The sequence below is a fragment of the Flavobacterium granuli genome, from assembly GCF_031456055.1.
In the GTDB taxonomy this organism is placed as follows: Bacteria; Bacteroidota; Bacteroidia; order Flavobacteriales; family Flavobacteriaceae; genus Flavobacterium; species Flavobacterium granuli_A.
Genome location: NZ_JAVDTX010000006.1, coordinates 57672 through 115342 on the forward strand (window position 1 = coordinate 57672; position 57671 = coordinate 115342).

A 57671-nucleotide genomic window follows, 5' to 3' on the forward strand; every position below is an offset into this window, starting at 1 on the left:
ATGTCCCTCACTTTTATGGCGATCAAGCTCTAAAAGGATGGCAAAAAGTCATCAATGAAGTTCACGCTGCCGGTGGTCAAATGGGACCGCAAATCTGGCATATGGGAATTATGGACAATCATCATTCGGGCTGGGTTCCGCCAGTTCCTTTTGAAGGTCCATCGGGATTAAACCGCCCTGATTTCAATAACGGAAATACGATGTCTGAAAAAGACATTGAAGACACGATTATTGCTTTTGGAAAAGCTGCTGACGATGCTAAAAGACTAGGGTTTGACACTATCGAAATTCACGGTGCACACGGTTATTTAATTGACCAGTTCTTTAGAGCTGAAACCAATTTACGCACTGATATTTACGGCGGAAAAACATTGAAGGAACGCAGTCGGTTTGCAATTGAAGTAGTGAAAGAAATCAGAAGACAAGTAGGAAATGATTTTGCTGTGATTATGCGTTTCTCTCAATTCAAGCCTTCGGATTACAATTATAAACTAGCGGAAACACCTCAGCAGTTGGACGCTTGGCTTACGCCTCTTGTGGATGCGGGAGTTGATATTCTGCATTGTTCACAACGTCGTTTCTGGGAACCTGAATTTGAAAAATCGGATCTGAATTTTGCGGGATGGGCGAAAAAAGTAACTGGAGCTCCGACCATTACCGTTGGTTCTGTTGGACTTTCTGGTGATTTCTTTGGTGCTTTTGCAGGCGAAAGTTCAGAGCCTACTTCATTAGAGGAATTAAACAGACGTTTCGATAGAGGCGATTTTGATTTGGTTGCCGTTGGAAGACCTTTACTATCTGACCCAAACTGGACTGCAAAAATAAAATCTGGAAAAACCGGTGAGCTTGTTGGATTCAGTAAAGAAGCTTTAGCCGAATTGATATTGGAATAAATTTACAGATAAGTAAGCTGTGTCAGCAACTGAACAGCCGAGATAATACCCTTTTTTTATTATTTAATTTGATGAACGCTGTAAGACTTCGGTTTGACAGCGTTTTTTCATTTAATAAGGTTTCCAATTAGTAACAATAGTATAGAGCACAATTGATTAGGAATTGAATTATGCAACATTTAAAAATAATTATGTAAAGAGTTTCAGTAAAATGTGAAATACATTTGAGGTTAACTTTAAAACTTCAATGTTATGCCATTAATTACTGTATTGCTCGTATTAATTGTTGTAGGTGTCCTTCTTTGGCTCGTTAACACTTACATCCCGATGGATTCTAAAATCAAAAATATCTTTAACATCGTCGTTGTAATCTTTGTTATTATTTGGCTGCTTAAAGTATTTGGGATTTTTGATAATCTAATGAGTGTACATGTTTAAAGTATATCTCTGAGCATAATATAAAAAATCAGTAACATGAAAAAACAATCCTTTAAAAATCACATTCGATATTATACGCCGCATCATTTTATTTATTATCCGGTTATAATGACGTTGTTGGTTTTTAGTGTGTATTTCATTTTCACTTCAGAAGATCAATTGATTTGGACTTTTATCAGTGCTATTTTTATTATGCTGTTTTTTCTAGCTTTTATGATCCGACAACATTATGCTCTTACTTTACAAAATAGAATTATACGCTTGGAACTCCGATACCGCTATTTTTCGCTTACTGGAAAAAGAATGGAGAATTTCGAGCAACGATTAAACGATAATCAGTTGTTTGCTTTACGGTTTGCTCAGGATGATGAATTTGTAAAACTCGTTGAAAAAACGCTTTATGAAAATCTTTCAGGAACTGAAATTAAAAAAGCAATTAAAAACTGGAAAGGGGATTACAACAGAGTTTAAATACTGAAATTGCAGACATAAAAATTTCAGCGCTTTTAGAATCTAAATAATATGAAATTTACTCCCTTATAATTTAGGGAGTTTATTTAATTCAAAAACTTGCATAATCTGGGGATCAAACTTCGCCAAACCTTCTCCATCTTCTTGGCTTACATTCTGAAAATCATACACAGGCCGTTGGAAAATCTTTACTATCTGACACAAACTGGACAGCTACACTGAATATCTCTACGAAAATGGATTATCTGCTCCTGAAAAATCACGAAAACATCTTTGTTAATTCGCACAATATGAAATAATTAACTAAAAACTAAGTATCTTTATGTGCCTTAAAATAACACATTTAAAATCAAAATTTAATAGTTAAAAATATGGAAACCACAAATGTAAAAGCTTACGGTACTGTAGCTGCTGATGCCCCCCTAAAACAAATGGATATCCAACGCAGAAACGCCACTGCAAAAGATATTGAAATCGATATTTTGTATTGTGGCGTTTGTCACTCCGATTTGCATACCGCCAGAAATGACTGGGGATTTACGACCTATCCAACAGTTGTTGGCCACGAAATTGTTGGAAAAGTAACCAAAGTAGGAAGTGAAGTTACTAAACTAAAAGTGGGTGATTTTGCCGCTGTAGGCTGTTTGGTTGGTTCTTGTCACACCTGTGATAACTGCAAACACGATCTGGAACAATATTGCACGAACGGATGGATTGGCACTTACAATAGTCCAGACAAATACTTGGGAGGAATGACTTATGGAGGCTATTCGGAAAAAATTGTGGTTGAAGAACACTTCGTTCTAAAAGTGCCTGCGAATCTTGATCTTGCCGCTACTGCGCCTTTGTTGTGCGCCGGCATTACGACTTGGTCACCGCTTCGTCATTGGAAAGTTGGAAAAGGAAGTAAAATTGCCGTTGTGGGATTGGGCGGATTGGGACATATGGCCATCAAACTAGCCAAAGGTTTGGGTGCAGAAGTTACCCTATTCTCAAGAACTCCCGGTAAAGAAAAAGATGCTTTGGATTTGGGTGCCGACTCCGTTATTATTTCAACTGAAGATGCTCAAATGAGTGCTGTAGGCGGAAAATTCGATTTAATCATTGACACTGTTCCTTATGTTCACGACGTAAATCCTTATGTGGGGACTTTGAATACCAGTGGAACATTGGTTATTGTGGGATACTTAGGCGGTTTGGAACCTTTCTTGAACACTGTTCCTATGATAATGGGACGAAAATCGGTAGCAGGTTCTTTAATTGGCGGAATTGCCGAAACTCAGGAAATGCTTGATTTTTGTGGAAAACACAACATTGTATCCGAAATTGAATTAATCAAAATGCAAGATATCAACGAAGCTTACGAAAGAATGATAAAAAGTGATGTACGCTATCGCTTTGTGATTGATATGGCTTCGCTTAAGGGATGATTTAAGACACCAAGTTACTAAGATTCTATTAACTATTTTTTCTAATATATCAGTCAAAACTGAATATTTCATCAAGCTCAATAATAGTGCTGCCTTTTGGCAATATTTTAGGTGCTATTGCCAATTTCTCTGCTAAAACAGAAGTTGGCAGTGGCTTAAACTTTTTCATCAAACCTATTGAATTGAATAACTGTAATATATGTCCCATAATCTTTTCACCAAAACGATCAGTACCTGCTCTTAAAAGTAATCCGGGTTTGAAAATAATATATTGATCGAAGTTAAATTCTGCAATTTTCTCTTCCAGTTCTCCTTTTATTTGCGAATAGAAAACTTTGCTTTTCGCGGAAGCTCCGTAAGCAGACAACAAGACAAAAGATGAAACTCCATTTTCTTTTCCTAATCTGGCAAATGCTACTGGAATATCAAAGTCAATTTTCTTTTGATTTTCCTTTGAACCAGCAGTTTTTAATGTCGTTCCCAAACAAGAAAAAATAACATCGCCAACAATAAGATTTTTGTAGTTCTCAATATTTGAAAAATCTATAATTTGCTCTATAAGTTTAGGGTGTTTTTTACCAGTCGCCCTTCTCACAAAAATGGTGACAGTTGAATAATCTGAGTTTTTCAAAAGTTCGTCAACCAGAAATTGTCCTGTTGAACCTGTTGCGCCAATAACTAGTGCTTTCATACTATATTTTTATAAATAATGTTATTATTGAGAATCTCAAAAATTAAGCTATACTTTTTGTAGAATGGTATTTTTGGCAATTCCATAGCAACATGAACTTTAGTTACCGATAAGCAACCTAATCAAATGTAATACAGAATATTAACTATAAAAAATTATTCATTAATTATATATAACTTAAAAATTTATTATTCTACTTTGAAGATTTTGATAGTGGAGAAAATCATTATCTCCACTATCAATTCTTCTTTTAATTATTTTTTAACCAACCAGTTTTCAACAGCTCTTGAAAAATCAGCTACATCGATTGGATGTCTGCTGGTTACGATGTTTCCATCAGTCACGACAGATTGCTCTAATACAGTTGCACCCGCGTTTTTCAAATCAGACTGAATGTTCCAGTATCCTGTTAATTTTCTACCTTTCAAAATATCTGCAGATGCCAATACAACCGGAGCATGACAGATAGCCGCTATCAATTTTCCTGATTTATTGAAATCCTGAATGAATTTGATCACGTCTTTATCATAGCGAAGGTTATCAGGATTCCACGCACCACCAGGGATAAACACGGCATCATAATCACTTACTTTAATCTGATCGGCAGTACGGTCAAATTTGATCCAACCCACTGGCTGTAAGTATTGAATAGCCATTACATGTGTTTTTGACATTTCAGGAAATGCAAGTCCGTATCTCTCCGGAGCCGGATTGTATTTTGGAGCAACTATTTCTACTTCTGCACCCAATTCTTTAAAATACCATACTGGTCCAGTCAATTCGATTTCTTCAAAACCGTCTGCTACAATAACCGCTATTTTTTTTCCTTTAAGAATCGTTTTGTCTTTTACAGGAGTAAAGAAGAAATCTTTTAAAGCTTCATTTCCTGGTGCGTTTAACAATTTTGATACCGGCATAGTTACAACCGCTGTTTGAGTAGACAATTGATTCACAACTTCTAACTCATGAGAATAATTTGTTTTCATTTCTTTAGTTTTTACTGTTACTTGAGCTTCTACATTTACTACAGCAAGTACACTTAATATACCTGCGGCGATGATTTGATTAATTGTTTTCATTTTCTTTGGATTTAAATGTTAATAATAATTTCGCTTAAATTAGATTATTATACTATTCATGAATAAGCGGTGCAAACTCGATCAGGTTGTGGATTCCGTCCTGGAATGGCTGTTTCTTTATACTCGTGTTTAAGTAATCAATGACGGGTTGAATAGGTGGGAAATTCAAATGATACTGAAATGCATCATTACTTCGGAATTTTTCAAAAGTCACAAACTGAGTTTTGTCTTCATTTAACTGTGATAATTGATAGGTTACAACACCTGGTTCACTTCGGAACTGAGGCATGGCTGTATGATAAACGGCTTTGAAATTTTCTTCTGTACCTGGCTTCGCGTCTACAAAAAGCATGATTGTTAACTGATTATCTTCTGCTTTACTGGCTCTTCTCCATTCTTGCTTAGAAATTGGTTCTAAATCTTTTACATAGATTACTTTTTCAGGCTTAATTAAGGCCGATTTTTCTAAGGCAATTACAGTTTTGGATTTTGAACTGCTTTTGAATTTGTTCAATTCTTTTTGATTGGTCCAACGTTCAAACAACCAAATTACAGTCTGATTATCTTGCTCGAAATAAGCCTCTGACATAATATTACTATCATTTTGCAGCGATTCCGAAACATAATCACTTACGGCTTTTTGAAATTTCTCCTGAAATTCCTTTTTCACACCATAACGGGTGATTTTAGCTATCATTTCTTGATTTTTAAGTTCTTCAGATATCACTTTCCCTTTAGATAAATTTTGTGCTGTTGCAAATGTGCTGCACAATACAAATAGCGTTGTAAAAATTGCTAATGCTATTTTAGAAATTGAGAGATGTGTTTTTGCTTTCATACCTTTTAATTTTAAGGGTTATCTTTTTTTTTCGACAAACATTTTAATGCTCTTAATGTTTACCAAAATTACTACCACATGCATCCTGAAGGCAAGGAAGTAAATCACTAAAAAGGTGTGATTCAAATCACTTTCAGTAACAAATTTTATGGTTATTTTCCAATCTTAATCAACAAATCTGAAACAGTTTTTGGTTGAGATAAAAAAGGAGAATGGCTAGTATTTACCGGAAACACAGTTTTGATTTCGGCACTTGCAATCATTTGATCCTGAAGCTTAGGTGAAATCACTTTGTCCTGAAGTGTTTTGATATACACTTTGTCTACACTACCAAAATTCTGAGTCAAGATTACTTTATTAGAAAAAGGAATAGCTGGCTCAGAGCGATAGTTATCAATCACCTTTTGCTTTGCAGAAGTATCACCGTCAGGGATAAAAAGATTCGTCAAATCTTTTGCATTTACATCAAGTGTTAAATGATCTGCCGATTCGATCAACGAAGGCCCTAAAAGTGAACCAGCGTCAGTCATGGCCAATTCACCAATCGATTGCCCTGATTTTGGCAGGAAAGCGCCAATGTAAACCAGCTTGCTAATTTTTGACGGAATACTTTCGACTACAGCCGTTACAACTATTCCTCCCATACTGTGTCCTACTAAAATCACTTTACCTTGTACTTTTGAAATTGCATCGATTACTTTGTCACGATACGCATCGATTGATAAATTTTGAGGAGGAGTTTTATCAGCCCCATGCCCTGGAAGTCCTACGACAATCACCTGATTACCGCTTTTAATTAACTCTGTTTTTACTTCATTCCAAACATAAGGCGCTTGCCATGCTCCGTGTACAAGTACATATGTTTGTGGTTTTAGGCTACTATTTTCATCATTGTTTGAACAAGAAGCAAATAATGAAAATGTTGAAAATGCGAATGCTGACAACAGCATTTTAGAAACTGTTTTTTTCATTTTTATTGTATTTTATAAATTGTGCCTACTATTTTGACGGTGTTCGGCTTTTCCGTTTTCTTTTAAATTATTAATGTGATTTTTTATTCTTCTGAGGAAAAATTGTCTGGAGTAGGAATATCAAATCCGTTCAAAATCATTGCAATCAGACTATAGCCACTAACAAGAAAATATAACTCAGCAACACCATCCTGACCAATTAGATTTACTGCATGCTTATAAGTTGAATCTGGAATAATTTTACCGCTGACTAATGCACGAGCAATATCATGAGCGATAGTTTCCTTTTCATCTAATCCATTTGGATGTCCGCCTGATGCAAGCGATGCTATTATGTTCTGCGGAATTCCAAATGCTTCAGCCATAATTTCATGAGCATACAATTCGAAACGAGCACCATAAAATCCGCCAACAGTTAAAATGACAATTTCACGTAAAGCTTTTGGAAGTGTTGCTTGAGTATCCAGCGTTCTTAAAAAACTCAAAGCTGGAACTCCAAACTGAGGATATTTCAGCATCGGAATAAAAGGCCCCAGCAATGCACCGTCAGCATCGACCATATTTACCTGACTTTGGCTATTCCCAATAAGATTGGCAATCTCATCATGAACGTATCGTATTTCAGTACTCATTTTTTCTGGTTGCAAAGGATTAATTCTCATGATTTCTTTTTTTAATGGTTATAAAAATCTCCTGTAAATTGCCCATCAATAAGTATGAAAGCTATTCGGCAATTCTTACCTGATCGGTTTGACCATGCATGATTTGTACCGGTTTGAATAACTATGTCTCCTGCCTTAATTACTGTTTCGGCACGATCCAAAATCATCGTAATTTCTCCTTCGAGTACAATTCCATAATCCAATGTTTCTGTTCGATGCATTAGTGGATGCGGAGCTCCTTCATGAGCAGTAGAAGCAGTTTCCTGTCCCATAGATTTAAATTTATCTGATGCATCTGCTCCTGATAACTTTCTGATTTCTTCACTTTCAGGCGGAAAATCAATCACCCTTATGCGTGTTCCATTTTTTGGAGGAGATAACACTAAACTTTTCTCATCATTTTCATCAGGCTGTGGATGAATTAGAGCAGGTGTTTCCAATGTATGCCAAACTTCAAAAAATGTTGGCCCGCCTGGTCCGCCCACTAAATGGGATATTGTAGGTGGTGCATCTGAAACAATAATTGCTTTTCCATCTTTATCGTGACCAGTCACAATACGTCTAAATGTTTTTTGTTGTGAGTTCATGACTAATAGTTTTAAATGGTTCTTTTACTTTTGAAAACAAAAACACCCAAATAATGAAACAGTAAACCTGTTCCCCATGCAGCTGTTTGCCATAGTGGCCATAAATGAGTCCTGTCAGTAATAAACCATATCAGCCAAATGGCAGGAATAGTTAATGCAAATACTAATAAGTGAATTCTGAAACCTTTTTTGGGATTATTGTGAGCAACTGTCTGCCCGATTGTTAAATGTCTCATGATGTTAGATTTTAATAATTAATAGTTTTTATTGAAGTTGTTTTCCTAATTGTTCTACTTTCTTTAACCACTTATTTCTAAGGCTTTCGGTCGATTTTCGCATAAAACCAAAAGTGGAAAATTTGATAGGATCAAATCCTACGTAACCGAAAACAATGTCTTTGAGGATTTGGTATTGTGATGCACGATAGATCAAATAGAACCACCATTTTGGAGTATCCATCGTTACGAGAAGTCTTAGGCTTTTGCCTTTTAGAAGTTTTTCTGGGAATATTTTTCCTGAATGATGTTTGAATGCAAAATCCGGCAACAGAATTCTGTCAATAAATCCTTTGGTAATGGCAGGCATAAAACCCCACCAGTTTGGATAAGACAGGACAACATGGCCTGCCCATGAGATAAGTTCCTGAGAATGAATCAGATCCTCTTCGATCTCTAAAGCTTCTCCAGTTTTATATCCATCAGAAAGATTTACATTGAAATCTAATTTGGATATATAGATCGTTTTGCAGTTTGCTCCTGTACTTTCTACTCCTTTTCTATAAGCGTCTAATAATGCATTACAAAAAGAATTTTCAGAAGGGTGTCCAAGTATTAATAAGATATTCGTTTTCATTGCAGTTCATTTAATTTGACACTGCAAAGATTTTAAATAATGAAGGGGCATTCATGACACAAAAGTGTCAAAAACTATTTATGCGCTAATTTTTGACGAATTCTAGTAAGTGACTGTCTTTCAATTCCTAGAAAGCTACAAAGATGGGAAACGGATATTCGGTTAAACAAAGCTGAATGGTGCCTTACAAAATCCAGATAGCGTTCTTCGGCGGTTTGAAAGATGAAGCTTTCAATACGAGCTTGCTGACGATTTAAAATTTCTCCAGCAACTAATCGTCCATATCTTTCAAAACCGGGTAAATTTTCATAAATCCATTGCAGATTTTCATAAGAAAGACAGGCCATAACGGTTGGTTCGAGGCATTGAATAGAATATTTGCTTGGTTGTTGCGTTATAAAAGCTGGATAGTGTGTGGCATAATCGCCTTCATAATAAAAACCAACGGTAATTTCATTTCCGTCATTGTCTACATAAGAAGAGCGCACTAATCCGTTTACAATAAAACCTAGTGCTTTTTGTACTTTACCGGATTGAAGAAAAAAATCTTTTCTATGAAATTCTTCAAATGTAAATTTTGAAACAAAAGCCAAAAGCTCTTCATCAGTCAGAGTAGGACAAATTTTCCTAACCGATTCTAAAAGTATGGCTGCTCCTGCTTCCATTTGCTGATTGATTTTAAATACCGTTCCTAAATAAAATTTTATTTACTAATGTTGATATAATCGACTTAACGTTTCTCGACTTACTCCAAGATATTCAGCAATTAATTTTTTGGGGACTTTTTGTAATAGACTCGGATATGATTTGGCAAACTCTTCGTAACGTTGTTGCGGGTTACTGGAAAGAAGTAATTTTATTCTTTGTTGTAAAGCAATATATCCATTTGAGAGTTTTATTCTAAAAAAATGTTCCATCTTATGAAGTTCAGCAGCTAATTTTTCTCTAGACTCTAGTGTTAAACAAATCACCTCACCTTCCTCAAGACATTCAATATACATTTCTGCCGATTGCTGTTTAAAAAAAGCATAATAATCAGACATCCACCAATTTTCCTGAGCAAACTGAACAATATATTCTTTTCCCTGACTATCTAAATAAAAGACTTTAAATATACCTGATTTGACTAAAAATTCATATTTCACTTCATCTCCCTGATGAATTAGATATTGATGTTTACGTACTTTTTTAACAGCAAAAAATGATTTGATATACTCAAATTCTTCATCACTAATTGATGATATTTCTTCAATGTGTTTACGTAATTGCTCCATAACTCCGAAAAATGTGATTCAACAAAATTATAGAAAATTCAATTACACTTTATAGGTTGTTTGTTAATATAAAACAAAAAAAATATTTTTAAAATACTGTAAATTAAAAGATTGACCAAAATTTAATTTAACTCAAAAAAAAGATTTTACTTTTTGGTTTCTGATTTTATACGCAACTATTTCATAATTTTACCAAATCAATTATCATAAAAATGAAAAAATTTATTATTATTCCTGTTTTACTAATAATGTTCGGTTGTGCTGAAATTAAAAATACCCCTAACGGCAATACAAGCACTAGCAAAAGTGAAATCGATAAAAAAATAAAAACTATTGAAGGTGAAGTTCTTGAAATAAATCAAGGCAAAGACGGATATACTGCAAAATTAAAAACCAATACTGAAGAAATTTATTTTGTTACCATAAGCCATTCTAATCTCAAAAATCCAACTCAATACAAGGCAACAAAAATCGGTGAAAAACTAAAAGTTTCAGGAGAATTCTGGAAAATGAATGGCGAGAATCAAATTACTGTTCGTGAAATATTATAATCTGTCCTTAGATAATTACAAAGTCTTTGGATTATTATGACCTTTCCTTAGGAGATTTAACGCGTACTGATGTCCGCAACCGTTTTGTGATTAATATAACTTCGCTTAAAGGATAATCTAAGATACTAAGTTGCTGAGATTCTAAGTTGCTGAGATTTTTTACTATTAGTAACTTAGAATCTTAGCATCTTAGAAACTATTAAAATAACAAATATGAACACAACACATAAAAACGAACAGGATCCACTTTTCCCTCAAGGCGACAAAGCAAATTCCGATTATTTTACTGGAAATGCTTGGCTTAAATTATTGGTGAATGAAAATGAATTCAACAGTGTAATTGGCAACGTCACTTTTGAAGCGGGCGCCCGAAACAATTGGCACACGCATCCCGGAGGTCAAATCCTTATTGTAACTGACGGTATTGGATATTATCAGGAAAAGGGTAAACCAATTCAATTGATTCAAAGAGGCGATGTGATAAAAATTCCAGCTGATATTAAGCATTGGCATGGTGCTTCAGTTGAGAGTGCATTAACACATATCGCGATTACTGCTGCTACTCCAAAAGGAGCTGTTGATTGGCTAGAGAGAGTAACCGATGAGGAATTCAATAGTTATAATCAGTAAAAGCGATCAATTATTTGAATATTTTATTACCCAAAAAACGTTATTACTCAAGATTTAAGTAATAACGTTTTTTTGTATTTAAAGAACTCAAAATACTTATTCAATTACTACATAAGTATTTACTGGTACTGATTTATTTTTCAGAACATATTCTCCATTTAGTTCGCACTTAAAAGACTCTTTTGCAATATGAAAAACCTCCTCTGAAATAAGAATTTGGCCTGGTTTGGCAACACTTTGCAATCTTTGTGCCGTATTTACTGCATCACCAATAACGGTATAATCAAATCGCTTTAAAGATGCCGAACCAATATTCCCAGAAACCATTTCTCCAGAGTTAATACCAATCGAAATTTCGGGTTTATATTTTTTGTCACCAACAATTATTTCTTCAATGTTTTTGATTTGATTTTTTAAAGCAAGCCCTGTATCAATAGCCCTATCCAGATGATAATTTCCCCTAAAAACAGCCATAACTGCATCACCCATAAATTTATCGACATGGCCTTCTTGAGCTATAATTTCTTTAACTATTGTATCAAATAATCCGTTAAGTAAGTTCACGATTGTATTTGGTGGAAATTGCTCCGTAATTGTAGTAAAACCGCATACGTCTATAAAAAGGACTGTTGCTTCCAACATTTCATTTTTAAGAAGACTGCTCTCAAACTCCTTATTGGTCATAAAATTTATTACGTTTTCATCAACATACATCTTGAGAATATTATTCTCTTTGATTGCTTTAATGGTTTCCTGCAATTGTTTGACATGCAATATCGTTTTTTCCATGGTTAAGTCTAAATCATCAAAATCGACTGGTTTAAGTACAAAATCAAAAGCTCCTCTATTCATGGCTGTCCGTATATTTTGCATATCACCATAAGCTGAAACCATAACTGCTTTCAACATCGGATTGGCCTCTGGCAACCTACTCAATAAAGTTAGTCCATCCATTATTGGCATATTAATATCACTTAGAATGATATCCAAGTCTGGATTCTCCAAAACTTTCTGCAAAGCCTCTTCCCCATTCTGAGCAAAAATGAATTCGTAAACATTTTCCCGAATCTTTTTTCTGAACTTTTGCTTTACCAGAATCTCTAAATCTGCTTCGTCATCAACTACAAGTATCTTAGCCATTGTTCATGATTTTTTTTAGTTTCTCTTTTAATACATTAAAATCCAGTGGTTTTGTCAAAAAATCATCTGCACCTTTTTCCATAGCTTGTTTGTAATTTTCATCGTCCCCATAAGCAGTAATCATCATCACAACTGGTGAGAAGTCTTTATAATCATGCCTGATTTTTGATAATAAATCGATACCACTCATTCCTGGCATATTAATATCAGATAAAATTAGCACCACTTCCAAACTATTGCCATTAAGATATTCTAATGCTTCTTCACCCGAAAGGGCAAAATCGAATTCGAAATCGTGATGACGTAATTCTTTACGAAAATGTTGCAAAAAAAGCGGCTGCATATCGGCTTCATCATCTACTACTAGTATCTTCATTTAAACTTATTTTAAGTTATTACTATTTAAAAAACCATTCATAATACCTAATATTCAATTACTTACATATTGCTAAATTTACGAATTTTATTATTTGAATAATATACTTTTATTCTATTGGAAGTAAAATTGTAAAAACGGTATAGTCATTTTCTCGGCTATCAATTGCAATAGTACCACCATGCGCTTTTACCACTATATCATAACTTAGAGACAATCCCAAACCTGTACCCTCACCACTTGGCTTGGTGGTAAAAAAAGGCTGCATTATTTTGTCTTTTATAGCTTCCGGAATTCCTATACCATTGTCTTTTACTGTTATCTCAATTCCTTTGTCTTTCAATGCAGTCTTTACACTCACCATTGGCTTATATACTTCCCCTGATTTTTTCTGTTTTTGATGTGTTGCGTAAAAAGCATTCGTAAATAAATTCAGCAATACACGGCCAATTTCTTGTGCCAGCACATTTATTTTAGGTAGGTTTTCATCAAAATCGGTAACTAAGTCTGCATTAAAACTTTTGTCTTTAGCCCGAAGTCCATGATAGGCAAGTCTCAGGTATTCATCACCTAATTTGTTGATGTTTGTGGGCTCTTTTATGTTATTTCCTATTCGACTGTGTTGCAGCATTCCTTTTACAATACTATCGGCTCGTTTGCCATGATAGTTTATTTTTTCCAAGTTTTTTTTGATGTCGCCTGCTATGTTTTTTACTTCTTCAAAATCCCCTTTAACTATTTCCTCATTCATTTCATCCAAAAGTTCACTACTCACTTCGCTAAAATTATTGACAAAGTTTAATGGATTCTGAATTTCATGGGCAATGCCAGCTGTGAGCTCTCCTAGCGAAGCCATTTTTTCGGATTGTATTAACTGGTTTTGCGTAGTTTTCAAATCTTCAATCGATTTGGTCAACTGATTAGTTCTGATGGTAACTTTTTCTTCCAAAATAATATTTTCCCGTTTCAGATTTCTGGCTCGGTAAGCGACATAAGAAGGTATTGAAACAATAAACACAAGAAAGTAAATTGAATAAGCCCACCATGTTTTCCACCATGGTGGTAAAATAGTAAAAGTGTAACTGGCTCCTTTTTCATTCCATACTCCATCACTATTGGCCGCCTTTACTTTAAAAGTATAATTCCCAGGGGAAAGGTTAGTATAAGTAGCAGACCGTTGTGTTCCAGCCGGTATCCAGTCTGAATCGTAACCGTCCAGTTGATATGCATATTGATTTAAAGATGAGTTTGAAAAATGTAAGGCAACATATTGAAAACTAATTTTATTTTCATTGTACTTCAATAATAATTCTTGCTTGTCATCTACAAATAAAACAGTGTCCTTTTTATTGGCTTCATTCTCTGAAAAATAGTATTTTACAGACTCTATTACTACCTCTGGAGGTAATTTATTTTCAACAATATTATCAGGATCAAAAGGGATCAACCCATTTTTAATAGCCATATAAAAAAGTCCATTAGAACCTTTATAAATTCCGAAAGTTTCTAATACGGGTAAACCATTTATTGTAGTGTAATTGGTTATTTGATTATTCTTAGGATTCAATTTAGATAATCCACGTGAAGTAACTATCCAAATATTCCCTTTTTTATCTTCAGTAATACCTCTAATGTCATTAGAAGACAAACCTTCTTTTTCTGTAAAATGTTTTAAAAAACCTGATTTTTTATTAACCAAAAACAAGCCCGAAAGATAACTGCCAGCCCACAAACGCTTTTGGCTGTCCTCGAATATCTTAGTTATACAATAAAAACCCTCTTTACTATCTAGGTATGAGGTAAATTTCCCTGTTTTTGTATCAAACTTGTTAAGAGCACCTTGATTAGTGCCAACCCAAACAATGCCATCGTTACCACATAGCAAACTAATAACCATATTATCATCCAAAACATTATTTGCCTTGGTATTACCATCATTCCTGATAAAGGGATAATGTGTAAATTTTTTAGTTTTTTTATTGAAACTACTCAACCCTTTATCGCTTGTTCCAATCCATAAATTACCGACATTATCCTCATTTATTACAATAGTGTGATTAGAAATAATACTAAAATTATCTTTTGGATCGTTCTTATATTTTTTTGTTTTTTTGGTAATTGGATTGTAACATAAAAGTCCAACTCCACGAGACACAATCCATATCAATCCTTCCTTATCAACAAAAATAGTTTCTACAGGACTTGATTGTTTATCTTCTCCCAGATTTATATTTTTGAAATCATTGGTTCTATAATTCCAAGTGAAAACATTTTTATCGGCAGCCACAAAAAAAGTACTGTCGTTATACATTCCTGTAATGAAATTACTAATTGTACTTGATTTTTTATCTTCCTTAATAACAGGGACATTGATTTTAATGGGATTAAAGAATGATCGTTTGGGATCCAACCAAGATATTCCGCTAAAAGGCATCGAAACCCATAGAACACCTGCTCTGTCAAAAAAAATCTTATTGATTCCACCATAGAAATCCGGTAAACTTCCTGCTTCATCGGTATGGGTATAGAGTGTTGCAACAGCAGTAGTTGTATTCAAGAAAAATAATCCTTTAAACCTTCCTCCAATCCATAAATTACCTTCTTTATCTGAAACAATACTAGTAATCGTAAGTGATTCTGTTGGTGGTAAACCTGGTACTCTTAAAATATAGTTGGTAAACTTGTCCTTTTTCCTATTGTACATAGAAACACCGTAGTCGTTATAAAAAAACATTCTTTTTTTGGAGTCAATATAAACATCGGTACAGGTTCCTGCTATGGAATACGGATCTGACACTATATGATCGTACGTTTTATACTCTTTTGTTTTGATATTGAATTGTATGAGCTTAACCTTATTTACCTCTTTCTTGTCATCCAACAAATAGGTAGATATCCAGAGCAGATCTTTATTAATTGGGTCTTGGGTTAAATAGTTAAACAAAGAGTTATTCATACTCGCTGGCAACTTAAAATAGGGTTTAAACGATTTGGATGTCCTATTATAGATACTAAGAATATTATCCGTAGCCAGCCAAGTATTCCCTGATGCATCGATAATTATATCTGCAACTTTTTTTCCGGAAGGTATCAAATGCCTCCCTTTACTTTTGGCGGTGTATACATCAACAGTCCCATGTAGCATATCCAATGATGTCACTGACCAAGTCATTGCTTGACGGTCGTAACTCATACTCCATCCAACATCATTTTTTTTATCATAAACATCTTTTTGTGAGTTAGTGCTATACCCAATATTTATCAGCTTATCACCATACTTAGATCTCTTAAAAAGATCTTTCTGTCTATCATATATATAAAACCCTTTATCTCTAAGACAAATCCACAATGTGCCATGCTTATCCTCAAATAGGTTATTTATGGATGGAGATATTATTGGTTGACCATCATCATCTGGTATTGGATACAGTTTAGTTGTATATCCGTCGTAACGAACCAATCCATTTTGGGTACCAAACCAGAGATACCCTAGTTTATCCTGAAATGAGGATTGTACATTTCCCTCTGGCAAACCATTTTCTATCGAAATGGTATTGAAAAAGGGGCGCAAAACCTGAGCGTTTAAGCCGGTAAAAAACAAAACAAAAACAATTAGAATATTTTTTTTCATAGCATTTTGTTTATTAAATATTTAAAGGCAGTGAAATAATAAATGTACTTCCTTCACCTTCTATAGTTTCCACTTTCAACTCTCCATCGTGTGCTTTTACAATATCATAACTCAAACTTAAACCCAAACCAGTTCCTTCACCAGTAGGTTTTGTAGTGAAAAAAGGCTGCATTATTTTGTTTTTAATAGCTTTAGGAATTCCTGAACCATTGTCTTTTACAACAATTTCAACTCTATTTTCATTGAATGAAGTGGTTACGCTCACCAACGGTTTATATTCAATACTTGATGTTTTTTGTTTTTGATGCGTTGTATAAAAAGCATTGGTAAACAGATTTAGCAAAACTCTGCCAATATCCTGGGGAATAACTTTAGCTTTTGGAAGATTTGTATCGAAATTCGTTTCCAGTTCAGTATTAAAACTTTTGTCTTTGGCGCGAAGCCCATGATATGCCAATCTTAAATATTCATCGGCAAGGGCATTAATATCAGTAGGCTCTTTTTGTCCGGAACTGGCACGAGAATGTTGCAGCATCCCCTTTACAATGCTGTCGGCACGTTTGCCATGATGGTTTATTTTTTCTAGATTTTGCTTGATATCTGCTGCTATATTTTTAACTTCTTCAAAATCTCCTTTTTCAATTTCCTCATTCATTTCTTCTAACAATTCACTACTCACTTCACTGAAATTATTGACAAAATTTAATGGATTCTGAATTTCATGGGCAATTCCAGCGGTGAGTTCACCAAGGCTAGCCATTTTTTCGGATTGTATTAATTGCGCCTGTGTTGCTTTGAGTTTATCAAGTGCTTTTTGTAGTTCTTCTTTTTGACCGAGGATTTCAGCTGTACGCTCTGCTACCTGGACTTCTAATTTTGCTTTTAAATTTTCTGACTGTTGAAACTCTTTTTCAAGCTCTATGGCTTTTAATTGTTCTCTTTCCATGTCAATCCGTTGCCTTCTATTGATGAAAAACATCGCAAAAAACCAAACGATTGAAAAAAAGATTGCAGTATCAAAATAATTGTCCCATTCTTCATGAAAAGGGGAATTGATCATCTCTATGAAATCTTCTATAAAATTTACAGCTACAAAGGGTAATATCGAATAAATAAAAGACTTAACGGATTTAAATTCCTTTTGAGTGAGGCAAAAGTAAATCAGAGTAAATAACATTGCATGCGCTATCCAAGAAGTTGTGACTCTGCTAAAATTTAAAATGATTCCAGTAATTAGAAGCACAATCGAGAACCAAAACCCTATAGCCAAATATTTATCAATTTGGGGCAATAAAATTTTGCTTTGCAATGCTCTTCGCAAATAACTAAAAACGATTATTAACAAAATATAATCAAAGTTCATATCTAATAAATTAATAGTAATAAATCATATTGGTAATGTGATAATAAAGGTGGCACCATTGCCCTCTTCCGTTTCAACATTAATAGTGCCTCCATGTCCTTTCACCACTATATCATAACTCAATGACAATCCCAAACCGGTTCCTTCTCCCGCAGGTTTTGTAGTAAAAAAAGGCTGCATTATTTTATTTTTAATTGCATTTGGAATTCCTGTTCCATTATCTTTCGCGGTAATTTCGATAAAATTCCCTTTTTGGGCTGTTGACACACATAAAACTGGTTTGTATTCTTGCGCCGCCGTTTTTTGTTTTTGGTGTGTAGAATAAAAAGCATTGGTAAATAAGTTGAGTAGAACACGGCCAATATCTTGTGGAACTACATCAATTTTTGGAAGTTTTGCATCAAAATGAGTTTCTAGTTCAGCATTGAAACTTTTGTCTTTGGCTCGCAAACCATGATAAGCCAGTCTCAAATATTCATCAGCAAGCGTATTGATATCCGTTAGTTCTTTTTGTCCAGAGCTAATACGGGAATGCTGCAACATCCCCTTTACAATCCCATCGGCGCGTTTGCCATGAAAGATTATTTTTTCTAAATTTTGTTTGATATCGATTGAAATTGCTTTGGCTTCTTTGGTATCGCCTTTCTCCATTTCATCATGCATTTCATCCATCAGTTCTAAACTAACTTCAGAAAAATTATTGACGAAGTTCAACGGATTTTGGATCTCATGAGCAATACCGGCAGTAAGCTCCCCAAGTGAAGCCATTTTTTCGGATTGAATAAGTTGAAGTTGAGTTGTTTTGAGTGTATTATAGGCTTTCTCAATTTCACGAGCATGAACTAGCTCTTTTTCTTTAGTCAAAGCATGTTCTTTTTCAAGAAGTCTTTTCCGTTGGAAGCGATCTATCAAAAATACAACCAACAGAAAGAAGACACCATATAGAGTATACGCCCACCAGGTGCGCCACCAAGGAGGAGTAATACTGAACGCAACCGAAGCTCCAATTTTATTCCAAACGCCACTACTATTGGCTGCTTTTACCCTAAAAATGTAGTTTCCAGGTGGCAAATCATAATAATACGCAGTGCGAATATTACCTACTTCACGCCAATTGTTATCATAATTTTCAAGTCTGTAGGTAAATTTATTTCTGTTGGGATTGGCATAATGTATTCCTGTATAATTGATAGAAATACTGTTTTGATTGTACTTTAGAATAAAATCTTTGGGTATTGTCTTTTTATATTTTTGAATAGAATCGGTACCAAAATATATTGAATTATCACCAATTTTAAAATCGGTAATGAATACTTTCGGAGGTGCTGAATTTTTAGAAATATTGTCAGGATTAAACAATGTAATACCATTCTTACCGCCAAAAAACATAAGCCCTTTCGATGTTTTGAGGTATACCCCATCGGCAAACAGACGCCCTTGTATGCCTTCTTCCATCGAAAAATTATTAAACCGCCCCTCTACAATACTGAATCTGCTGATTCCATCAAAAGTGCTAAGCCAAAGCGCTTTATTCTTTTCATCAGGCAAAATGCCTTGAATTCCCATAGAAGGCAAACCTTCTTTCATCGTGTAGGTAATAATTTTTCCTGTTTTGATATTGCATTTACTAAGACCACCACCCCATGTTCCAACCCAAACTACTCCTTCTTTATCTTCATAAAACGAATTGATGTCTTGCGATTTTAAAACGTCACCTTTCTTTTTATCAAATGCATATCTTATCACTTTATCAGTCCCATAATTATACAGAAACAATCCGTTATTGGTAAGCAACCATACTCCATGCTTTGGACTGTCGTAAATATTGGTTACTTCATTACTGCTTAAATTAGATCCCGAAATCTTAGTCAAATCAAAATGACGTAATGTTTCTTTATTTTTGGTTTTTAAAAAAGCGCCTTTAGCTGTACAATACCACTGGTTCCCCTTACTGTCATTAACTAAATTCTGAATAAAAGTTTTTTCCAATCTAGGATCCAAAATCACTTTTTTACAAGTCTTAGAATTTGTATTAAAAACAAAATAGCCGAGATTCGTTAGGAAAAAAATTTCTTCAGGTGAATACAAACCAATTCCATAAAAAAAAGTTAAACCAGACAATACTTTTGAAATTGGATAAGGTGTTAAAGTATTATTGACAGGATCAAAAACATTAAGCCCAGCATCTGTAGTGATCCAAATTTTACCGACACCATTTTCAAATACTTTACTTAACCAGCCTTGGGTAATGGAGTTTTTATCTTCTTTTTTATAAACATAGGATTTAAACACAACTCGATTAGTATATCTAAGTAATCCCTGAACTTCTGTTCCTATCCAAAGATTATCGAAGGAATCCAAATGAAGACAAGTAAGAGCATTCCTTGTCATTTTTTGATTTTGATCTTCATTCAGCACTTCAAATTCCTCTTTTTTCAAATCAAAATACATTAAACCATGTGTAGTCCCTAGCCAGATATTCCCTTTTGCATCAAACTCCATTTCAGTAATAAAAAACGCATTATTTTTAGTGAATGACTCTTTAAAAGGATAAGATTTCACTTTACCAGTATTGGGATTCCACACACTGAGAACTGAATGAACTTCACTACTTGAACTCATCCAGACATTGCCATTAACATCGCATTTAATTGTGGTGTGGTATTGACTACTCAGAAATTTGGCTATTGGCCATTTCATTTTCTGAGTATTTTTATTTTTATCAATCATAAAAAAACCATTAGCGGCAATTACCCAGACATTGTCCAAATGGTCAGTAGCAACACTATAAACATTTTTTATTTCTTCATTATTTGGGGAGTCAAAACGTTTGAGTGTATTACTGTTTTCATCTTTATAAAAAAGAGCATGAGAGGCTGTATAACCAATAAAAGAATCTGTTCCAAAATAAATCCTTCCTCTAGTATCCTCGTTTATAGTGGTTACTAAGGGGCGGGAACCCAAAGAAAAATCCGTTAGTTTTAAAAAATTATAGTTCTTGAATGTTCTTGTTACTGGATTATATTCACTAATTATGTCTGTGCATCCAATCCAAATATGCCCATCCTTAGCTTCAAAAAGCTTTTGGGTTAAAATACTACCCATTTTTTGAGCATCATTGGGATCTACATCAAAATGTTTGTAGTCATAACCATCATATTGCACTAGTCCATTACTTGTTGCTATCCAAACAATACCCTGTCTGTCCGTGATAATATCGGAGATCAAAGTGCCTCCTAATTCAGGATAAGCCGTAAAATTACTGGGATTAAGTTGTGCGGAAACTGAGGAATAAAACACCTGAAAACTGACTAATAAAATAACAAAAAAGCACTTTTTCATAATTCAGCTATTTTTATTAATTTGTTTGAGAACAACCTCACTTATCCATCTTCTTAGTTGTCTTATTTCGATTTTCTATGCCTTTTCTATAATGGCGTAAACCTGTGACATATAAAAGCCGTTAATTTATTGGGTAGATTGGGCAGCAAAACAACAAAAGCATAACTAAATAAATATCAGTCAATTACAATGTTAAAATTACATAAAAATTAACAAACTTATTACCCTATTTTCAATTTAAACACACATTATGCTACAAAAAGAACCTCTTTTGTCTTAAACAAAGTTCTTTTATCAAGTTTAACGTATTGAATTAAGTTTCAAAACATTAAATATTGGTCTTTCAAAGCTATTATTTTAAAAAAAGTATAGGATTTCATTTCTACATTGAGAAATACTAAGATTGTAGTCTCGATGCTTTTTAGATTTAACAGATAAATTCCAAACAACAAAAAAACCGTCACCTCTTAAAGCTTAAGTGGCGGCGGTTTTCCTTAAAAAAAAATTATTTCTTTACTAATTCAAAACTACTTTTTTTCTAATTCTCGTATATAGTTGACCAATTTCCATCTTTGGTCGTCTGTTAAAAGTTCAAAGTAAGTAGCCATTGGAGCTTTCCCATTGGTTATCTTCCAAAAAATAGCCCCATCGGTTTGACTTTTTACATTCAGAGCCAGAAAATTAGCAGGGTGTGGTTCCAAGGTAAGACCTGCTTCTCCATTTCCATGACCTTTCACACCGTGACACAACACACACATCTGATCGAATATTATCTTCCCATCATCACTCGCCTTTTGATTTCCAACAAAAGGGTTTTTCAATGAATTAGAATATTCTGGTGCAACCCAACTTAATTCTTGCGCTATACTTTTTGTTCCTGTCACAATTAGTAAAGCTAGTACTACGAAAATTTTGAATGCTACTTTCATGGTCTGATGCTTTTAAATTATACATCAAAATTATGAAAACGTTGTAGCACGAAAGCTGATATTTGTCATATTTTTAATAAAATATCGAAAAAACCACAAAAAATCAACAAATATCAATTTAATTTAAATTTTACTGATTATTCAATATATTATTTAACGGAGTAGCATCCATAAATATACCATTATCAAGAGAAATCGATTTTATTGATTTATTTGATTTTAAAGAAATTACTGTATTTTTCTGATTGGCTTGCCAAATGGCTGGATTTTGATGTAAAATCTCTTTCGTATCATCTTTATATACAATAACAACATCAAAAGGAATAGCAAAGCCACCTACGTTTTTAATCCAAATTGTACTTTTCGAATTAACATCTTCTACTTTTTCAATCATTAAATCAATGTAGTTATTGGTGAAAAACCAATTATTGAAAAACCAATTTAAATTTTTACCAGAACTGGTATTCATACAATTGAAAAAGTCCCAAGGAATTGGATGTTTACCATTCCATGTGTCCATATAAAAATGCAGTGATTTTTTGAATTGCTCGTCACCAAGCATGTCCTTCAAGGCAAGATAAGAAAGTGAAGCTTTACCATAAGAGTTATTACCGTAACCCGCATCCGAAACTTGTGTTGACATCGAAATTATAGGTTGATCTTCCTCTGTCGACTTGTCATTAATATAATAATTGACTCTAAACTCCTTGTAAAATTTATCGGCTGCCTCTTTCCCATGTTCTGCAATACCAATCAAATATTCAAAGGTAGTCGCCCAACCTTCATCCATAAAAGCATATCGGGTTTCATTTATTCCCATATAAAAAGGGAAATAAGTATGTGCAATTTCATGATCCTGTACCAATTGTGCAAAAACCGCATCACCCATTTGAGAATCATTAACCATCATAGGGTACTCCATATCGGCAAATCCTTGAAAAGCGGTCATCTTGGAGTACGGATAAGGCACACCTGGCCAATTATTGGAAAACCAAGACAATGCATAATTATTGTTTTTTACAGAGTTTATAAAATCGGTTCCTTTTACCAAATCATAAGCGGCTTGAGTACTGGCTCTGCGACCGGTTTTAGTATCTACAATAACACTACCAGCATCCCATACATAATGATTGCTTAAAGCAAAACAAACATCAGTAATGTTATTAGCCTGAAATTTCCAGCTATTCCAATCCTTCTGTTGGGTTACCCGTCCTTCGCTCATTTCTTTGTCATTGGCTATATGCATTACCTCATCTGTTGTATATGATTTTTTTAAACGGGCAGCAAACTCAGGTTGCAAAACTTCGTCTGGATTCAATAAATCACCTGTTCCATACACTACATAATTTTTGGGAGCTTTTACCGTATAGGTATAGTCATTAAAGTCATTATAAAACTCTTGACGATCAGTATGAGGCAGTCTGTCCCATTTGTTATAATCGTCAAAAACTGAAACTCTAGGATAACTATAGGCAACATAAAAAGTAGTTTCGTCTATTTGTCCTTCTCTTCCGCTTTCTTTAGACAAAGGATAATTCCATTCAATTTCAATGGTTGCTTTGGATTTTGGAAGTATTGGCTTTTTCATTTTTACATTACCAACTGTCCCCCATTTTCTAGCATCTTCCTTATAAACTTCTCCATTTATTTTTAAAAAAGTAATAGTAAGCCCATTTGATAAAAAATCATCACTTACATTACCACTTCGGGGAGAAGAAGCTTTATGCAGATTATTTACAAAACGTATTGGCAAATTATTCAAAGTGTCGCTACTGTTATTTTCATAGACAATAGTTTCGATTCCGCTTACTATTTTTGTGGTGGCATTTACAGTAATATCCATAGTGTACTTACCATGATTCTGCCAATACTTTTTACCTGGCAAACCATCCATTGAACGGGTTCCTTTTACATATGCTTCTTTAATGTTTCTAGGCATATAGAGGTCTTGGGCAAAACTACTTTGCGCAAGAAACAGAAGTACTACTAATAATTTTAATAAGATTGGTTTTCTCATTTTTAGGTTTTTAGTTATGATAATTATTACAAATAATAATCAGTAAGTCTAAAAATAAAGATTTTTGTAACAAAATTTTAAAGTTTTTTTTATCTAATTTGCCATTACAAATGATAAAACGCTTTAATTAGAAAGTTTATCAGTAAATACAGGATAGCACCTATTAAGGCTAATGCAATAATAAAAGTAATAATGTTTAATACGATATTAGGAATAAAACTCAGTCTGGGATGCGCATAATAAGGCTCACGATGTAAACGTTCGCGAACATTCTTGGCAACTTTTTTTATTTTCTTTTTAATGGTAATTGTTTTAAGAAATTTATAAAATCTATAAGTAAGAGTTGAGCTATATTTATCCAATATCCACATTAAAAAATATCATGCGTCTATTTATACAAATATAAACAATTTACGCCAAAACCACATATACCACTAATAAACAAACAATTACACACAAGTGAAACTTTTTACACTAAAACAAAAACCGCCTTATTCCCAAGAACAAGACGGCTTCTAAAAAAGTATAAAGAACGATTACAAAATATAATCGGTATTAATGAAATTAGATTCTTTGCTATTCAACAATTCCTGCAAAATTTCATTGTTATAAGCATTGTCTTTTGAAGCCACGAAAGTTCTAATTGAAAATGAACGTAAAGCATCATGAATACTCAGTGTCCCGAAAGCGGAATCTTTTCTTCCTGTAAATGGAAAAACATCCGGACCACGCTGACAAGAACTGTTCAAGTTAACTCTACAAACCAAGTTAACCAAAGTATCGATTAGTGGTGCAATAGTTTTAATATCTTTTCCGAACAAACTTACTTGTTGACCGTAGTTTGATTCAGCCATATCATTCAAAGGCTCTTGAATATCTTTGAAAGTCAAAACTGGTACTACTGGTCCAAATTGCTCTTCTTGATAGACACGCATATCTTTATTTACTGGAAACAAAACCGCTGGAAATATAAAATTATCCGAGCGCTCTCCTCCTTTTGCATTGATTACTTTTGCTCCTTTACTTGTTGCATCATCAATCAATTCTTGGATATAAGCTGGTTTTTCGGTTTCTGGAAGTGGTGTTAACGACACTCCTTTTTCCCAAGGGTTTCCAAATTGCAATGAATCAACTTTGGCTGCAAAACGTTTATTAAATTCGTCTGCAATCGATTCATGAACGTATAAAAGTTTCAATGCCGTACAACGTTGTCCATTAAAAGACAAAGTTCCTGTAATACACTCTTGAATAGCCAAATCTAAATCAGCATCCGGTAAAATTATCGCAGGATTCTTAGCTTCTAATCCTAATACCAAACGCAATCTGTTTTTGTTTGGATGCTGGTCCTGTAAAGCTATAGCCGACTTACTGTTTCCTATCAAAGCCAAAATATCAACTTTTCCAGAACGCATTATTGGCGAAGCAATTTCGCGTCCTCTACCATAAACAATACTTATTACTCCTTTTGGAAAACTGCTTCTGAAAGCTTCCAATAATGGAGAAATCAATAGAACTCCGTGTTTTGCTGGTTTGAAAATTACAGGATTTCCCATAATCAAAGCAGGAATAAGCAATGTAAAGGTTTCATTCAATGGGTAGTTATATGGTCCAAGACACAATACCACGCCAATAGGCCCTCTACGCACCATTGCATTGATGCCTTGCACTTTAGCAAAATGTGCCGACTGGCTGTTCAATTCTTTATAACTTTGAATTGTATCATTAATATACTCAACAGTTCTGTCAAATTCTTTCTCAGAATCACCAAGCGATTTTCCAATTTCCCACATCAAAAGCTTAACCACTTCCGTACGGGTTTCTTTCATTTTGACTACAAAGTTTTCCATACATTTGATACGGTCAACAACTTTCATCGTTGGCCATAAACCTTGTCCATTATTGAAAGCCGCTCTTGCAGACTCAGCCACTTCAAGCGCTTCTGCTTCTCCCATAACAGGCGTAGAACCCAATAATGTTGGCTCATACTTTTCGGTTGAAGAAATTGTGGAATATACTTGCGTTGTCTTTCCAGTCCATTTTTTTAATTCGCCATTTACCAAATAAGTATCTTGAATAAGCGGAGCTGTAATTTGAAATTCTTGAGGTATTGTATTCATTCTGTGGTTATTTTGGTTGTTTCTTAATAGATTTAAAAAAGAGGCTTTTGCCTCTTTTTAGTTTTTAGGATATTAAACTATATCACCATTCCATTCTATAATCCCGCCTAGCAAATTATAAGCATTTGCTATTCCTAACTCGTTCATCATTTCACATGCTTTTGCGCTTCTCATTCCTGAACGGCAGTACACATAATAATTTTTATTTTTATCTAATGCTGCGATAGCATCTATAAATTCCTGTCCCTTATGAATGTCAATATTAATAGATCCTTCAATTATACCTTGATCGCATTCATCTTCAGTTCTTACATCTAGTATTACTGCATTTTCATCGGCTTCAAATTGTGAAACCCATTCCTGTTGTGTCAAATTCATAATATTTATTTTTTTGTAAAAATACGAGGTTTTCCTCAAACAATCCACCTCTTTTTTGTGAATTAAACAGCAAAACAAAGAAAACGTTTTCGTGAAAATCAATATTCAACAAATGCAAACATCTGTTATTTATAGTTTAAAATCAGTCCTTAATTACTCAATTCTTTTCTTTATTTCATAATTTAACACCGGTACTTCACTATCCATTTATTAAAAACTTCTTCTTTTTTATTACTTTTACGCTGTTGAAATTCCAACTCATTTCAAAATAAAAATCAAATGCCAGAGCAGCTAAAAAAATTATTTCCTTCCTTTTCAAAAGAACTGATTCAAGATATAATAGCAAACCAAGTCATCAAAAACTTTAGTTCGGGCGAAATTATCATGCGCACTGGAGAATATATCAAAAATACTGTTCTAATAACCAAGGGAACAATCAAAGTATATCGTGAAGATATAGATGGTGGCGAGTTTTTTATGTACTATTTACAATCTGGACAAGCTTGTGCGTTATCCATGGTGTGCGCCATCAATAATGAGAAAAGCCAAATTATGGCAAAAGTAGATGAAGATGCAGAACTCATTATGGTTCCTCTCCCTTTGATGGATAAATGGATGATGCAGCATCGAACTTGGTATGAATTTGTGATTGGCAGTTACCGAAATCGCTTTGAAGAAGTGCTGGAAGTAATAGACAGCATTGCGTTTAGAGCAATGGATGAACGCCTTGAGTTTTATCTAAAACGTCAAGTTGAAGCCTGTGGTTGCAAAGAACTAAAACTTTCCCATCAAGAAATTGGCTCTGATTTGAATACCTCTAGAGAAGTTATTTCGAGATTACTCAAGAAAATGGAACAAAGAGGTTTAGTAAAATTGCAACGCAATCAGATTGAGATTTTGATGTAACCTTTAAATTCCAAATCATAACTCATATCTTTTTCAAAAGTGACAAAAGTTACCGAACATCTACAATAGTATTCGCATCTTTGCCCCAAACAAAACATAAAACATGGAATACTTCGGTTACCTGGCATCTGTCATAATAGGTCTCTCATTAGGATTAATAGGTGGTGGCGGTTCTATTTTGACTATTCCGATATTGGTTTATTTATTCAAAATAGACCCAAAATTGGCCACTAGTTATTCTTTATTCATCGTTGGAGTTACTGCTTTATCCGGATGTTACACTCATTACCGAATGGGAAATCTCAAAATCAAATCGGCAATGTATTTTGCTATTCCTTCGGTATTTTCAATATTGGTTATCCGAGAAGTGATTATTTTAAAGATTCCCAATGTCATTTTTACTATAAATGATTTTCAGGTTACCAAAAACTTTTTAATCATGATCATTTTTGCTGTCTTGATGATGGCAGCTTCACTCTCTATGATTAATAAAAAAGGGCCTCACATACTGTCTGCCCATACCAATTATCTGCAATTGGCGATAATCGGTTCTGTTATTGGAATTGTTACAGGATTTTTAGGAGCAGGTGGAGGATTTTTAATTATCCCAGCTCTCTTATTTTTTGCCAATTTACCCATGAAACAAGCTGTTGGGACTTCATTATTAATTATTTTTATTAATTCCTCAATTGGATTTTTAGGTGATTTATTCATAGGCACACCAATCGATTATGTTTTCTTGGCAAGTATTTCAAGTATGGCTTTTGTAGGTATGCTTATTGGCACACATTTATCTAAAAAAATGGATGGTAACAAACTCAAACCTATATTTGGTTGGTTTGTTTTGGTAATGGGAATTTATATCCTTATCAAGGAAATTTTCATGAAATAAACTTTCGTTAAAAAGTAACATTTATACCCCTTTTTTTCAAAAAACGAAACTAACTTTGTCTCATATTAAAAGTAAAAAAACACAATGCAAATAGAACAAATATATACAGGCTGTCTCGCACAAGGTGCTTATTATATCACTTCCAATGGTGAAGCAGCTATAATTGACCCGCTAAGAGAAACACAACCTTATTTGGATAGAATCGAACGTGACGGAGTCAAACTGAAGTATATTTTTGAGACTCATTTTCATGCCGATTTTGTTTCGGGACATTTAGACTTAAGCAAAGAAACGGGCGCTCCAATCGTTTATGGACCAACCGCCAAACCAGAATTTGAAGCTACCGTTGCTACAGACAATCAACTATTTGAAATAGGGAATATCAAAATAAAAGTACTGCACACTCCTGGTCATACCATGGAAAGTTCCACCTATTTACTAATCGACGAAAACGGAAAAGACCATGCTATTTTCTCTGGAGACACCTTGTTTATTGGCGATGTAGGCAGACCCGACCTTGCCCAAAAAGCAGCTTCGATGACACAGGAACAATTGGCCGGATTATTATTTCATTCGTTAAGGGACAAAATCATGACTCTGGCAGATGACGTAATAGTTTATCCTGCTCATGGCGCAGGTAGTGCGTGTGGAAAAAACATGAGTAAAGAAACCGTTTCGACCATTGGAAACCAAAAAGCAACAAATTATGCTTTGAGAGCCAATATGACCGAAGCCGAATTCATCACCGAAGTAACCGATGGATTACTACCTCCTCCAGCCTATTTTGGGATGAATGTGGCCATGAACAAAAAAGGATATGATAGTTTCAACGAGGTTATGCAACACGGAATGAACGCCCTTTCGGTGACCGAATTCAAATCTATGGTCGATAAAACCGGAGCCTTGATTTTGGACACCAGAAACAACGACGATTTTGCCAAAGGTTTCATCCCGCAATCTATAAACATTGGAATCAACGGTGATTTCGCCCCTTGGGTAGGCGCCATGATTGCCGATGTAAATCAACCCATTATCCTAATTACCGAAATTGGAAAAGAAGAAGAAACCGTGACCCGATTGAGCCGCGTGGGTTTTGACATTTTGGCGGGACATCTAAAAGGTGGTTTTGAAACTTGGAAAAAAGCGGGCAAAGAAATTGACACTGTAAACCGAATCACTGCAGACCAATTCAAAACGCAAGTAAAAATTGGCGAAAGCAAAATCATTGACATTCGTAAAGAAACCGAATACAGTGCCGAACATATCGAAGAAGCTTTCTGCAAACCATTAGCAAACATCAACGATTGGATAAAAGATATTGACCCAAAAGAGCATTTCTTTATGCATTGTGCAGGCGGATATCGCAGTATGATTGCCGCTTCGATTTTGCAAGCCCGTGGTTTTAGAAATTTTAGTGAAATCGAAGGCGGGTTCAACGCTATTTCCAAAACTGATATTCCAAGAACCGATTTTGTGTGTCAAAGCAAAGTATTGAAATAAAAAAAAATATGGCGTGACCCCGTTGAGTAAAGGGGATTACTTTTAGCACCACTTATACAGCCCCTTTCCTCAACGCTGTCGGGCTATCCGCGCTACTTCGGTAGCTTGCTTTTATCCCTCACGCAAACCATAATCAAGAAGATTTCGTATAAAATTAGAACAATAGCATTAACAAAATCTTTAATTCTATAATCATGGACGAATTACAATGTTGTGTGACATCATGTGAAAAACCTTTGGATAAGGTCTATTGGGACAACCAATATCAATCCAATACAATCGGTTGGGATTTAGGTGAAGTATCTCCTCCACTAAAAAACTATATAGACACATTAAAAGATAAAAACATTCAGTTTTTAATTCCGGGTTGCGGCAACACCTATGAAGCCAAATATCTTCTGGAACAAGGTTTTACAAACGTTACCGTAATTGATATTGCTCCAACATTAATAGAAAATCTAAAAAACAAATTCGAGAACAATAGCAATATCAACATTGTATTGGGAGACTTTTTTGAACATCAAGGTGAGTACGATATAATTCTCGAACAGACATTCTTTTGTGCTTTGCCACCAACGATGCGCCAAAAATACGTTTGGAAAATGCATCAACTTTTAGCCAACAAAGGCAAAATTGCCGGATTATTATTCAACCGAACATTTGAAAGTGGCCCTCCTTTTGGTGGAAGCCAGAATGAATATAATTTGCTTTTCCAACAGTCATTTGATTTTCTAAAAATGGAAATTTGCCAAAATTCTGTCACACCAAGAGCTGGTTCCGAATTGTTTATTGAATTTCAAAAGAACAGTGAAGTATTGGTCAATTTATACCCATTTGAAGGTATTACCTGCAATGGTTGCAAAAATACAGTGTCAGATAAATTATCAGCACTTGAAAGCGTTTTAAACGTAAACATGAGCGCCAATTTTTCTGAAGTATTGATTGTAAGCCAAAATGAAGTTGCATTAGAAACTCTGCAAAAAGAGATCGCTTACGATAGCAAATATAAAATTGGAAATAAACTATAAAATTTGCCTCGAGCTAAAGCAGCAGGCTATTCAAAATAAACTTTCTTAAACCAAAAAAAATGAAAGATTTACTTTTTACCAACTGGCATATCATGCGAATTTTTCGGTTTGCTTTTGCAGTATTTTTATTTGCACAAGCTTATTATACAAACGAATGGTTCTTCATCGCCTTTGGGTTGTTTTTCTTTATTCAAGCTATTTTCAATACTAGTTGTGGACCAAAAAGTTGCTCAATTCTCCCAAATAAATACACCAAAAAATGAGTACTTTCAACGATATCATTCAATCCGAAAAACCAATTTTGGTTGATTTTTTTGCTACTTGGTGTGGGCCTTGCCAAACATTGGCTCCTATTCTCAAACAAGTAAAAGACAATTTAGGAGACCGAGTATCCATCATCAAAATTGATGTAGATAAAAATCAGCAAATTGCTTCGCAATACCAAGTTCGCGGTGTTCCCACTATGATTCTCTTTCAAAACGGAAAGCAATTGTGGAGACAATCTGGAGTTTTAAGTACCAGTGATTTAATTAAAATAATCACCGAAAAAAGCATTACATAGCCCGAGTAAAATTACAGGCAACACAATTGAGTTATAAAAAAGTTAAATAATATCCGTGATTCCAAAAAAACAATAATTTTGGCACATCATTAAAACCAAAAAACATGAAAAACCTAATCACAGTTTTGGCAGTAGCTATCTTTTCAGCAGGTATGAATATGAGCGCTCAAGAAACTAAACCAAAAGAAACACCTAAAAAAGAATGCACTACTAAAGAAAAAAAGGCGTGCGACAAATCCAAAAAATCTTGCTGTACAGCAAAGTCTGAAAAGAAAGCGTAATGTAATTAATTTATAATAATTCAAAAAGAGTGTTTGTAACCTTCAAACACTCTTTTTTTTTTGAAAAAAACTTATTTACAGGTAATTTAAGACTAAAAATCCCTTTGCTCCTATTTTAGAATTCTATATTTTTGAGTAAACTTACTCTTAATGCTCAAAAAATCATCAATTGTTATTGTAATTCTTCTAATTCTCTTTGTAGTTTTCAGAGTTTTTATTGTTGATAGTTGCAGTTCAAAGGATGCTGAATACACTGAAGTTCTCTCTGAAAACAACGCTTACGTGGGCGATAAATCATGTGTAAAATGTCATACTTCCGAGCATCATCAATGGAAACAATCCGACCATTATATGTCGATGCTTCCTGCTAATGATTCGACTGTAAAAGGTAATTTCAACAATGTAACTTTCACTGCAGATGGTATCACCAGTAAATTCTATAAAAAAGGTTCCAAATTTTTCATCAATACTGAAGGAAGTGATGGCAAAAACCATGATTTTGAGGTAAAATATATTTTTGGATACAAACCTTTACAACAATATCTTGTTCATTTTCCAGGAGGAAGAATGCAAGTACCTCGTTTGAGTTGGGATGTCAACAAAAAAAAATGGTTTAACCAATATACTGGCCAAAAAATACCTTCACACGATTGGTTGCACTGGACAGGAAATGCCCAAAACTGGAATACGATGTGCGCTAGCTGCCATTCGACCAACTTACATAAAAATTACGACACCAAAACAGACACTTACAAAACGAGTTATAGCATCATTAATGTTAGCTGTGAAAGTTGCCATGGGGCAGGACAAAAACATTTGGAATACATAAATGGTTCTGATTACAAATCGGGAGATAAAGTAATTGGAAGTTTTATGAAATTAGGCAAAAAATCAGGGCAATTGGAACAAATTAACACTTGCGCTCCTTGTCATGCTCGAGTATCCGAAATTAGTCCAAAACACATTGACAGCAAAGAAATCATGGATAATTATATTCCGCAAATTCCAGATACGGAGTATTTCCATGCTGATGGACAAGTTGATGACGAGGATTATATTTACACTTCTTTTTTGCAAAGTAAAATGTACAGTAAAGGGGTAAAATGCAGTAATTGTCACAATCCGCACAGTACAAAATTGAAACATATCGATAATCAAACGTGTGTGCAATGCCACATTCCAAAAAAATACGACACCCCAAAACACACTTTTCATACAGCAGGTTCAAAGGGTTCACTTTGCGCAAACTGCCATATGCCTGGAAAAATATACATGGGGAATGATTTACGTCATGACCATAGTTTTAGAGTTCCCCGCCCTGACCTTTCAGTCAAATATGGCACTCCAAATGCGTGTAGCAACTGTCATAAGGACAAATCAGAAAAGTTCTTGGCCGATGCAGTAATCAAATGGTATGGTCCAAACCGTAAATATCATTTTGCTGATGATTTGATTCCTGGCAGCAAACTGGATGACAACAGCGAAGCGCATTTGATACAATTAATTAATATCCAAGCAACTCCTAATATCATTAAAGCTACAGCAGCTTTCTATTTGGGCAGTTTCAATACTCAATCGAGTTTAAATGCTCTATTTTCCTGTTTAAATCATAAAGATGCCCAAGTGCGTTATAGGGCTTTACGAAGTCTGTCAAACTTCTCTCCAAACAGTTGGATTGAAAATGTTGGGCCATTATTATCGGATGAAGTAAGAGCGGTTCGTATCGCTGCAGCTGATCTCTTTGTCAGTTTGCCAAAAGATCAAATTTCAAGTCAATATAATAATGCGTTTGAAGCTGCACATAAAGAATTAGTCAGTTACCTTCGATATCAAACCGATTTTTCGGTAGGAAATGTGATGCTCGCCGATTATTATCTAAAAATACAGGATTATGCTAATGCTGAATCTTTCTATTTGAAAGGTCTTAAAAAAGATGGCAAAATCAATTATGCCTTGCTTAATCTATCTTCTTTGTATAACGCAGTTGGAAAAAATGATGCTTCATTAAAAGTATTGCAAATGGCACTAAAAAATGACCCCAACAACGAACGCATTTATTACAATTTGGCTTTACTTTATAATGAAATGAACAATACGGTTGCTGCCGAAACCTCTTTTGCGAAAGCAATAGCCTTAAAATCACAAAATCCAAGAGTATATTATAATTATGGTTTGATGCTGAATAGCCAGAAAAAATTCAAAGAAGCCGAAGCTGTTTTACAAAAAGGAATTATCATAAACCCTGATACGCCTGATCTTTATTATGCGCTTACTTTTGTGTACATCCAAACTGGAAACCAGACAAAAGCGCAACAAACGGCTTTTCAATTAAAACAATTGGACCCAAAAAATCCAAATTATCAGGAGTTGTTTAAAAATTTAGGATTGAAATAATAGAACAGTTGTAATTTCTTTAGACAACCTACAACAATTGTTTTTGGGGCAACCATTTATGAAGTATACCATCCAAGTCGTCCTCAGTTATTGGTTTGGAAATATAATCACTCATCCCAAACTCAAGGCATTTATCTTTTTCGCCTACCATTATTCCCGCAGTTAAGGCAATAATTGGTATTTTGTCCCCATTTTTATGGCTTCGAATCTCAATAGTGGCATCATATCCATTTTTAATTGGCATTTGAATATCCATCAAAATCAAATCAGGATTATTGATTTCGAACTGCTCCACACCTTCTTGCCCATCCATGGCTTCCAAAATAATGGCATTCGGAATAATTCTTTTAACTAATGTTTTGGCCAAGAACATATTAATTTTATTGTCCTCTACAATCAAAATACGCAGTACATCTAAATTATTTGCACTTGCAATCTTTTGAATTGCCTTATGGGGTATCAACTCTACAAAAGCATCATTAAGAGGTTTCGCTTTTTTAAATTTAACAAAAAAGAAAAAATCACTACCATCCCCATATTTACTTTTCAGTTGCAAATTACTGTTCATTAATTCAAGAAGCAAATTGGAAATAGCCAATCCTAAACCAGTTCCTCCAAATTTCCTTGAAGTAGCACTGTCTTCCTGCACAAAAGAATTGAAGATTTTCTTTTGGTTGTATTGCTTAATTCCAATACCGGTATCTTTTATGGAAAATTTTATGGTCGCATTTTTCTTACCTCCTTTTACTTGATCAACATCCAAATGTATGTGCCCAAAAGACGTAAATTTTAAGGCATTGCTAATTAAATTTACTAATATTTGTTTCAACCGAATCGAATCTGCATATATGTATTGTGGCACACATTCTTCAATTCTCAGCGATAAAGCAATATTTTTCATATTGGCCTGATGTTTAAACAAATCTATAACTTGGTGCAACAGCCTAAAAAGGTCAATATCCTCAATATGCAAATCTAATTTACCAGATTCAATTTTTGAGAAATCAAGTATGTCATTAATAATTTCCATTAAGGAATTGGCGGAAACATTTACGGTTGACATATATTCCAACTGATTTTTTTCGAGATCGGTTTTCATCAACAAATCGGTAAAACCAACAATACCGTTTAATGGAGTTCGGATCTCATGACTCATATTGGACAAAAAATCGGATTTGGCTCTATTAGCTTCCTCGGCTTGGATTTTGGCTTTTTTAAGTTCTCTATTAGTTTGTTTTAATTGATCATTGATTTCTTCGAACTCAATATATTTTACATACAAGTCCTTTTCGTTTTCTTCTGCTTTTTCTTTGGCACGTATCAATTCCAATTCCAACAATTTATGATCGGTTATATCCCGAATTGTCCCAACCATAACCGAAGAATTGCCATTTTCATCCCATTTTAAAGTTCCTATTCCATGTAACCATCGTTCGGCCTTATCATTTACTCGTATGATTTTGTATTCCGTGTCAAATTGCTTTCTTTTATCTACAACTTCCTCTTGAAAATATACTTCCAAATTCTCCCTCCAAGCAGGATGCACTAAAGCTCCCCAAGATTCTTGATTCAAGTCATAATCAGCATCTATTCCTAAAATAGTATTCAGTAAATCGGTTCTCGTCCATTTTCCAGTATACATATTGACGCTATAAGTTCCCAATTGTCCTATAATTTGGGTTTCCTTCAAAAAATCTTCTTTTTCTTTTAAAGCATCTATTATTTGAATCCGCTCGGTTATGTCTTTCACAAACAATAAAACTTGCTTTTCTGATAATTTAACGGCATCAATAGACCAATATCGTGAAATTCCTTTTTTATGAATAAACTGTACTACATCATTTGAAGTTCTTTTCGCTGAAAGGGTTTCAAATATCGCATCAATTTTAGTCAAGGAATCCAGTGGAGTCAAATCCTTGAGCGTTTTATTTAACAACTTATCTTTAGAATAACCGGTAATTTTTGTTGCTGCTGGATTTACTTCCAAAAAGCATCCCTCTTTATTTACCACTATTACACCCTCGGGAGCATTTTCTACATAGTTTCTAAATTTGGCATTACTTTCACGTTCTCTTTCTTTATCCTTGATTGCTGCGACTTCTTTTTCTTTGGCAAAAATTTCACTCTCAATTCGCTTTTTTTCGGTTACATCTTGAGCAACTCCTCTCAAAATAACAATTTCACCTTTATTATTTACAATTGGAACTCCAGTGCCATAAACCCATTTGAAGCGATTATTAGAAAAGTGCAGTTTATGAGTAATCTCATAAGGCGATCTACTTTTGACGGACTCACTAATCTTATTGTTGAGAATCTCCTTATCTTCCTCTGAAAAATGATTCAGATATCGTTGATATAAGTTTTCATTAGTATCATTGGTAATCTCAAAAATACTATACAACTCTTTGGACCAAATCAATTCCTGTGTTTTCAAATTAAATTCCCAACTGCCTATTTTAGCGATTTTTTGGGCATCATTTAATAAGTTTTCACTAGCTATTAGTTGCTCTTGAATATTTCTGATTTCTGTGATGTCTCGTCCAATGGAATACACGAGATTTTTTGAAGGGTTTATAATGGATGTCCATTGTACAGATAAAATTCCTCCTTTTTTTGAAAGGATTCTATTTTCAAAAATTACTGATGACTCCCCTTTTAAGAGTTTTTGAAGTGCTTCCTTTGTTATAGCAACATCATCTGGATAGATGTATTTGATATAACTATTCAGTAGTAATTCTCTTTTTGTGTAACCTAATTTTTTTAAGAATACAAGGTTGAATTCTTTGAAGTAGCTATTTAAATCCGAAACACAAATAAAGTCTGAAGTTTCTTTGGTAAAAAATTCAAAATTAGTAATCGAATCAATTTTCTTTTGTAATAGCGAAATCTTATTCTCTTGTTTTTTTATTTTTTGCAGTAATTCTTCAATAGATGGTATAGTTTCTTTCATAATCTCAAAACAAAATTGAATTAATTAACAAAACCAAACAACAAATAACAATAAATTAAAGATATAAAATTTATATCACATAATACATTAAGAGATAAATAATTAGAATCGATATAACTGACACATTAGAACAAAAAAAATCTTCCTTTAGAATTTTATAAAGGAAGATTTTTATTACTGATAAAATATTTTAAAAGAAAAAAAATGATGAATACTTAGTCCAAATTCTTCAACCATTTTAATAATACATTTTCCAAATCGGATTGAATAATTGGCTTTGTAATGTAATCAGACATTCCGTGCGCTATACACTTTTCTTTTTCTCCATTCAAAACCCCAGCCGTTAAAGCAATCACAGGGATATGCTTAGTATTTTCAGTTTGCCTAATTTCTAAAGTAGCATCATAACCATTTTGAATTGGCATTTGAATGTCCATCAAAATTAAATCCGGTAAATTTTCATTTGCCAAAACCACTGCATCATAGCCATTAGTCGCTTCTATCAAATCACAATTTTTAATAATCTTACTAACCAATGTTTTGGCTAGAAGCATATTAATTTTATTATCTTCTGCAATTAACACCTTGAAATTACTTAATGATTTTGGCAAATTAGAAGACACATTTTGAACCAAATCATAAGTAACCAACAAATCATTGGTCTCACAATTTATTTTCTCATAAGCAACGGTAAAAAAGAATTCGCTTCCCTCGCCATAAGCACTGATTAATTGCAATTCACTATTTTTTAATGCTAAAAGTTGACTTGAAATCGCTAATCCCAATCCTGTTCCTCCATATTTTCTAGTAGTGGTATTATCAGCCTGAATGAATGATTGAAAAATTTTCTTTTGATTATGATCTTTAATTCCAATACCAGTATCTATTACTGAAAACTTAATTTTTGAAATCGTTTTATCTTCTTCAACTTGAACAATCTGTAATTTAATATGACCTGAAAAGGTAAATTTCATCGAATTACTTAACAAATTCACCAGTATCTGCTTTAATCGAAAAGAATCTCCCTTAATGCATTTTGGCACATTGGAGTCAATATCAAGCAGTAATTCAATTTTTTTGTAATTGGCTTCGTATTTAAATAAATTTATGATTTGATTTGATAATTGAAATATATCAATTTCTTCACTACTCAATTCAAGCTTACCTGATTCAATTTTTGAAAAATCAAGAATGTTATTGATAATTTCCATCAAAGTATTAGCTGATTCATTGACCGTTTTGAGATATTCCAATTGATCGTTATCAAACTTTGTTTTCAATAACAAGTCCGTAAAACCTACTATACCATTAAGTGGAGTTCGTATTTCGTGACTCATATTGGCCAAGAAATCTGATTTGGCTTTATTTGCTGCTTCAGCTTTCTCTTTGGCTTTGATGGTGTCATCAATTTGTTTTTTTTGGGTAATATCTTGTACTACTCCTTTTAATGCAACAACATTATCATTCTTGTCCAATATAGGAACACCAGAACAAAAAACCCATTTTATCTTTTGATTTGCCAAAACAATTCGATGCTCCATTTCATAAGGAACCTTATTCGTAATGGTATTATATACATTTTTATTCAAGTCCTCTGCGTCATCTGGTAAAAAACAGGATAAATATTTGGCATATAATTGCGGATCATTAGGAGTATTTTCTATTTCGAATATTTCATATAATTCGTTGGACCAATTTAATTCTTGAGTCACTATATTAAAATCCCAACTACCGATTTTTGCAATTTTCTGAGCTTCATTAAGTGATTTTTCACTGGACAAAAGTTTTTCCTGTGTTTTTCTAATCTCGGTAACATCTCTCGCTATAGCGTAGATTAAATTATTGGCGGAATGCAGATTGGCTTTCCATTGCAAAAAAACCAATTCTCCATTTTTTTTTATATATCTATTTTCAAAATCGACTGTTGCATTGTTTTTGGTCAAATTTTTGACTTCATCTAAAGTTTTTTCTAAATCATCGGGATGAACAAATTCCAGAAAAGGTCTAGATAATAATTCTTCTCTTGAATATCCTAAAACTTTAGCAAACCCATCATTGATTACTTTGTAATAAGCATTAGTATCGGCGATGCAAACTAAATCTGGTGACTCTTTTACAAAATATTCAAAGTTGGTTACAGCAAGCTTGTCATCATTTAACTCTTTAATTATCAATTCTTGTGCCTCAACTTTTTGGAGTAGTTCATCGTAAGTAAGCTCCTTTTTCGTCTTTTCCATTATTAGAAATTAAATATTAAATGTTTGCTGATCCAAAATTTCTATAAATATAGTACAGTCTATCAGAAAAAAAAAGATCTACCTAAAAAAGAAGAAAATTATATCAATAAATTCACATATAAATTTATTATAGTCATCATTTTTTTTTAATTCTCCTACTGAATCCAAGTAAATACAACGGAAAGTAGCATAATTTCTTTTTTTGAAATAATTCAGTACATAAAACGTTTAGAACTAGTAAAACCTTGAATTTGATATACTATATCCAATGGCTTATTTTCTTTTAACAAAAAAATAACACTACACTTGTATATACAAATATAAATATGACTACATTTGTATCAACAAATAAGACACCTACAAATATGAAAATTGAAGATGTATTAAAAAGTACGGTTGATTATCCTAAATCAACGAGAGTGGTTTTGAATTTGATGTACACGCAGAACGTAATAACTGACAGCTTTAATGATATTATTAAAACTTATGATATTTCGGGGGAACAATACAATGTATTACGAATATTAAGAGGACAAAAAGGGCGTCCTGCTAATATGTGCATCATACAGGAACGAATGCTGGCAAGAACAAGCAATACAACAAGATTGGTCGACAAATTGTTGCTAAAAGATTTGGTTACCCGCAATGTTTGCCCAGAAAACAGAAGAAAAATTGAAGTTTTAATTACACAAAAAGGACTAGATTTATTAACAGAACTAGATCCAAAAATTAAAGAATATCACGATTTTTTTGCTAAAAACTTAACAGAAGAAGAATTAATACAATTGAATACTTTATTAGAAAAATACCGAACTAAATAAATTTAAATATCATGAGCAATTTTTTGAACAATCAAAATTGGAGATACGCAACAAAGAAATTTGATGCCACAAAAAAAGTTTCTGCAGAAGATTTAAACACTTTAAAAGAAGCTATACGTATGAGTTCATCCTCATATGGTTTACAACCTTACAAAGTTATTATCGTTGAAAATCCAGAATTAAGAGCGCAATTACAACAAGCAGCTTGGGGACAATCACAAATAGTGGATGCATCACACTTATTTATTTTTGCAAATGACACTAATCTTGGAGATGAAGCAATCGATAGTTTTTTGAATACAATAAGTGTTACAAGAGAAACTCCTTTAGAATCATTGGCCGGTTATGGTGATTTTATGAAATCAAAAATTTCGACTTTGGAACCAACAATCAAAAATATTTGGACAGCAAAACAAACTTACTTAGCTTTAGGAAATTTATTGAATGCTGCAGCCGAACTTAAAATTGATGTAACTCCGATGGAAGGATTTGTTCCTGCACAAGTAAACGAAATATTAGGATTGGACAAACTAAATCTTAATGCCTCACTTATTGCCACTGTTGGATACCGTCACGAAGAAGACGCTACTCAATTTTACAAAAAAGTTAGAAAATCACAAGAAGAACTATTTATCACTTTATAATAATTACTAATTCAAATTAAAATCAATTTAAACAAATTACACATGAAAAATTTAAAAACAATCGCATTGGCATTCGCAGTAGCTTTATCTACATTAACAGTAACTGCACAAACTAAAAAAGTAGACGTTTCAAAAAGTACAATCAACTGGGTTGGAAAAAAAGTAACTGGTGAACATTCTGGAACTGTAAACATCAAAAGTGGTGCTTTAGTTTTCAAAAAAAATGCATTAACTGGAGGAACTTTCACTGTTGATATGCCTACATTAACTTCAACAGATTTATCTGGAGAATATCAAGGAAAATTAAACGGTCACTTGAAAGCTGATGATTTCTTTGGAACAGACAAATTCCCTACTTCAACTTTAGTTTTCAAAACTATTGCTGCTAAAGGAAATGGTGTATACACAGTTACTGCTGATTTAACTATCAAAGCAAAAACAAACCCTGTTACTTTTGACATTACTGTAAAAGGAGACTCTGCAACTACAGCATTAAAAATTGACAGAACTAAATACGATATCAAATACGGTTCTAAAAGTTTCTTCGAAGGATTAGGTGACAAAACTATCTATGATGATTTCGACTTAACAGTGAACTTGAAATTTTAATTTTAGAATCCTTAATGGGAAAAGTAACCCTCGGCATTTTTGTCGGGGGTTCTTTTTTTTATGAAAATTTGATTTTATCCGTAATCTTCTTAACTTAAAAATCACAAATAAATAATACTAAGAAAATACGCTAAAAATATTGTTGCGGTACTTTTGAAAAAATTAAAGAACCAAAAAAAAACTGCAAAAACCTACAATCATTAGCGTTATGAAAAAAAAACTATTCGTTGTCATTATTATTTCTCTTTCGATTATACCACTGAATGCACAACAAATAAAAGGAATCACTGGTGATACCAACTGGCTGAACTCTTGGACAAATTTTAAGCCATCCACAACAGTTTATAAAGAAGCCAACCAAATTTTAACTGGTGTTTTAGACAAAGATTTAAAACTGACCAAAAATAATACTTACCGATTAGTGGGAACAGTTTATGTTACCAACAATGCCGTTTTAACGATAGAACCTGGAACAGTTATTAGAGGTGACAAAGAATCTTGCGGAACACTTATAATTACAAAAGGATGTAAACTCATAGCTGAAGGTACCGTTACAGAACCTATTATTTTTACTTCCAACAGTAATCCTACATTTAGAAGACCTGGTGATTGGGGCGGAATTATCATTCTGGGAGAAGCTCCTATCAATAAAATTGGAGGACTAGCTTTCTTAGATTTTAATCTGGATCCTGCAGTTAGTTATTATGGAGGGCAAGATCCAAACAGCAATTCGGGGATTCTAAAGTATGTGCGTATTGAGTACTCTGGCCATAAAATAAATGCGCTTAAAGAACTGAATGGTCTATCATTGGGCGGCGTTGGAAGAGGTACTAAGTTTGAATTCATTCAAATTAGTTTCTCTAATGATGATTCATTCGAATCTTATGGAGGTGATGTTAATTTCAATAACTTGATTTCTTTCAGAGCAACCGATGATGATTTTGATTTTACACAAGGTGTACAATGTACTATTTCAAATAGCATTGCTATTCGCTATCCATATTCTTCAGACATATCTGGTTCACGATGTTTTGAAATTGATTCTTTCGATAAAATTGAAAATGCTGATATCACCAAAAAATTAACCAAAATCACTGCCAACAATATGACATTGATAAATACCGAAGATAGTAATCAAGGCTTAGTTAGGGAAGCGGTTTATATCAAAGAAAAAAGTTATTTCAATATCAACAATAGTATCATTGACGGTTTTAGCAGTTGTGTTTTACTTGAAAATAAAATAGGATCATTTCCAGCAAATTTGGCAAAAATCAACATTCAAGGAATACAAGTTAACCGATGTGGCGGTGTTGTTTTAAGTGAAAGCCTAAACTATAACTTGGAGTTACGCAACTGGTACAATAGCGACACCTTCTCATTAGAACATACAAAATTAAACAGTACTGAATTATTCATGCAATCTGATATTAAAGATTCGCCCGATTTTAGAGTCAAAAACACAAATTCAATAGTAAGCTTAAAATAATCATCTTTTTCTTCTCCCTAAAAAGAACCTGAAATTAATTCGGTTCTTTTTGTTTTATACCAAAACCATAGTTTAAAACTAAGCTCGAAATATTTTATAATATTAAAAATACTGCTACAAAATAATAGACTGAAAACAACTGGTTTACAAAAATTTAAATTAACTTTATATACCATTTATATCTACAACTTATCATTAATTAAGGTTCCATTTCAAATCGATTTCATATTCATCAAAATGAAATCAACCTACATTTCATTAATTGTTTTATTAACTTAATTATTAGAAATATGAGAAACTTAAAATCATTTAGTATTGTTTTACTAATCCTTTTTTCTTTTAACCAAGGATTTTCGCAAACCTATAAAATTGATGTTTCCAAAAGTATCATTAAATGGGAAGGAAAAAAAATAACGGGTCAACATGAAGGAACTATCAACTTTAAGGAGGGTTACTTAGTTTTCAAAAACAAAAAAGTGACTGGAGGTAGTTTTATCGCAGATATGGCAACATTATCAAATACAGATCAAACAGGAAGTTCCAAAACAAAACTGGAAGGCCATTTAAGATCCGAAGATTTCTTTAGTATTGATAATAATAAAACTTCAACTTTAGTATTTAAGAGTATCGCCAGTAAAGGAAACAACACTTATCTCATAAATGCCGATTTGACTATTAAAGGAATTACAAATAGTATCCAGTTTGATCTCGTTGTAAACGGAAAGAAAGCCACCGCCGCACTAACTATAAACCGAACCAAATATGATATCAAATACGGTTCAGGAAGTTATTTTGATGATTTGGGAGATAAGACGATTTATGATGATTTTGATTTAAACGTGACTTTGGCTTACTAACTTCAACAATTTAACAAAAAATTAAAAATTTTAGCTTTTTTTTTATTTCAATCTTTTTGTCAGACCAAATATCATTTATATATTTGCGAATAAGAAAACAAAATATGAAAACTATAACAAACAATACTTGGTGGTGGAATAATTTACGTCAGTTGTCGTGAACTAAGCTCCTATAGTATTATTTGAACTATAAATATAAAAGGCTTGTCATCACGACAGGCCTTTTTTTTATTTCAAAAAATGAGGAAAACAATTTAAAAAAAATCCATTGTATCAAAAGCAACATAAAGCATGAAAACATATAAACTACAAACCAACAACAAACAAATCCTTGCCGATACGATAACGCCAGTAAGCATTTATTTCAAAATTAGAGATAAATTTCCAAATAGTTTATTGCTAGAAAGTAGCGATTATCATGGAAACGACAATAGCTTTTCCTATATCTGCTGTAACCCAATAGCCTCAATAAAAATTGAGAACGAAATAATTTCCAAAAACTACCCTGATGGAACTTCTGAAACAATTGCAATTGATGCCAACACCAATATTCCTGAAATCATTCAAACTTTTTCAGGACAGTTTAAAGCAGATAAAACGGATTTCAAATTCATTAACAATGGTTTATTTGGATACATTTCTTATGATGCCGTTCGATATTTTGAAAAAGTAAGCATTGCCAAAAAAGAAAACAGCAATTCGATTCCCGATGTGTATTATGCTGTTTACCAAAATATAATAGCTATCAACCATTTCAAAAACGAAGCGTACATTTTTTGTCATAGCCTTGATGGAAAAAATAACATATCCGAAATTGAGCAATTATTACAATCCAGAAACATTGCTTCGTACAAATTCTCTAAAGAAGGCGAAGGTTTTTCAAATCTAACTGATGAAGAATTTAAACAAAATGTGGCTTTGGCCAAAAAGCATTGTTTCCGTGGTGATGTGTTCCAATTGGTTTTATCAAGAAGATTTACACAGGGATTCAAAGGTGACGAATTCAATGTTTATAGAGCTTTAAGAAGCATCAACCCATCCCCTTACCTATTCTTTTTTGATTATGGCGATTTCAAAATTTTTGGTTCTTCACCCGAAGCTCAGATTATTGTCAAAAATCGTAAAGCCGAAATCCATCCTATTGCGGGAACTTTCAAAAGAACTGGTGATGACGAAAAAGACGCCGTTCTTGCTAAAAATTTATCAGAAGATAAAAAAGAAAATAGTGAACACGTGATGTTGGTTGATTTGGCTCGAAATGATTTAAGTCGTCACGGACATGAAGTACAAGTAGAAAAATACAGAGAAGTTCAATTTTTCTCTCATGTAATCCATTTGGTTTCCAAAGTTACTGGGCATTTACACGAAAAAGCAACAACAATGCAAGTCGTAGCCGATACTTTCCCAGCAGGAACTTTAAGCGGAGCGCCAAAACACAGAGCAATGCAATTGATAGAAGATTACGAAAAAACAAACCGTAATTTTTATGGAGGAGCAATCGGTTTTATGGATTTTGAAGGTAACTTTAACCATGCGATTATGATCAGGACTTTCTTGAGTAAAAACCACCAACTGCATTCCCAAGCCGGTGCCGGAATTGTAGCAAGTTCAGACGAAGAAAGCGAAATGCAGGAAGTTTACAATAAATTACTAGCGTTGAATAAAGCGTTGGATTTAGCAGAGCAAATTTAAAAATTAAAAAATTGAATGATTGAAAAATTCCTAATCTTTAAATTTTCAATCTTTAAATCATTAAATAAAATGAAAAAAATACTAGTCATAGACAATTACGATAGTTTCACTTATAATTTAGTGCATTATCTGGAAGATTTAGATTGCGAAGTTACCGTTTACAGAAACGATGAATTTGACATTGATGAAATAGCAATTTTCGATAAAATTTTGCTTTCTCCAGGACCAGGAATCCCTGATGAAGCTGGATTATTGAAAGCCGTAATACAAAAATATGCTCCTACCAAAAGTATTTTCGGAGTGTGTCTTGGACAACAAGCAATAGGAGAAGTTTTTGGAGGAACGCTTTCTAACTTAGACAAAGTCTATCACGGAGTCGCAACACCTGTAAAAACAGTAGTTGATGATGAGTTTTTGTTTGAAGGTTTGGGCAAAGAATTTGAAGTAGGCCGTTATCATTCTTGGGTAGTTGACAGCAATTTACCAGATGTTTTGGAAGCTACATCATTTGATGAAAATGGTCAGGTAATGTCGCTAAGACACAAAACATACGATGTAAGAGGTGTTCAATTTCACCCCGAAAGTGTTTTAACACCTAACGGAAAAAAGATTTTGGAAAACTGGGTGAATTCAACCAAATAAAAAAAGCAACTAAAATAAATCCTAGAAGTTTGAAAACATTAAAAATCAACTTTTTCATCTCATCTTTTTTTGTTTTTTGCTTCCTTTCCTGTAATCAGAAAAAGGAGCAAAAAGCAGAACAGACGGTTAATGTACAGCCTGAATTTTTTTTGGATTTGGTGGATTTGCAATCAAAAAACAAACTGGGAAAAGATACTGTTGTCACAGTTAGTAATGACCCGGTTTATCACAAAACAAAGAAGTATCATGCTGTAAATGCATTGCTTCTTTTAAAAAATGAAATTGATTTATCAAAAGTTGACATAAAAAATACATTAATAGTTTTTGAATGTATTGATGGTTACAAACCAGAAATGCCATTGGAATTATTTTTAAAAACAAACCCTTTTCTAGCTTTCAAAGATGTTGATGCTCCAAAAGGTTCCAATTGGGAAAAGATTATCAAAAACGGAAACGAGATGAATGCTGACCCATTTTATCTAGTTTATACAACCGCTCCAACGGAAGATCAAGAATACAAATGGCCTTATAATATTATAAAATTTCGTTTTGAATCGAAAAGTAAAAACATCGAAGCCTTACAACCAAAAGATGATGAGACAGCAATGAAAGGCTTTGTATTATTTCAAAAACAATGTATCACATGTCACGCCATAAACGGAATTGGAGGCGAAATGGGACCTGAATTGAATTATCCCAAAAGCGTGACCGAGTATTGGAAAGAAAACGAATTGGTCGATTATATTGTAGATCCGGCTTCTTTCAGAAACAAAGCGAAGATGCCGACACTTGGAATTACAAAACAAGAATCACAGGAAATTGTTTCCTACTTAAAATATATGGCTAAAAATAAAAAAACTTAGCATCTCAGTATCTTAGAATCTTAGCAACTTAAAAAAAAATGAAAAACATATTAAACCGATTAATCAACCACGAAATTCTTACCAAAGAAGAAGCCAAAGATGTTTTGGTAAATATCTCTAGCGGCAGTTACAATCCAAGTCAGATATCAGCCTTTTTGACCGTGTATATGATGCGAAGTATTAGCATTGAAGAATTGGCGGGATTCAGGGAAGCCTTATTGGATTTGTGTCTAAAAGTTGATTTATCAGCCTATAATACTATTGATTTGGTTGGTACAGGTGGTGATGGGAAAGATACTTTCAACATTTCGACTTTGGCCTCTTTTGTGACTGCTGGAACTGGAATCAAAGTCGCCAAACATGGAAATTATGGAGTTTCCTCTATTTCGGGTTCGAGTAATGTGATGGAAACACTGGGAGTGAAATTCAGTAATGAAAGTTCATATATCGAAAAATGTATCGACAAAGCCGGAATCGCCATTTTACACGCGCCGTTATTTCACCCTGCAATGAAAAATGTTGGTCCAATCCGAAAAGAATTGGCAGTAAAAACATTTTTCAATATGTTGGGGCCATTGGTAAATCCATCTTTTCCAAAAAATCAATTATTAGGAGTTTTCAATCTCGAAATGGCTAGAATGTATGGGTATTTATATCAAAATACTGATGTGAACTTTACTATTTTACATTCTTTGGATGGATATGATGAAGTGTCTTTGACCGGCCCTACAAAAATTATAACCAGCACCAAAGAAGGAATGCTGAATCCTGTTGATTTTGGTGTTTGTCATTTGGAACAAAGTGAAATCGAAGGCGGAAAAACCATCGAAGAATCGGCCGCAATGTTTCTAAACATTATTTCTGGAAAAGGAACCGAAGCTCAAAACAATGTGGTTTGTGCCAATGCTGGACTAGCCATTGCAACGGTTAACAAATGCACACCTCTCGAAGGTTTTGAATTGGCAAAAGAAAGTTTACTTTCTGGAAAAGGGCTCTTAGCTTTAAATACAATACAAGAATTAAGTAAATAAAATAGTTTATGATGGGTATGAGTTTAGAAAGTTTAGTCTAAACTCATAACCTTTCTAAACCTTCTAAACTTTTAAAATGAACATACTAGATAAAATCATAATCGACAAAAAAAGAGAAGTCATTCTCAAGAAATCCATCATTCCAGTTTCACAATTGGAAGCTTCGGTTTTCTTTGGAAAAGAGACTATTTCTCTAAGTCAAAATTTAAGAAACAGCAATACGGGAATCATTGCCGAACACAAACGTCGTTCGCCTTCAAAGTCAATTATAAATCAAAGTTTCACTGTTGAGGAAGTAGTCAAAGGATACGAAAGTGCTGGTGCCTGCGGAATTTCGGTTTTGACGGACGGGAAATATTTTGGTGGTTCATTGGACGATTTACTCTTAGCCAGAGCCTCGGTAAATATTCCGCTTTTGCGAAAAGAATTCATTGTGGATGAATACCAAATACTAGAAGCCAAAGCCCACGGAGCCGATTTGATTTTGCTTATCGCGGCCGTTTTGACAAGAGAAGAAATCAAATCATTATCTGAATTTGCTAAAAACTTAGGATTAGAAGTATTATTAGAAGTACACAATCTCGAAGAACTGGAAAAATCGATTATGCCAACATTAGACATGATTGGCGTGAACAACAGAAACTTGAAAACTTTTGAAGTAAGCTTGGATTTCAGTAAAGAACTAGCGTCAAAAATTCCTAATGAATTTGTGAAAGTTTCCGAAAGCGGCATTTCATCTATCGAAGCCATCAACGAACTGAAACCTTATGGATACAAAGGGTTTTTGATTGGAGAAAATTTTATGAAAACCGATAATGCAGGAAAAGCGGCAACGGAATTTATTAGACAGCTTTAGGCTATACTCTATAAGTAATAAGCACAAAAACAAACAAAAATGAAACTCAAAATCTGCGGAATGAAATACCCTGATAATATGCTCGAAGTAGGCTCGCTCCTGCCCGATTATATGGGTTTTATATTCTGGGAGAAATCGGCTCGTTATTTTGACGGAGATATGCCGGAATTACCAAAATCAATTCGAAAAACAGGAGTTTTTGTCAATGAAAGCATTTCAGAAATTGAAGAAAAAGTAAAGAAATACGATTTGCAGGCCATTCAATTACACGGTCAGGAAACAGTTGAATTTTGTTCGGAATTAAAAATTAAATTTGGTATTTCAATTGAAATTATCAAAGTGTTTTCGGCAGATGAAAATTTTGATTTCAGTGTTTTGAAACCATACGAATCCGTTTGCGATTATTTTCTTTTTGACACCAAAGGAAAACTGCCTGGCGGAAACGGAACCACTTTCGATTGGAAAATATTAGAAAATTACCCATCGACAAAACCTTTCTTCCTCAGTGGCGGAATTGGAGTTGCCGAATTGGATTCGATAAATGAAATTTTAAAAACCGATTTACCGCTTTATGCAATTGACATAAACAGTAAATTTGAAATTGAACCAGGATTAAAAAACACATCATTATGTACAGACGCGATTAATCGCATCTATACAAAAAACAAATAAAAAAATATAAAATGTCATACAACGTCAACGAAAAAGGCTATTACGGAGAATTTGGAGGAGCCTACATTCCTGAAATGTTATATCCAAATGTAGAAGAATTACGCCAGAAATATCTAGAAATCACATCAGAGCCAGATTTTAAAGCTGAGTTTGACCAACTGCTAAAAGATTACGTAGGACGCCCTAGTCCACTGTATTTTGCGAAAAGACTTTCTGAAAAATACAATACCAAAATCTATCTCAAAAGGGAAGACTTAAATCATACAGGCGCACACAAAGTCAACAATACAATTGGACAGATATTAGTTGCGAAACGTTTGGGCAAAAAGCGAATCATTGCCGAAACTGGAGCAGGTCAGCATGGAGTGGCAACAGCTACTGTTTGTGCCTTAATGGGTATGGATTGCATTGTGTACATGGGCGAAATCGACATTGCGCGCCAAGCGCCAAATGTAGCTCGTATGAAAATGCTGGGTGCCGAAGTTCGTCCTGCACTTTCTGGATCACAAACACTAAAAGACGCAACCAACGAAGCCATTCGTGATTGGATTAACAATCCTGTGGACACACATTACATCATCGGATCAGCTATTGGACCACACCCATATCCTGATATGGTTACCCGTTTTCAAAGCATCATTTCCGAAGAAATCAAATGGCAGCTAAAAGAAAAAGAAGGTCGCGAAAACCCCGATTATGTAGTCGCTTGTATTGGTGGAGGCAGTAACGCTGCAGGAACTTATTATCACTTTTTACACGAGCCAGAAGTGGGAATCATTGCTGTCGAAGCTGCCGGAAAAGGCGTAAACAGCGGTCATAGCGCTGCGACCAGTAAACTGGGAAAAGTGGGTATTATTCACGGTTGCAAAACCCTGTTGATGCAAACTCCCGATGGTCAAATTACAGAACCGTACTCGATTTCTGCAGGTCTTGATTATCCTGGAGTTGGTCCTATGCATGCCCATTTGGCACAAACTGGCCGTGGAGAATTCTTTTCAGTAACCGATGATGAAGCCATGAATGCAGGTTTACAGCTTACCAAATTAGAAGGGATTATTCCAGCCATCGAAAGCGCACATGCTTTTGCTGTTTTAGATCAGAAAAAATTCAAACCAACAGATATTGTCGTAATCAGCCTTTCAGGTCGTGGCGACAAAGATTTAGACAATTATATCGATTATTTCAAATTATAAAATAATAGTTTGGGCGTTACCCAAGGGTCGGGCTGTGCGTTCCCGCTTTTTTTGAGGCAAAAAAAATCGCCTCAAAAAAGAGCTACACTACCATCCCTAACGCGCTCACTGCATAACCATAAAATAACTACTATTGACTTAACCAAAAATAGAATCTATGCAAAAATTATTCGCTTACGGTACTTTACGAGATCAAGATGTTCAAGAAAACCTTTTTGGACGTATTCTTCACGGAACTCCAGAAACATTGATTGGTTATGAATTAAATGAAATCCAAATCGAAGAAGAATTTGGCATAGAGCATTACCCAATCATTATGGAAACCAATGATTCCAACGACACCATCAGCGGGATTTTATATGAAGTCACAATGAGAGAACTCCATCAGGCTGATCTATATGAAGGACTACATTACAAACGTGTAGAAGTAACGTTGCAATCTAATCAAAAAGCCTGGGCTTATAGTGCCGTCATATAGAAACAATAAGAGATTTAAAACTAAATAAGAAAAAATGATTTTAGCAGCTGCTCAAACAAAACCGAAACGAGGAGATATCGATGCCAATCTTTTAGATCATTATCGTCTGGTAAAATTGGCTGTCGCAAATGGAGCACAACTAATTGTGTTCCCCGAGCTGTCCATTACGGGTTATGAAAGAGAAGATGCTGCACAATTGTCTTTTTCCGAAAATGATTCTCGCTTAGATTATTTAAAAAAATTAGCTACAGAAAACAACATTACAATCATTGCAGGAGCGCCAATTTGCATAGAATCTAACTTGTTTTTGGGTGAATTTTGTATCGCTCCAAACGATTCTATTTCCATATATACCAAGCAATTTTTGCATACTGGCGAAGACGTTTATTATCAACCTTCGTTCGATTACAATCCAATACTCGAAATAGAAAATGAACGTATTTCTGTTGCCATTTGTGCTGATATCGATAATCCTAAACACCCGGAAAATGCGAGCAAAAATAATACCTCAACTTATATTGCCAGTATTTTCTTTTCGCCAAATGGAATTCCGCAAGCACACCAATCGTTACAGAATTATGCTTCCCAATACCAAATGAATGTTCTTATGGCCAATTTTGGCGGTGACTCTTACGGTTGTAAATCTGGTGGTCGCTCTGCATTTTGGAATAACAATGGAGAATTGATTGCCCAAATGGAAGATTCAGGCTCTGGATTACTACTCGTAGAAAAGCATGATTCCGGTTGGAAAAGCAAAATACTAAATGACTAATAAAATATAAAAACACAACTATAGGATTTTCAAAATCCGAAGATAAAAGACTTTAAAATGAACAGAATAAACCAAAAACTACAAGAAGATAAAAAAATACTTTCCATCTACTTTTCGGCTGGATATCCTAACTTGAATGACACTGTACAAATCATTCAGGATTTAGAAAAAAGCGGAATCGATATGATCGAAATTGGATTACCATTTAGTGATCCCTTGGCCGATGGACCAACCATTCAAGCGAGTTCTACACAAGCTTTACATAACGGAATGACAACACAAATCTTGTTTGACCAATTGAAAAATATTCGCCAAAGCGTAACAATTCCGTTGGTTATTATGGGGTATTTCAATCCAATGTTACAATACGGAGTTGAGAATTTCTGTAAAAAATGTGCCGAAATAGGAATCGATGGTTTGATCATTCCTGACCTTCCGGTTGATGTGTACGCTGAACAGTACAAAGCCACTTTCGAGAAATACGGATTAATCAATGTGTTTTTGATTACGCCACAAACTTCAGAAGAACGCATTGGTTTTATCGACAGTGTTTCGGATGGATTTATCTATATGGTGAGTTCTGCGAGTGTAACGGGTTCTCAATCTGGTTTTGGAAACACACAGGAAGCTTATTTCAAGCGCATTGCAAACATGAATTTAAAAAATCCTCAAGTAGTCGGTTTTGGAATCAACAATGCAGAAACTTTCAATCAAGCCACACAGTATGCCAAAGGGGCCATAATCGGAAGTGCTTTTATCACCCATTTAAAAGAGAATGGAACTGGAAAAATTAGCGAATTTGTGAAAGCTATTCGATAGTTTGACAACAACTAAAAATAGATGACAACAGCAAGAACAACCTCAGAAAACATCGATTTCCAAAAACTGGTCATACTTCTCGATGAAGTTTTGAGAATTAAAGATGGCGAAGACCATGCTTTTTATGCTCAGCATAATACACTCGACAAAATCAATCACGTTGTCGTTTGTTATCAGGATAATCTAGCGATTGGTTGCGGTGCTTTCAAGGGATTTGATCTTAATACTGTTGAGATAAAAAGAATGTTTGTCCATCCTGATTACCGAGGAAAAGGAATTGCAAGTACAATTTTAAAAGAACTGGAAATTTGGGCAAGCGAATTCAATTATACTAACTGCGTTCTGGAAACTGGAACAAATAATCCAGAAGCCATCGCATTGTATCAAAAATCGGGTTACGAGATAATACCGAATTACGGCCAATATGAAAATATTCAGACTAGTGTTTGCTTAAAAAAATTCATTGATAAATAGTTTGCAATGATTCCAAGAATTGAAAATTTACCCGAAAAGAAATTAATCGGCATACGATTGCAAACTTCAATTATCAATAACAAAACGCATGAATTGTGGCGAAGTTTTATGCCAAGACGTGGTGAAATTCAAAACCAAATCAGTTCGGATCTTTTTGCCGTGCAGATTTATGAGCCAAGCTATTTTGAAGATTTCAATCCAAGTGCTGTTTTCGAAAAATGGGCAACGCTAGAAGTGACCAACTTTAACAACATACCTGCCGAGATGGAATCTTTCACTCTATCGGGTGGACTTTATGCTGTTTTTGAACTTAAAGGACACGATATCGCTATTTTTGATTATATTTTTAGAACTTGGATTCCCAATTCAAAATACGATTTGGACAGTAGACCGCATTTTGAAATATTAGGGGCAAAATATAAAAAAGACAATCCCAATTCAGAAGAAGAAATTTGGATTCCTATCAAAGAGAAATTATAACGATTGAGTAAAAACAAATCTCAGTTTTTTACTTTATTATTTCCAAAATATATAAAAAATATTCTCCTCATAAAACTCAAATTCTTACCAATTTAAAGTCAAAATCCTCATTTTAATTAGGCTTTTCAACCTTTTTAAATCGTTAAAAAAAAGTTAAAATAAAATTAAACAATCGTTTAATTTAAACAGTTGTTTAATTTTGCAGAGAATTTAAAAAAACAGCTTTGAAAACGGATTTTAACGAAAAACAAATTCAAATTCTACGTGTGGCTGAAACGCTATTCGCAGAAAAAGGTTTTGACGGTACTTCAATACGGGACATTGCAAAGGAAGCCAAAATTAACATTGCCATGGTTTCCTATTATTTTGGTTCCAAAGAGCAATTATTGGAATCCATTATTGTAAACCGTGCAGTGGATATTAAACTACAGCTGGATATTTTGACTTTGGAAGATTTAGATCCACTCCAAAAAATAAATAAACTGATTGAGCTTTATATCGACAAAATCAACAGTAACAGATGCATCTACAAAATTATACACTTTGAATTTTCGTCAAGTCAAAGAGTTATCAATCTGCAGGCTTTTACAGAATTAAAGAAAGGAAATCTAAAATCATTGGAAACTATAATCCAAGATGGCCAAGAGAAAGGAATTTTCAGGAAGGACATAATTGTTCCGCTGCTTACCACAACGATTCTTGGCACCTATTTTCATTTTCACTTGAACAGGATGTTTTTCCAAAATCTATTAAACCTAAATACTGAAGAAGAATACAACACTTATATTAAAACAACTTTAACAATGCACATTCAACAAACCATTAAAGCCCTCTTGACATATGAAAGTTAGTTATTTAATGCTCTTTGGAGGGTTCTTCATTGGAATTTCATCCATCAATGCCCAAGACAAAACCAATTTAAAGCTGGAAGACGCTATCCAATTGGCTTGGACAAAAAGTAATGAAATCTCATTGGCCAGTACCAAAGTAGAGACGAAAAAACATGAATTACAATCGGCTAAGAACACTCAATATCCCGATTTAAAACTTACTGGACAATTTCTTCAATTAACGGAACCAACCGTACACTTAGAACTTGATGCGGGATCGGGAGAATTCCCAGTACCGGACAAAATTGCCATTGGCCAAGCCAGTTTGAATCTTCCCATTTTTGCTGGAATGAAAATCCAAAACAGCATCAAACTTCAGGATAATTTGTACCAAGCAGAAAATGCAATGGCATCAAAAACCAAAGAAGATGTGGCTATGAGAGTCATAAACTATTATGCCAATTTGCACAAAGCGCAAAGAACTATCGAATTATTGAAGGAAAATCAAAAAAGCGCAGAACAACGCGTTACTGATTTTATCGCTTTGGAAAAAAACGGAATCATTCCTCGTAATGATTTATTGAAGTCACAACTTCAAGCTTCCAAAATCCAATTGTCTCTTGATGAAGCTTTGAATAATGAAAAAATAATCAATTACTACCTAGTTACGTTGTTGAAATTACCAACAGAAACAAAATTAGCAGTAACTGAAAGTGATTTAATTAACTTTCCGAAGAATTCAGTACCAACTGACGAACAACCAGCTTTTCAAAACCGCAAAGATTTAGAAGCACTGCAATTTCAAGAAAAAGCAACTCAAAACAATATTAGAATTGCCAAAGGTGATTACTATCCGACTGTAGGTTTGACAGGTGGATATGCTGCTTTGAACGTAAACAATATAATGAGATTAGAAAATGCTATGTTTATTGGTGTTGGAGTATCATATGATGTCAGCGGAATATTAAAAAACAGTACTCAGGTAAAAATTGCAGAAAGCAAAGCGCTTGAAGTAAAAAATACTGAAGAACTTTTAAAAGACAACATTAGAGTTCAAGTACAACAGGCTATCACTAATTATGATTTGGCTATAAAACAAAATGTAGTTTACAATCAAGCTGTTGAACAAGCCACTGAAAACTACCGAATCGTAAAAGACAAATACGACAATGGACTTTCGGATACTAATGATTTACTTGAAGCAGATGTAGAACAACTAAAATCAAAAATAGCCGAAACCATTGCCAAAGTAGATGTTATTCAAAAATACTACGAATTACTTTCAGCAACAGGACAACTATCACAAACCTTCAACATTTCAAAAATATAACCAACCATATCATGGAAAAGAAAAAAACTAACACCAAATTCATTATAATCCTATCTGTTTTAATCCTAGTTGGAGGAACTTACGGAATTTCAAAATACATTCATTCTCAAGGACACGAAGAAACGGATGATGCTCAAATCGAGAAAAACATGAATCCAATAATCCCAAGAGTTTCGGGATATATTAGTAAAGTTTATGTAAAAGACAATGACTATGTAAAAAAAGGAGATACCTTATTTACAATTGACAAAAGAGATTACCAATTAAAAATTGAAGAAGCAAATGCTGCTTTTGTAGCTGCTGAAGGCGGATTTGCAGTAGCCAAAGAAGATATCGGAAGTGCTATGGCAAGTATTGCTGTTTCGGATGCCAATGTACAATCGGCAGGAGGAAATATTGAAACTGCAAAAATTAGATTAGGAAGAGCAAACAGCGACTATGTTCGTTACGAAAACCTATACAAAAATCACTCAATCACAAAACAACAATACGAACAAGCATTGGCTACCAAACAAGAAGCTGAAAGCCAAGTACGTATTTTGCAACAACAACAAAAAGCAAGCGCTTACCAAAAATCGGTAATTGAAGCAAAATCAAGAGTTAGTAATAAACAAACAGAAGTTGCTGCTGCCAATATCAATAAAGCAAAAGCATTATTGGAAGTGGCTCAATTAAACTTGACTTATACTGTTGTAACTGCTGCCATTGACGGACAGGTTTCAAAAATTGATATTCAGCCAGGACAATTGGTACAACAAGGACAATCTTTATTTTATATCATCAATAACAATGAAGCTTGGGTTGTGGCTAATTTTAAAGAAACACAATTGAACAAAATGATTATCGGACAAAAAGTAACAGTAAAAGTAGATGCTTATCCTGATTATGATTTTGAAGGAACGCTTACTTCATTCTCTCCAGCAACTGGATCTCGTTTTTCATTGCTACCTCCTGATAACGCAACTGGAAACTTTGTGAAAACCATCCAAAGATTACCGGTAAAAATAAGCTTGAACGCTTCAAACGATCCTGAAAAAATAAAATTGCTTCGCCCTGGTATGAACGCTGATGTAGATGTTCATTTGAAATAATAAGTTTAAAAAAACTTATTTAAAGAATTTAAACCATTACATATTAAAAATTCAAAATGGTACAAAACCAAGAAGACGATTTAGTAGAATACGGATTTAATAGAGTCATCATCACGATAACCTGTATAATGTGTGCTTTACTAGAAATTGTAGATACTACAATTGTAAACGTCGCCCTAAATAATATGAGAGGTAGCCTTGGCGCTACTTTAACCGATGTCGCTTGGGTTATTACAGCGTATGCAATTGCAAACGTGATTATAATCCCTATGACGAGTTGGTTGTCGCAACAATTTGGACGCCGTAATTACTTTGCAACATCCATTGTCATTTTTACAGTGGCTTCCTTTTTATGCGGAAACGCAACCAATATTTGGGAACTCGTTGCTTTTCGATTCATACAAGGTTTGGGAGGAGGAGCCTTATTGGTAACTGCGCAAACCATTATTACTGAGAGTTATCCTGTAGCCAAAAGAGGAATGGCACAAGCTATTTACGGAATGGGAGTTATCGTTGGGCCAACATTGGGACCGCCATTAGGAGGATATATTGTTGATAATTTCTCATGGCCTTTCATTTTTTACATAAATATTCCAATTGGTATTATTGCCACTTTCTTAA

The 57671-nt window shown here is 34.0% G+C and carries 56 protein-coding genes and 1 pseudogene (2 of these 57 cut by a window edge); 36 read left to right on the forward strand and 21 right to left on the reverse strand.

The genetic code is table 11. The features are described 5' to 3' along the window. The 4 genes from J2W95_RS13165 to J2W95_RS13180 form a co-directional block, all read left to right on the forward strand. A protein-coding gene (locus tag J2W95_RS13165) for an NADH:flavin oxidoreductase (RefSeq protein WP_310007741.1) crosses the window boundary here: on the forward strand, window positions 1-893 show its 3' portion. The gene continues 214 nt to the left of window position 1, outside the view; 893 of the gene's 1107 nt are visible here — the last part of the coding sequence; the start codon falls outside the window, past its left edge; the stop codon is at window positions 891-893. A gap of 252 nt (window positions 894-1145) precedes the next feature. Further along, the gene (locus J2W95_RS13170) at window positions 1146-1331 is read left to right on the forward strand and encodes a Thivi_2564 family membrane protein (protein ID WP_310007743.1); all 186 of its coding nucleotides are present in this window, start codon (window positions 1146-1148) and stop codon (window positions 1329-1331) included. 36 nt (window positions 1332-1367) lie between these two features. After that, the gene (locus tag J2W95_RS13175; RefSeq protein WP_310007745.1) at window positions 1368-1802 is read left to right on the forward strand and encodes a DUF6526 family protein; all 435 of its coding nucleotides are present in this window, start codon (window positions 1368-1370) and stop codon (window positions 1800-1802) included. Between the two features lie 371 nt (window positions 1803-2173). Continuing rightward, window positions 2174-3232 carry an NAD(P)-dependent alcohol dehydrogenase gene (locus J2W95_RS13180; protein ID WP_310007748.1) on the forward strand — a complete coding sequence of 353 codons (1059 nt, stop codon included), beginning with the start codon at window positions 2174-2176 and terminating at the stop codon, window positions 3230-3232. A 49-nt stretch (window positions 3233-3281) separates the two neighbouring features. On the opposite strand, the gene J2W95_RS13185 is transcribed toward J2W95_RS13180, so the two are convergent. The 10 genes from J2W95_RS13185 to J2W95_RS13230 all read right to left on the reverse strand — a co-directional run bounded on the left by J2W95_RS13185 (window position 3282) and on the right by J2W95_RS13230 (window position 10186). Next, the gene (locus J2W95_RS13185) at window positions 3282-3923 is read right to left on the reverse strand and encodes an NAD(P)H-binding protein (protein WP_310007750.1); all 642 of its coding nucleotides are present in this window, start codon (window positions 3921-3923) and stop codon (window positions 3282-3284) included. 254 nt (window positions 3924-4177) lie between these two features. Next, window positions 4178-5002, reverse strand: a complete 825-nt coding sequence (locus J2W95_RS13190) for a DJ-1/PfpI/YhbO family deglycase/protease (protein ID WP_310007751.1) — start codon at window positions 5000-5002, stop codon at window positions 4178-4180. 52 nt (window positions 5003-5054) lie between these two features. Further along, window positions 5055-5840 carry an antibiotic biosynthesis monooxygenase gene (locus J2W95_RS13195; RefSeq protein WP_310007754.1) on the reverse strand — a complete coding sequence of 262 codons (786 nt, stop codon included), beginning with the start codon at window positions 5838-5840 and terminating at the stop codon, window positions 5055-5057. 152 nt (window positions 5841-5992) lie between these two features. Then, window positions 5993-6811 (reverse strand): alpha/beta fold hydrolase, encoded by an 819-nt coding sequence (locus J2W95_RS13200; RefSeq protein ID WP_310007756.1) that lies wholly within the window; start codon window positions 6809-6811, stop codon window positions 5993-5995. Between the two features lie 83 nt (window positions 6812-6894). Then, window positions 6895-7473, reverse strand: a complete 579-nt coding sequence (locus J2W95_RS13205) for a carboxymuconolactone decarboxylase family protein (protein WP_310007758.1) — start codon at window positions 7471-7473, stop codon at window positions 6895-6897. 11 nt (window positions 7474-7484) lie between these two features. Further along, a complete protein-coding gene (locus tag J2W95_RS13210; protein WP_310007760.1) occupies window positions 7485-8060 on the reverse strand; it encodes a cupin domain-containing protein in 576 nt (191 codons plus the stop codon). Between the two features lie 11 nt (window positions 8061-8071). Then, entirely contained in the window at window positions 8072-8296 is a 225-nt protein-coding gene (locus tag J2W95_RS13215; RefSeq protein ID WP_310007762.1) for a 2TM domain-containing protein, read from the reverse strand. A 28-nt stretch (window positions 8297-8324) separates the two neighbouring features. After that, window positions 8325-8912, reverse strand: a complete 588-nt coding sequence (locus J2W95_RS13220) for an NAD(P)H-dependent oxidoreductase (RefSeq protein WP_310007764.1) — start codon at window positions 8910-8912, stop codon at window positions 8325-8327. 74 nt (window positions 8913-8986) lie between these two features. Beyond that, a complete protein-coding gene (locus J2W95_RS13225) occupies window positions 8987-9577 on the reverse strand; it encodes a Crp/Fnr family transcriptional regulator (RefSeq protein WP_310007766.1) in 591 nt (196 codons plus the stop codon). Between the two features lie 45 nt (window positions 9578-9622). After that, the gene (locus J2W95_RS13230) at window positions 9623-10186 is read right to left on the reverse strand and encodes a Crp/Fnr family transcriptional regulator (protein ID WP_310007769.1); all 564 of its coding nucleotides are present in this window, start codon (window positions 10184-10186) and stop codon (window positions 9623-9625) included. Between the two features lie 212 nt (window positions 10187-10398). Here J2W95_RS13230 and J2W95_RS13235 point away from each other — a divergent pair, with 212 nt between their 5' ends. Together J2W95_RS13235 and J2W95_RS13240 are read left to right on the forward strand one after the other, a co-directional pair. Next, window positions 10399-10737, forward strand: coding sequence for a hypothetical protein (locus tag J2W95_RS13235; RefSeq protein WP_310007771.1), 339 nt, complete (start codon window positions 10399-10401; stop codon window positions 10735-10737). A gap of 213 nt (window positions 10738-10950) precedes the next feature. Next, window positions 10951-11367 carry a (R)-mandelonitrile lyase gene (locus J2W95_RS13240; protein ID WP_310007773.1) on the forward strand — a complete coding sequence of 139 codons (417 nt, stop codon included), beginning with the start codon at window positions 10951-10953 and terminating at the stop codon, window positions 11365-11367. A 96-nt stretch (window positions 11368-11463) separates the two neighbouring features. On the opposite strand, the gene J2W95_RS13245 is transcribed toward J2W95_RS13240, so the two are convergent. The 9 genes from J2W95_RS13245 to J2W95_RS13285 form a co-directional block, all read right to left on the reverse strand. After that, complete coding sequence (locus J2W95_RS13245) at window positions 11464-12507, reverse strand: adenylate/guanylate cyclase domain-containing protein (RefSeq protein ID WP_310007775.1); 1044 nt, start codon at window positions 12505-12507, stop codon at window positions 11464-11466. Continuing rightward, the gene (locus tag J2W95_RS13250) at window positions 12500-12883 is read right to left on the reverse strand and encodes a response regulator (RefSeq protein ID WP_310007777.1); all 384 of its coding nucleotides are present in this window, start codon (window positions 12881-12883) and stop codon (window positions 12500-12502) included. Before J2W95_RS13250 ends, J2W95_RS13245 begins: the two co-directional genes overlap by 8 nt. A gap of 109 nt (window positions 12884-12992) precedes the next feature. Beyond that, window positions 12993-16514, reverse strand: a complete 3522-nt coding sequence (locus J2W95_RS13255) for a sensor histidine kinase (RefSeq protein ID WP_310007780.1) — start codon at window positions 16512-16514, stop codon at window positions 12993-12995. Between the two features lie 13 nt (window positions 16515-16527). Next, window positions 16528-17877, reverse strand: coding sequence for a sensor histidine kinase (locus J2W95_RS13260; protein WP_310007781.1), 1350 nt, complete (start codon window positions 17875-17877; stop codon window positions 16528-16530). A gap of 24 nt (window positions 17878-17901) precedes the next feature. Next, window positions 17902-21219, reverse strand: a complete 3318-nt coding sequence (locus tag J2W95_RS13265) for a sensor histidine kinase (RefSeq protein WP_310007783.1) — start codon at window positions 21217-21219, stop codon at window positions 17902-17904. Between the two features lie 527 nt (window positions 21220-21746). Beyond that, window positions 21747-22148 (reverse strand): c-type cytochrome, encoded by a 402-nt coding sequence (locus tag J2W95_RS13270; protein ID WP_310007785.1) that lies wholly within the window; start codon window positions 22146-22148, stop codon window positions 21747-21749. Between the two features lie 130 nt (window positions 22149-22278). Next, complete coding sequence (locus J2W95_RS13275; protein ID WP_310007787.1) at window positions 22279-24165, reverse strand: M1 family metallopeptidase; 1887 nt, start codon at window positions 24163-24165, stop codon at window positions 22279-22281. A gap of 536 nt (window positions 24166-24701) precedes the next feature. Then, complete coding sequence (locus J2W95_RS13280; protein ID WP_310007789.1) at window positions 24702-26282, reverse strand: NADP-dependent glyceraldehyde-3-phosphate dehydrogenase; 1581 nt, start codon at window positions 26280-26282, stop codon at window positions 24702-24704. Between the two features lie 72 nt (window positions 26283-26354). Continuing rightward, entirely contained in the window at window positions 26355-26660 is a 306-nt protein-coding gene (locus J2W95_RS13285; RefSeq protein ID WP_310008280.1) for a rhodanese-like domain-containing protein, read from the reverse strand. A 279-nt stretch (window positions 26661-26939) separates the two neighbouring features. Here J2W95_RS13285 and J2W95_RS13290 point away from each other — a divergent pair, with 279 nt between their 5' ends. From J2W95_RS13290 to J2W95_RS17425, 9 genes and pseudogenes are all read left to right on the forward strand, one after another. Further along, entirely contained in the window at window positions 26940-27566 is a 627-nt protein-coding gene (locus J2W95_RS13290) for a Crp/Fnr family transcriptional regulator (RefSeq protein WP_310007791.1), read from the forward strand. Between the two features lie 103 nt (window positions 27567-27669). Next, entirely contained in the window at window positions 27670-28458 is a 789-nt protein-coding gene (locus J2W95_RS13295) for a sulfite exporter TauE/SafE family protein (RefSeq protein WP_310007793.1), read from the forward strand. Window positions 28459-28542: 84 nt separating this feature from the next. Beyond that, complete coding sequence (locus J2W95_RS13300) at window positions 28543-29958, forward strand: MBL fold metallo-hydrolase (protein ID WP_310007795.1); 1416 nt, start codon at window positions 28543-28545, stop codon at window positions 29956-29958. 194 nt (window positions 29959-30152) lie between these two features. Continuing rightward, a complete protein-coding gene (locus tag J2W95_RS13305; protein ID WP_310007797.1) occupies window positions 30153-30986 on the forward strand; it encodes a methyltransferase domain-containing protein in 834 nt (277 codons plus the stop codon). Window positions 30987-31045: 59 nt separating this feature from the next. Continuing rightward, complete coding sequence (locus J2W95_RS13310; RefSeq protein WP_310007799.1) at window positions 31046-31249, forward strand: hypothetical protein; 204 nt, start codon at window positions 31046-31048, stop codon at window positions 31247-31249. Continuing rightward, window positions 31246-31548 carry a thioredoxin gene (gene trxA, locus J2W95_RS13315; protein ID WP_310007800.1) on the forward strand — a complete coding sequence of 101 codons (303 nt, stop codon included), beginning with the start codon at window positions 31246-31248 and terminating at the stop codon, window positions 31546-31548. The genes J2W95_RS13310 and trxA overlap by 4 nt, the downstream gene beginning before the upstream one ends. Before the next feature lie 104 nt (window positions 31549-31652). After that, window positions 31653-31829, forward strand: a complete 177-nt coding sequence (locus J2W95_RS13320) for a hypothetical protein (RefSeq protein ID WP_310007802.1) — start codon at window positions 31653-31655, stop codon at window positions 31827-31829. A gap of 690 nt (window positions 31830-32519) precedes the next feature. Then, window positions 32520-32618 (forward strand): annotated as a pseudogene (locus J2W95_RS17420) (hypothetical protein); the annotation flags it as partial. A gap of 192 nt (window positions 32619-32810) precedes the next feature. After that, the gene (locus J2W95_RS17425) at window positions 32811-34223 is read left to right on the forward strand and encodes a tetratricopeptide repeat protein (RefSeq protein ID WP_409025130.1); all 1413 of its coding nucleotides are present in this window, start codon (window positions 32811-32813) and stop codon (window positions 34221-34223) included. A 28-nt stretch (window positions 34224-34251) separates the two neighbouring features. Here the strand turns inward: J2W95_RS17425 and J2W95_RS13330 are convergent, their stop codons facing one another. Both J2W95_RS13330 and J2W95_RS13335 read right to left on the reverse strand, forming a co-directional pair. After that, entirely contained in the window at window positions 34252-37173 is a 2922-nt protein-coding gene (locus J2W95_RS13330) for a PAS domain S-box protein (protein ID WP_310007805.1), read from the reverse strand. 215 nt (window positions 37174-37388) lie between these two features. Continuing rightward, window positions 37389-39410, reverse strand: a complete 2022-nt coding sequence (locus J2W95_RS13335) for a PAS domain-containing protein (protein WP_310007807.1) — start codon at window positions 39408-39410, stop codon at window positions 37389-37391. 365 nt (window positions 39411-39775) lie between these two features. Between J2W95_RS13335 and J2W95_RS13340 the strand changes: the two genes are divergently transcribed. The 21 genes from J2W95_RS13340 to J2W95_RS13440 all read left to right on the forward strand — a co-directional run. After that, a complete protein-coding gene (locus tag J2W95_RS13340; protein ID WP_310008282.1) occupies window positions 39776-40231 on the forward strand; it encodes a MarR family winged helix-turn-helix transcriptional regulator in 456 nt (151 codons plus the stop codon). Window positions 40232-40242: 11 nt separating this feature from the next. Continuing rightward, window positions 40243-40875 (forward strand): NAD(P)H-dependent oxidoreductase, encoded by a 633-nt coding sequence (locus J2W95_RS13345; RefSeq protein WP_310007810.1) that lies wholly within the window; start codon window positions 40243-40245, stop codon window positions 40873-40875. Window positions 40876-40917: 42 nt separating this feature from the next. Next, a complete protein-coding gene (locus J2W95_RS13350; RefSeq protein WP_310007813.1) occupies window positions 40918-41484 on the forward strand; it encodes a YceI family protein in 567 nt (188 codons plus the stop codon). 208 nt (window positions 41485-41692) lie between these two features. Then, window positions 41693-42970 carry a hypothetical protein gene (locus J2W95_RS13355; protein WP_310007815.1) on the forward strand — a complete coding sequence of 426 codons (1278 nt, stop codon included), beginning with the start codon at window positions 41693-41695 and terminating at the stop codon, window positions 42968-42970. A gap of 290 nt (window positions 42971-43260) precedes the next feature. Beyond that, window positions 43261-43827, forward strand: coding sequence for a YceI family protein (locus tag J2W95_RS13360; RefSeq protein ID WP_310007817.1), 567 nt, complete (start codon window positions 43261-43263; stop codon window positions 43825-43827). Window positions 43828-44118: 291 nt separating this feature from the next. After that, on the forward strand, window positions 44119-45519 hold the full coding sequence (locus J2W95_RS13365; protein ID WP_310007819.1) for an anthranilate synthase component I family protein: 1401 nt from the start codon (window positions 44119-44121) through the stop codon (window positions 45517-45519). A gap of 69 nt (window positions 45520-45588) precedes the next feature. Continuing rightward, complete coding sequence (locus J2W95_RS13370) at window positions 45589-46161, forward strand: anthranilate synthase component II (RefSeq protein WP_310007821.1); 573 nt, start codon at window positions 45589-45591, stop codon at window positions 46159-46161. Between the two features lie 29 nt (window positions 46162-46190). After that, the gene (locus J2W95_RS13375) at window positions 46191-47024 is read left to right on the forward strand and encodes a c-type cytochrome (RefSeq protein ID WP_310007822.1); all 834 of its coding nucleotides are present in this window, start codon (window positions 46191-46193) and stop codon (window positions 47022-47024) included. Between the two features lie 38 nt (window positions 47025-47062). Then, window positions 47063-48055: an anthranilate phosphoribosyltransferase gene (gene trpD, locus J2W95_RS13380; RefSeq protein ID WP_310007824.1), complete on the forward strand. Its 993-nt coding sequence runs from the start codon at window positions 47063-47065 to the stop codon at window positions 48053-48055. A gap of 76 nt (window positions 48056-48131) precedes the next feature. Then, a complete protein-coding gene (trpC, locus tag J2W95_RS13385) occupies window positions 48132-48911 on the forward strand; it encodes an indole-3-glycerol phosphate synthase TrpC (protein ID WP_310007826.1) in 780 nt (259 codons plus the stop codon). Window positions 48912-48950: 39 nt separating this feature from the next. Beyond that, entirely contained in the window at window positions 48951-49583 is a 633-nt protein-coding gene (locus tag J2W95_RS13390) for a phosphoribosylanthranilate isomerase (protein ID WP_310007828.1), read from the forward strand. An 11-nt stretch (window positions 49584-49594) separates the two neighbouring features. After that, the gene (trpB, locus tag J2W95_RS13395) at window positions 49595-50776 is read left to right on the forward strand and encodes a tryptophan synthase subunit beta (RefSeq protein ID WP_310007830.1); all 1182 of its coding nucleotides are present in this window, start codon (window positions 49595-49597) and stop codon (window positions 50774-50776) included. Window positions 50777-50933: 157 nt separating this feature from the next. Then, window positions 50934-51254 (forward strand): gamma-glutamylcyclotransferase family protein, encoded by a 321-nt coding sequence (locus J2W95_RS13400; protein WP_310007832.1) that lies wholly within the window; start codon window positions 50934-50936, stop codon window positions 51252-51254. A gap of 34 nt (window positions 51255-51288) precedes the next feature. After that, window positions 51289-52026, forward strand: coding sequence for a carbon-nitrogen hydrolase family protein (locus J2W95_RS13405; protein WP_310007834.1), 738 nt, complete (start codon window positions 51289-51291; stop codon window positions 52024-52026). Window positions 52027-52083: 57 nt separating this feature from the next. Beyond that, the gene (gene trpA / locus J2W95_RS13410) at window positions 52084-52845 is read left to right on the forward strand and encodes a tryptophan synthase subunit alpha (protein WP_310007836.1); all 762 of its coding nucleotides are present in this window, start codon (window positions 52084-52086) and stop codon (window positions 52843-52845) included. A gap of 21 nt (window positions 52846-52866) precedes the next feature. Next, a complete protein-coding gene (locus tag J2W95_RS13415; RefSeq protein WP_310007838.1) occupies window positions 52867-53319 on the forward strand; it encodes a GNAT family N-acetyltransferase in 453 nt (150 codons plus the stop codon). 6 nt (window positions 53320-53325) lie between these two features. Beyond that, the gene (locus tag J2W95_RS13420) at window positions 53326-53799 is read left to right on the forward strand and encodes a GyrI-like domain-containing protein (RefSeq protein WP_310007840.1); all 474 of its coding nucleotides are present in this window, start codon (window positions 53326-53328) and stop codon (window positions 53797-53799) included. A 224-nt stretch (window positions 53800-54023) separates the two neighbouring features. Continuing rightward, the gene (locus J2W95_RS13425; protein WP_310007842.1) at window positions 54024-54650 is read left to right on the forward strand and encodes a TetR/AcrR family transcriptional regulator; all 627 of its coding nucleotides are present in this window, start codon (window positions 54024-54026) and stop codon (window positions 54648-54650) included. After that, window positions 54640-55959, forward strand: a complete 1320-nt coding sequence (locus J2W95_RS13430; RefSeq protein WP_310007844.1) for a TolC family protein — start codon at window positions 54640-54642, stop codon at window positions 55957-55959. Before J2W95_RS13425 ends, J2W95_RS13430 begins: the two co-directional genes overlap by 11 nt. Window positions 55960-55970: 11 nt before the next feature. Next, complete coding sequence (locus J2W95_RS13435) at window positions 55971-57050, forward strand: HlyD family secretion protein (RefSeq protein WP_310007846.1); 1080 nt, start codon at window positions 55971-55973, stop codon at window positions 57048-57050. Window positions 57051-57106: 56 nt separating this feature from the next. Further along, window positions 57107-57671, forward strand: partial view of an MDR family MFS transporter gene (locus J2W95_RS13440; protein ID WP_310007848.1) — the 5' end (the start) only. The gene runs 1019 nt beyond the window's last position; the window shows 565 of its 1584 coding nt (coding positions 1-565); it begins with the start codon at window positions 57107-57109; its stop codon lies beyond the right edge, outside the window.

Excerpts from the sequence above, each read along its gene's own strand:
- J2W95_RS13170 (WP_310007743.1), top strand. The coding sequence starts at position 1,146 with ATGCCATTAATTACTGTATTGCTCGTATTAATTGTTGTAGGTGTCCTT.
- J2W95_RS13175 (WP_310007745.1), top strand. The coding sequence starts at position 1,368 with ATGAAAAAACAATCCTTTAAAAATCACATTCGATATTATACGCCGCAT.
- J2W95_RS13180 (WP_310007748.1), top strand. The coding sequence starts at position 2,174 with ATGGAAACCACAAATGTAAAAGCTTACGGTACTGTAGCTGCTGATGCC.
- J2W95_RS13185 (WP_310007750.1), bottom strand. The coding sequence starts at position 3,923 with ATGAAAGCACTAGTTATTGGCGCAACAGGTTCAACAGGACAATTTCTG.
- J2W95_RS13190 (WP_310007751.1), bottom strand. The coding sequence starts at position 5,002 with ATGAAAACAATTAATCAAATCATCGCCGCAGGTATATTAAGTGTACTT.
- J2W95_RS13195 (WP_310007754.1), bottom strand. The coding sequence starts at position 5,840 with ATGAAAGCAAAAACACATCTCTCAATTTCTAAAATAGCATTAGCAATT.
- J2W95_RS13200 (WP_310007756.1), bottom strand. The coding sequence starts at position 6,811 with ATGAAAAAAACAGTTTCTAAAATGCTGTTGTCAGCATTCGCATTTTCA.
- J2W95_RS13205 (WP_310007758.1), bottom strand. The coding sequence starts at position 7,473 with ATGAGAATTAATCCTTTGCAACCAGAAAAAATGAGTACTGAAATACGA.
- J2W95_RS13210 (WP_310007760.1), bottom strand. The coding sequence starts at position 8,060 with ATGAACTCACAACAAAAAACATTTAGACGTATTGTGACTGGTCACGAT.
- J2W95_RS13215 (WP_310007762.1), bottom strand. The coding sequence starts at position 8,296 with ATGAGACATTTAACAATCGGGCAGACAGTTGCTCACAATAATCCCAAA.
- J2W95_RS13220 (WP_310007764.1), bottom strand. The coding sequence starts at position 8,912 with ATGAAAACGAATATCTTATTAATACTTGGACACCCTTCTGAAAATTCT.
- J2W95_RS13225 (WP_310007766.1), bottom strand. The coding sequence starts at position 9,577 with ATGGAAGCAGGAGCAGCCATACTTTTAGAATCGGTTAGGAAAATTTGT.
- J2W95_RS13230 (WP_310007769.1), bottom strand. The coding sequence starts at position 10,186 with ATGGAGCAATTACGTAAACACATTGAAGAAATATCATCAATTAGTGAT.
- J2W95_RS13235 (WP_310007771.1), top strand. The coding sequence starts at position 10,399 with ATGAAAAAATTTATTATTATTCCTGTTTTACTAATAATGTTCGGTTGT.
- J2W95_RS13240 (WP_310007773.1), top strand. The coding sequence starts at position 10,951 with ATGAACACAACACATAAAAACGAACAGGATCCACTTTTCCCTCAAGGC.
- J2W95_RS13245 (WP_310007775.1), bottom strand. The coding sequence starts at position 12,507 with ATGGCTAAGATACTTGTAGTTGATGACGAAGCAGATTTAGAGATTCTG.
- J2W95_RS13250 (WP_310007777.1), bottom strand. The coding sequence starts at position 12,883 with ATGAAGATACTAGTAGTAGATGATGAAGCCGATATGCAGCCGCTTTTT.
- J2W95_RS13255 (WP_310007780.1), bottom strand. The coding sequence starts at position 16,514 with ATGAAAAAAAATATTCTAATTGTTTTTGTTTTGTTTTTTACCGGCTTA.
- J2W95_RS13260 (WP_310007781.1), bottom strand. The coding sequence starts at position 17,877 with ATGAACTTTGATTATATTTTGTTAATAATCGTTTTTAGTTATTTGCGA.
- J2W95_RS13265 (WP_310007783.1), bottom strand. The coding sequence starts at position 21,219 with ATGAAAAAGTGCTTTTTTGTTATTTTATTAGTCAGTTTTCAGGTGTTT.
- J2W95_RS13270 (WP_310007785.1), bottom strand. The coding sequence starts at position 22,148 with ATGAAAGTAGCATTCAAAATTTTCGTAGTACTAGCTTTACTAATTGTG.
- J2W95_RS13275 (WP_310007787.1), bottom strand. The coding sequence starts at position 24,165 with ATGAGAAAACCAATCTTATTAAAATTATTAGTAGTACTTCTGTTTCTT.
- J2W95_RS13280 (WP_310007789.1), bottom strand. The coding sequence starts at position 26,282 with ATGAATACAATACCTCAAGAATTTCAAATTACAGCTCCGCTTATTCAA.
- J2W95_RS13285 (WP_310008280.1), bottom strand. The coding sequence starts at position 26,660 with ATGAATTTGACACAACAGGAATGGGTTTCACAATTTGAAGCCGATGAA.
- J2W95_RS13290 (WP_310007791.1), top strand. The coding sequence starts at position 26,940 with ATGCCAGAGCAGCTAAAAAAATTATTTCCTTCCTTTTCAAAAGAACTG.
- J2W95_RS13295 (WP_310007793.1), top strand. The coding sequence starts at position 27,670 with ATGGAATACTTCGGTTACCTGGCATCTGTCATAATAGGTCTCTCATTA.
- J2W95_RS13300 (WP_310007795.1), top strand. The coding sequence starts at position 28,543 with ATGCAAATAGAACAAATATATACAGGCTGTCTCGCACAAGGTGCTTAT.
- J2W95_RS13305 (WP_310007797.1), top strand. The coding sequence starts at position 30,153 with ATGGACGAATTACAATGTTGTGTGACATCATGTGAAAAACCTTTGGAT.
- J2W95_RS13310 (WP_310007799.1), top strand. The coding sequence starts at position 31,046 with ATGAAAGATTTACTTTTTACCAACTGGCATATCATGCGAATTTTTCGG.
- trxA (WP_310007800.1), top strand. The coding sequence starts at position 31,246 with ATGAGTACTTTCAACGATATCATTCAATCCGAAAAACCAATTTTGGTT.
- J2W95_RS13320 (WP_310007802.1), top strand. The coding sequence starts at position 31,653 with ATGAAAAACCTAATCACAGTTTTGGCAGTAGCTATCTTTTCAGCAGGT.
- J2W95_RS17425 (WP_409025130.1), top strand. The coding sequence starts at position 32,811 with ATGGATAATTATATTCCGCAAATTCCAGATACGGAGTATTTCCATGCT.
- J2W95_RS13330 (WP_310007805.1), bottom strand. The coding sequence starts at position 37,173 with ATGAAAGAAACTATACCATCTATTGAAGAATTACTGCAAAAAATAAAA.
- J2W95_RS13335 (WP_310007807.1), bottom strand. The coding sequence starts at position 39,410 with ATGGAAAAGACGAAAAAGGAGCTTACTTACGATGAACTACTCCAAAAA.
- J2W95_RS13340 (WP_310008282.1), top strand. The coding sequence starts at position 39,776 with ATGAAAATTGAAGATGTATTAAAAAGTACGGTTGATTATCCTAAATCA.
- J2W95_RS13345 (WP_310007810.1), top strand. The coding sequence starts at position 40,243 with ATGAGCAATTTTTTGAACAATCAAAATTGGAGATACGCAACAAAGAAA.
- J2W95_RS13350 (WP_310007813.1), top strand. The coding sequence starts at position 40,918 with ATGAAAAATTTAAAAACAATCGCATTGGCATTCGCAGTAGCTTTATCT.
- J2W95_RS13355 (WP_310007815.1), top strand. The coding sequence starts at position 41,693 with ATGAAAAAAAAACTATTCGTTGTCATTATTATTTCTCTTTCGATTATA.
- J2W95_RS13360 (WP_310007817.1), top strand. The coding sequence starts at position 43,261 with ATGAGAAACTTAAAATCATTTAGTATTGTTTTACTAATCCTTTTTTCT.
- J2W95_RS13365 (WP_310007819.1), top strand. The coding sequence starts at position 44,119 with ATGAAAACATATAAACTACAAACCAACAACAAACAAATCCTTGCCGAT.
- J2W95_RS13370 (WP_310007821.1), top strand. The coding sequence starts at position 45,589 with ATGAAAAAAATACTAGTCATAGACAATTACGATAGTTTCACTTATAAT.
- trpD (WP_310007824.1), top strand. The coding sequence starts at position 47,063 with ATGAAAAACATATTAAACCGATTAATCAACCACGAAATTCTTACCAAA.
- trpC (WP_310007826.1), top strand. The coding sequence starts at position 48,132 with ATGAACATACTAGATAAAATCATAATCGACAAAAAAAGAGAAGTCATT.
- J2W95_RS13390 (WP_310007828.1), top strand. The coding sequence starts at position 48,951 with ATGAAACTCAAAATCTGCGGAATGAAATACCCTGATAATATGCTCGAA.
- trpB (WP_310007830.1), top strand. The coding sequence starts at position 49,595 with ATGTCATACAACGTCAACGAAAAAGGCTATTACGGAGAATTTGGAGGA.
- J2W95_RS13400 (WP_310007832.1), top strand. The coding sequence starts at position 50,934 with ATGCAAAAATTATTCGCTTACGGTACTTTACGAGATCAAGATGTTCAA.
- J2W95_RS13405 (WP_310007834.1), top strand. The coding sequence starts at position 51,289 with ATGATTTTAGCAGCTGCTCAAACAAAACCGAAACGAGGAGATATCGAT.
- trpA (WP_310007836.1), top strand. The coding sequence starts at position 52,084 with ATGAACAGAATAAACCAAAAACTACAAGAAGATAAAAAAATACTTTCC.
- J2W95_RS13415 (WP_310007838.1), top strand. The coding sequence starts at position 52,867 with ATGACAACAGCAAGAACAACCTCAGAAAACATCGATTTCCAAAAACTG.
- J2W95_RS13420 (WP_310007840.1), top strand. The coding sequence starts at position 53,326 with ATGATTCCAAGAATTGAAAATTTACCCGAAAAGAAATTAATCGGCATA.
- J2W95_RS13430 (WP_310007844.1), top strand. The coding sequence starts at position 54,640 with ATGAAAGTTAGTTATTTAATGCTCTTTGGAGGGTTCTTCATTGGAATT.
- J2W95_RS13435 (WP_310007846.1), top strand. The coding sequence starts at position 55,971 with ATGGAAAAGAAAAAAACTAACACCAAATTCATTATAATCCTATCTGTT.